50 protein-coding genes (2 of these 50 only partly in view) are annotated in these 56,438 nt (G+C 72.6%); 19 read left to right on the top strand and 31 right to left on the bottom strand.

What is annotated here, in order from left to right:
* The 5 genes in view from ACSP97_RS20085 to ACSP97_RS20065 are tightly spaced (at most 28 nt apart) and all read right to left on the bottom strand, a layout consistent with a single transcriptional unit that may run on beyond the window.
* Window positions 1-730: the 5' portion of a type III pantothenate kinase gene (locus ACSP97_RS20085; RefSeq protein WP_070022481.1), read on the bottom strand. The gene continues 68 nt to the left of window position 1, outside the view; only the first 730 of its 798 coding nucleotides appear in the window; it begins with the start codon at window positions 728-730; the stop codon falls past the left edge of the window.
* Window positions 731-735: 5 nt separating this feature from the next.
* Window positions 736-1,713, bottom strand: coding sequence for a carboxylating nicotinate-nucleotide diphosphorylase (gene nadC / locus ACSP97_RS20080; protein WP_355149752.1), 978 nt, complete (start codon window positions 1,711-1,713; stop codon window positions 736-738).
* A 28-nt stretch (window positions 1,714-1,741) separates the two neighbouring features.
* Window positions 1,742-3,439, bottom strand: coding sequence for an L-aspartate oxidase (locus ACSP97_RS20075; protein WP_364731015.1), 1,698 nt, complete (start codon window positions 3,437-3,439; stop codon window positions 1,742-1,744).
* Entirely contained in the window at window positions 3,436-4,437 is a 1,002-nt protein-coding gene (gene panC / locus ACSP97_RS20070) for a pantoate--beta-alanine ligase (protein ID WP_355149748.1), read from the bottom strand. Before panC ends, ACSP97_RS20075 begins: the two co-directional genes overlap by 4 nt.
* Window positions 4,434-5,417, bottom strand: coding sequence for a Rossmann-like and DUF2520 domain-containing protein (locus tag ACSP97_RS20065; RefSeq protein WP_440553650.1), 984 nt, complete (start codon window positions 5,415-5,417; stop codon window positions 4,434-4,436). The genes panC and ACSP97_RS20065 overlap by 4 nt, the downstream gene beginning before the upstream one ends.
* Window positions 5,418-5,614: 197 nt before the next feature.
* Between ACSP97_RS20065 and ACSP97_RS20060 the strand changes: the two genes are divergently transcribed.
* Complete coding sequence (locus ACSP97_RS20060; RefSeq protein ID WP_355149744.1) at window positions 5,615-6,838, top strand: threonine aldolase family protein; 1,224 nt, start codon at window positions 5,615-5,617, stop codon at window positions 6,836-6,838.
* A 29-nt stretch (window positions 6,839-6,867) separates the two neighbouring features.
* Here the strand turns inward: ACSP97_RS20060 and ACSP97_RS20055 are convergent, their stop codons facing one another.
* Window positions 6,868-7,005 carry a hypothetical protein gene (locus tag ACSP97_RS20055; protein WP_355149827.1) on the bottom strand — a complete coding sequence of 46 codons (138 nt, stop codon included), beginning with the start codon at window positions 7,003-7,005 and terminating at the stop codon, window positions 6,868-6,870.
* A 123-nt stretch (window positions 7,006-7,128) separates the two neighbouring features.
* Between ACSP97_RS20055 and ACSP97_RS20050 the strand changes: the two genes are divergently transcribed.
* Window positions 7,129-8,262, top strand: a complete 1,134-nt coding sequence (locus ACSP97_RS20050; protein WP_355149742.1) for a DUF5937 family protein — start codon at window positions 7,129-7,131, stop codon at window positions 8,260-8,262.
* A gap of 52 nt (window positions 8,263-8,314) precedes the next feature.
* Here ACSP97_RS20050 and ACSP97_RS20045 read toward each other — a convergent pair whose 3' ends face one another.
* Together ACSP97_RS20045 and ACSP97_RS20040 are read right to left on the bottom strand one after the other, a co-directional pair.
* Window positions 8,315-8,986 (bottom strand): response regulator, encoded by a 672-nt coding sequence (locus ACSP97_RS20045; RefSeq protein WP_180330009.1) that lies wholly within the window; start codon window positions 8,984-8,986, stop codon window positions 8,315-8,317.
* Between the two features lie 28 nt (window positions 8,987-9,014).
* Complete coding sequence (locus tag ACSP97_RS20040; RefSeq protein WP_355149740.1) at window positions 9,015-10,220, bottom strand: sensor histidine kinase; 1,206 nt, start codon at window positions 10,218-10,220, stop codon at window positions 9,015-9,017.
* 118 nt (window positions 10,221-10,338) lie between these two features.
* On the opposite strand from ACSP97_RS20040, the gene ACSP97_RS20035 reads away from it, so the two are divergent.
* Complete coding sequence (locus tag ACSP97_RS20035; protein WP_440553647.1) at window positions 10,339-11,361, top strand: SAM-dependent methyltransferase; 1,023 nt, start codon at window positions 10,339-10,341, stop codon at window positions 11,359-11,361.
* Between the two features lie 19 nt (window positions 11,362-11,380).
* On the opposite strand, the gene ACSP97_RS20030 is transcribed toward ACSP97_RS20035, so the two are convergent.
* The 3 genes from ACSP97_RS20030 to ACSP97_RS20020 form a co-directional block, all read right to left on the bottom strand.
* Window positions 11,381-12,532, bottom strand: a complete 1,152-nt coding sequence (locus ACSP97_RS20030) for an NADH-quinone oxidoreductase subunit D (protein WP_355149736.1) — start codon at window positions 12,530-12,532, stop codon at window positions 11,381-11,383.
* Window positions 12,533-12,615: 83 nt separating this feature from the next.
* Window positions 12,616-13,845, bottom strand: a complete 1,230-nt coding sequence (locus tag ACSP97_RS20025; RefSeq protein ID WP_440553644.1) for a hypothetical protein — start codon at window positions 13,843-13,845, stop codon at window positions 12,616-12,618.
* Window positions 13,846-13,941: 96 nt separating this feature from the next.
* Entirely contained in the window at window positions 13,942-15,066 is a 1,125-nt protein-coding gene (locus ACSP97_RS20020; RefSeq protein WP_355149732.1) for an alpha/beta hydrolase, read from the bottom strand.
* Between the two features lie 227 nt (window positions 15,067-15,293).
* Here ACSP97_RS20020 and ACSP97_RS20015 point away from each other — a divergent pair, with 227 nt between their 5' ends.
* The 6 genes from ACSP97_RS20015 (at window position 15,294) to ACSP97_RS19990 (ending at window position 20,450) form a co-directional block, all read left to right on the top strand.
* Entirely contained in the window at window positions 15,294-17,108 is a 1,815-nt protein-coding gene (locus ACSP97_RS20015) for a phosphatidylglycerol lysyltransferase domain-containing protein (RefSeq protein ID WP_355529693.1), read from the top strand.
* Window positions 17,109-17,176: 68 nt separating this feature from the next.
* A complete protein-coding gene (folP, locus tag ACSP97_RS20010) occupies window positions 17,177-18,145 on the top strand; it encodes a dihydropteroate synthase (protein WP_355149728.1) in 969 nt (322 codons plus the stop codon).
* A complete protein-coding gene (locus ACSP97_RS20005) occupies window positions 18,142-18,678 on the top strand; it encodes a nuclear transport factor 2 family protein (RefSeq protein WP_355149726.1) in 537 nt (178 codons plus the stop codon). The genes folP and ACSP97_RS20005 overlap by 4 nt, the downstream gene beginning before the upstream one ends.
* Window positions 18,679-18,936: 258 nt before the next feature.
* Window positions 18,937-19,296 carry a dihydroneopterin aldolase gene (gene folB / locus ACSP97_RS20000; RefSeq protein ID WP_355149724.1) on the top strand — a complete coding sequence of 120 codons (360 nt, stop codon included), beginning with the start codon at window positions 18,937-18,939 and terminating at the stop codon, window positions 19,294-19,296.
* On the top strand, window positions 19,293-19,904 hold the full coding sequence (gene folK / locus ACSP97_RS19995) for a 2-amino-4-hydroxy-6-hydroxymethyldihydropteridine diphosphokinase (protein ID WP_355149722.1): 612 nt from the start codon (window positions 19,293-19,295) through the stop codon (window positions 19,902-19,904). Before folB ends, folK begins: the two co-directional genes overlap by 4 nt.
* Window positions 19,905-19,961: 57 nt before the next feature.
* Window positions 19,962-20,450 carry a DUF3180 domain-containing protein gene (locus ACSP97_RS19990; protein WP_355149720.1) on the top strand — a complete coding sequence of 163 codons (489 nt, stop codon included), beginning with the start codon at window positions 19,962-19,964 and terminating at the stop codon, window positions 20,448-20,450.
* 24 nt (window positions 20,451-20,474) lie between these two features.
* Here the strand turns inward: ACSP97_RS19990 and folE are convergent, their stop codons facing one another.
* The 6 genes from folE to dacB all read right to left on the bottom strand — a co-directional run bounded on the left by folE (window position 20,475) and on the right by dacB (window position 28,427).
* On the bottom strand, window positions 20,475-21,080 hold the full coding sequence (gene folE / locus ACSP97_RS19985; protein ID WP_355149821.1) for a GTP cyclohydrolase I FolE: 606 nt from the start codon (window positions 21,078-21,080) through the stop codon (window positions 20,475-20,477).
* A gap of 121 nt (window positions 21,081-21,201) precedes the next feature.
* Complete coding sequence (ftsH, locus tag ACSP97_RS19980) at window positions 21,202-23,241, bottom strand: ATP-dependent zinc metalloprotease FtsH (protein WP_355149718.1); 2,040 nt, start codon at window positions 23,239-23,241, stop codon at window positions 21,202-21,204.
* A 217-nt stretch (window positions 23,242-23,458) separates the two neighbouring features.
* Window positions 23,459-24,019 carry a hypoxanthine phosphoribosyltransferase gene (gene hpt / locus ACSP97_RS19975; protein ID WP_070022462.1) on the bottom strand — a complete coding sequence of 187 codons (561 nt, stop codon included), beginning with the start codon at window positions 24,017-24,019 and terminating at the stop codon, window positions 23,459-23,461.
* Between the two features lie 89 nt (window positions 24,020-24,108).
* Entirely contained in the window at window positions 24,109-25,206 is a 1,098-nt protein-coding gene (tilS, locus tag ACSP97_RS19970; protein WP_440553638.1) for a tRNA lysidine(34) synthetase TilS, read from the bottom strand.
* Between the two features lie 191 nt (window positions 25,207-25,397).
* Complete coding sequence (locus ACSP97_RS19965) at window positions 25,398-26,531, bottom strand: zinc-dependent metalloprotease (RefSeq protein WP_355529690.1); 1,134 nt, start codon at window positions 26,529-26,531, stop codon at window positions 25,398-25,400.
* Between the two features lie 294 nt (window positions 26,532-26,825).
* Window positions 26,826-28,427: a D-alanyl-D-alanine carboxypeptidase/D-alanyl-D-alanine endopeptidase gene (gene dacB / locus ACSP97_RS19960; protein WP_440553637.1), complete on the bottom strand. Its 1,602-nt coding sequence runs from the start codon at window positions 28,425-28,427 to the stop codon at window positions 26,826-26,828.
* A 79-nt stretch (window positions 28,428-28,506) separates the two neighbouring features.
* Between dacB and ACSP97_RS19955 the strand changes: the two genes are divergently transcribed.
* Window positions 28,507-28,998 carry an inorganic diphosphatase gene (locus ACSP97_RS19955; protein ID WP_070022518.1) on the top strand — a complete coding sequence of 164 codons (492 nt, stop codon included), beginning with the start codon at window positions 28,507-28,509 and terminating at the stop codon, window positions 28,996-28,998.
* Window positions 28,999-29,112: 114 nt separating this feature from the next.
* Window positions 29,113-30,768 carry a threonine/serine ThrE exporter family protein gene (locus tag ACSP97_RS19950; RefSeq protein WP_355149710.1) on the top strand — a complete coding sequence of 552 codons (1,656 nt, stop codon included), beginning with the start codon at window positions 29,113-29,115 and terminating at the stop codon, window positions 30,766-30,768.
* Between the two features lie 4 nt (window positions 30,769-30,772).
* Here ACSP97_RS19950 and ACSP97_RS19945 read toward each other — a convergent pair whose 3' ends face one another.
* Both ACSP97_RS19945 and ACSP97_RS19940 read right to left on the bottom strand, forming a co-directional pair.
* Window positions 30,773-31,942 carry a DedA family protein gene (locus ACSP97_RS19945; RefSeq protein WP_440553634.1) on the bottom strand — a complete coding sequence of 390 codons (1,170 nt, stop codon included), beginning with the start codon at window positions 31,940-31,942 and terminating at the stop codon, window positions 30,773-30,775.
* Between the two features lie 200 nt (window positions 31,943-32,142).
* Window positions 32,143-32,904 (bottom strand): MerR family transcriptional regulator, encoded by a 762-nt coding sequence (locus tag ACSP97_RS19940; RefSeq protein WP_355149706.1) that lies wholly within the window; start codon window positions 32,902-32,904, stop codon window positions 32,143-32,145.
* 178 nt (window positions 32,905-33,082) lie between these two features.
* Here ACSP97_RS19940 and ACSP97_RS19935 point away from each other — a divergent pair, with 178 nt between their 5' ends.
* On the top strand, window positions 33,083-34,489 hold the full coding sequence (locus tag ACSP97_RS19935; protein WP_358274385.1) for a glutamate decarboxylase: 1,407 nt from the start codon (window positions 33,083-33,085) through the stop codon (window positions 34,487-34,489).
* Between the two features lie 57 nt (window positions 34,490-34,546).
* Here ACSP97_RS19935 and ACSP97_RS19930 read toward each other — a convergent pair whose 3' ends face one another.
* The 3 genes from ACSP97_RS19930 to ACSP97_RS19920 all read right to left on the bottom strand — a co-directional run bounded on the left by ACSP97_RS19930 (window position 34,547) and on the right by ACSP97_RS19920 (window position 37,559).
* On the bottom strand, window positions 34,547-35,089 hold the full coding sequence (locus ACSP97_RS19930) for a DinB family protein (protein WP_440553632.1): 543 nt from the start codon (window positions 35,087-35,089) through the stop codon (window positions 34,547-34,549).
* 109 nt (window positions 35,090-35,198) lie between these two features.
* Window positions 35,199-36,659 (bottom strand): aldehyde dehydrogenase family protein, encoded by a 1,461-nt coding sequence (locus ACSP97_RS19925; protein ID WP_355149700.1) that lies wholly within the window; start codon window positions 36,657-36,659, stop codon window positions 35,199-35,201.
* 75 nt (window positions 36,660-36,734) lie between these two features.
* Window positions 36,735-37,559: a helix-turn-helix domain-containing protein gene (locus ACSP97_RS19920; protein ID WP_355529742.1), complete on the bottom strand. Its 825-nt coding sequence runs from the start codon at window positions 37,557-37,559 to the stop codon at window positions 36,735-36,737.
* A 345-nt stretch (window positions 37,560-37,904) separates the two neighbouring features.
* Between ACSP97_RS19920 and ACSP97_RS19915 the strand changes: the two genes are divergently transcribed.
* Entirely contained in the window at window positions 37,905-38,402 is a 498-nt protein-coding gene (locus ACSP97_RS19915) for an ATP-binding protein (RefSeq protein WP_440553629.1), read from the top strand.
* Window positions 38,403-38,516: 114 nt separating this feature from the next.
* Here ACSP97_RS19915 and ACSP97_RS19910 read toward each other — a convergent pair whose 3' ends face one another.
* Window positions 38,517-38,786, bottom strand: a complete 270-nt coding sequence (locus ACSP97_RS19910) for a DUF397 domain-containing protein (protein ID WP_046418970.1) — start codon at window positions 38,784-38,786, stop codon at window positions 38,517-38,519.
* Between the two features lie 593 nt (window positions 38,787-39,379).
* Between ACSP97_RS19910 and ACSP97_RS19905 the strand changes: the two genes are divergently transcribed.
* Both ACSP97_RS19905 and ACSP97_RS19900 read left to right on the top strand, forming a co-directional pair.
* Window positions 39,380-39,865 carry a hypothetical protein gene (locus tag ACSP97_RS19905; protein ID WP_440553627.1) on the top strand — a complete coding sequence of 162 codons (486 nt, stop codon included), beginning with the start codon at window positions 39,380-39,382 and terminating at the stop codon, window positions 39,863-39,865.
* 133 nt (window positions 39,866-39,998) lie between these two features.
* Entirely contained in the window at window positions 39,999-40,517 is a 519-nt protein-coding gene (locus tag ACSP97_RS19900; RefSeq protein ID WP_355328135.1) for a DUF4232 domain-containing protein, read from the top strand.
* A 17-nt stretch (window positions 40,518-40,534) separates the two neighbouring features.
* Here ACSP97_RS19900 and ACSP97_RS19895 read toward each other — a convergent pair whose 3' ends face one another.
* A complete protein-coding gene (locus ACSP97_RS19895) occupies window positions 40,535-41,644 on the bottom strand; it encodes a DUF2786 domain-containing protein (protein ID WP_440553625.1) in 1,110 nt (369 codons plus the stop codon).
* Between the two features lie 136 nt (window positions 41,645-41,780).
* On the opposite strand from ACSP97_RS19895, the gene ACSP97_RS19890 reads away from it, so the two are divergent.
* Both ACSP97_RS19890 and ACSP97_RS19885 read left to right on the top strand, forming a co-directional pair.
* A complete protein-coding gene (locus tag ACSP97_RS19890) occupies window positions 41,781-42,524 on the top strand; it encodes a Clp protease N-terminal domain-containing protein (protein ID WP_355529666.1) in 744 nt (247 codons plus the stop codon).
* Window positions 42,525-42,572: 48 nt separating this feature from the next.
* Window positions 42,573-44,279 (top strand): bifunctional 3'-5' exonuclease/DNA polymerase, encoded by a 1,707-nt coding sequence (locus ACSP97_RS19885; RefSeq protein WP_440553623.1) that lies wholly within the window; start codon window positions 42,573-42,575, stop codon window positions 44,277-44,279.
* 18 nt (window positions 44,280-44,297) lie between these two features.
* Here the strand turns inward: ACSP97_RS19885 and ACSP97_RS19880 are convergent, their stop codons facing one another.
* The 7 genes from ACSP97_RS19880 to ACSP97_RS19850 all read right to left on the bottom strand — a co-directional run bounded on the left by ACSP97_RS19880 (window position 44,298) and on the right by ACSP97_RS19850 (window position 55,630).
* Entirely contained in the window at window positions 44,298-47,561 is a 3,264-nt protein-coding gene (locus tag ACSP97_RS19880) for a BTAD domain-containing putative transcriptional regulator (protein WP_440553621.1), read from the bottom strand.
* Between the two features lie 537 nt (window positions 47,562-48,098).
* Complete coding sequence (locus tag ACSP97_RS19875; RefSeq protein ID WP_355529657.1) at window positions 48,099-48,992, bottom strand: glycosyltransferase family 2 protein; 894 nt, start codon at window positions 48,990-48,992, stop codon at window positions 48,099-48,101.
* A gap of 269 nt (window positions 48,993-49,261) precedes the next feature.
* Complete coding sequence (locus ACSP97_RS19870) at window positions 49,262-50,263, bottom strand: Gfo/Idh/MocA family protein (protein ID WP_355149682.1); 1,002 nt, start codon at window positions 50,261-50,263, stop codon at window positions 49,262-49,264.
* 161 nt (window positions 50,264-50,424) lie between these two features.
* Window positions 50,425-51,609, bottom strand: a complete 1,185-nt coding sequence (locus ACSP97_RS19865; RefSeq protein ID WP_440553619.1) for a cellulose-binding domain-containing protein — start codon at window positions 51,607-51,609, stop codon at window positions 50,425-50,427.
* A 158-nt stretch (window positions 51,610-51,767) separates the two neighbouring features.
* Entirely contained in the window at window positions 51,768-53,018 is a 1,251-nt protein-coding gene (locus tag ACSP97_RS19860; RefSeq protein WP_440553617.1) for an MFS transporter, read from the bottom strand.
* Window positions 53,019-53,262: 244 nt separating this feature from the next.
* Window positions 53,263-54,525 carry an ATP-grasp domain-containing protein gene (locus ACSP97_RS19855; RefSeq protein WP_355529645.1) on the bottom strand — a complete coding sequence of 421 codons (1,263 nt, stop codon included), beginning with the start codon at window positions 54,523-54,525 and terminating at the stop codon, window positions 53,263-53,265.
* 274 nt (window positions 54,526-54,799) lie between these two features.
* Entirely contained in the window at window positions 54,800-55,630 is an 831-nt protein-coding gene (locus tag ACSP97_RS19850) for an SDR family oxidoreductase (RefSeq protein WP_382012089.1), read from the bottom strand.
* Between ACSP97_RS19850 and ACSP97_RS19845 the strand changes: the two genes are divergently transcribed.
* Both ACSP97_RS19845 and ACSP97_RS19840 read left to right on the top strand, forming a co-directional pair.
* Window positions 55,584-55,943, top strand: coding sequence for a winged helix-turn-helix transcriptional regulator (locus ACSP97_RS19845; RefSeq protein ID WP_355149817.1), 360 nt, complete (start codon window positions 55,584-55,586; stop codon window positions 55,941-55,943). The genes ACSP97_RS19850 and ACSP97_RS19845 overlap by 47 nt on opposite strands.
* A 231-nt stretch (window positions 55,944-56,174) precedes the next feature.
* A protein-coding gene (locus ACSP97_RS19840) for an alpha/beta fold hydrolase (RefSeq protein ID WP_358679101.1) crosses the window boundary here: on the top strand, window positions 56,175-56,438 show its beginning. The gene runs 543 nt beyond the window's last position; only the first 264 of its 807 coding nucleotides appear in the window; it begins with the start codon at window positions 56,175-56,177; its stop codon lies beyond the right edge, outside the window.

The raw sequence follows: 56,438 nt of genomic DNA, 5'->3' as shown, positions 1-56,438 counted from the left end.
CGTCGATGACCGAGGACTCGCCGAGGACCATCGGCGCGAGGCCGCCCGTGGCGATCACCGTGACGTCGTCGGGGTCGTCGGCCAGTTCCCGGGCCATGCGGCCGACGACACCGTCGACCTGGCCGGCGAAGCCGTAGACGATGCCCGCCTGCATGGCCTCGACCGTGTTCTTGCCGATCACACTGCGCGGGCGGGCTACCTCGATCTTGCGGAGCTGGGCGCCCTTGACGCCCAGGGCCTCCACGGAGATCTCGATGCCGGGCGCGATCACCCCGCCGACGTACTCCCCGCGCGCGGAGACCGCGTCGAACGTGGTCGCCGTGCCGAAGTCGACGACGATCGCCGGGCCGCCGTACAGCTCGACCGCCGCGACCGAGTTGATGATGCGGTCGGCGCCGACCTCCTTGGGGTTGTCGGTGAGGATCGGCACGCCCGTCTTGACGCCCGGTTCGACCAGCACGGCCGGGACGTCGCCGTAGTAGCGCCGGGTGACCTCGCGCAGCTCGTGCAGGACCGACGGGACGGTGGCGCAGATCGCGATGCCGTCGATGCCGTCGCCCAGCTCCTCGCCGAGCAGCGGGTGCATGCCCATCAGGCCCTGGAGCAGCACCGCCAGCTCGTCGGCGGTGCGGCGCGCGTCGGTGGAGATGCGCCAGTGCTCCACGATGTCCTCGCCGTCGAACAGGCCGAGGACGGTGTGCGTGTTGCCGACGTCGATCGTGAGCAGCATGGCCGTTACTCCGCCTCGCGCAGGTCCAGGCCGATGTCCAGGATCGGCGAGGAGTGGGTGAGGGCGCCGACCGCCAGGAAGTCCACACCAGTCTCGGCGTACGACCGCGCGTTGGCGAGCGTCAGCCGGCCGGAGGCCTCCAGCTGGGCCCGGCCGGCGACGATGCCGACGGCCTCCGCGCACTCGCCGGGCGTGAAGTTGTCCAGCAGGATCAGGTCGGCGCCCGCGTCCACCACCTCGCGCAGCTGGTGCAGGGTGTCGACCTCGACCTCGATCGGCACGTCCGGGAACGACTCCCGGACCGCCTTGAAGGCCTGGGCGACGCCGCCGGCCGCGACCACGTGGTTGTCCTTCACCAGGGCCGCGTCCGACAGGGACATGCGGTGGTTGACGCCGCCGCCCGCGCGCACCGCGAACTTCTCCAGGGCGCGCAGCCCGGGGGTGGTCTTGCGGGTGTCGCGGACCTGGGCGCCGGTGCCCTCCAGGGCGTCCGCCCACGCGCGCGTCGCGGTCGCGATGCCGGACAGCCGGCACAGCAGGTTCAGCGCGCTGCGCTCGGCGGTCAGCAGGTCGCGGGTGCGGGTGGTGACCGACAGCAGCTTCTGCCCGGCCTCGACCCGGTCGCCGTCCTCGACGTGCCGCTCGACCTCGAACTCGTCCGTGCAGACCACGGAGAGCACGGCCTCGGCGACCCGCAGACCGGCCACGACGCCCGCCTCGCGCGCGGTGAAGTCGCCGGTGGCCACGGCCTCCTCGGGGATGGTGGCGACCGTGGTCACGTCCACGCCGCCGGCCAGGTCCTCCTGGATGGCCACGTTGGCGACGTCCTCGACCTCGATCGGGTCGAGCCCGGCGGCCGCCAGCAGTTCGGCGAGCGCGGGATCGAGCCCGCACTCCAGGTACTCCTCGTGGTCCTCCGCACCGCAGGCACAGCCGTCGCCGCAGCCGCCGGTCGTCACGAGGGGAAGGTCGTCGGTGCTCACGTCTGTCACTGCTCCTGAGGCGCTGGTGTTACCGGGTAGGGGGGAAGTCTGCGGTGTCGGTGGGGCGCACCGCCAGCGAACGGTCCGGATCGAGCCGTACGACGATGTGGCGCCGCCAGTTCGCGTCGTCGCGCTCGGCGTGGTCCTCGCGCCAGTGGCAGCCGCGGGTCTCCTCGCGCAGCCGGGCGGCGGCGACCAGCGCACGGGCCACGCACAGCAGGTTGGTGGCCTCCCACGTGTCCACGCCCGGCTCGGCGGTCTTGCCCTGCTCGGTGAGCGCCTCGCGGGCCTCGGTGTGCAGCCGCTGGAGCTGGTCCGCGGCCCGGGCCAGGGACCCGGCCGAGCGCAGCACGCCCGCGCCCTCGGTCATGATCCGCTGGATGGCGAACCGGGTCTCGGGGGCGAGCAGCGGGTGCGCCGGCTGCTCGGGGTGCGCGACGGGCGCGGGCACGCGGGCGCGCAGGCCGTGCGCGGCGCGCTCGGCGGCGATGTCCGCGGCGATCCGCTCGGCGTAGACCAGGCCCTCCAGGAGGGAGTTGGAGGCGAGCCGGTTGGCGCCGTGCACGCCGGTGCAGGCGCACTCGCCGCACGCGTACAGGCCGGGCACGGTGGTGCGGCCGTGGACGTCGGTGCGCACGCCGCCGGAGGCGTAGTGGGCGGCCGGGGCGATCGGGATGGGCTCGGTGACCGGGTCGATGCCGTTGGCGCGGCAGGCGGCCAGGATGGTCGGGAAGCGGTGCGCCCACATCTCGGCGCCGAAGTGCCGGGCGTCCAGGAACATGTGCTGAGCGTCCTGCTCCTGCATCCGCCGCGTGATGGCCTTGGCGACGATGTCCCGCGGCGCCAGTTCGGCCAGTTCGTGCCGGCCCAGCATGAAGCGGACGCCGTCGCCGTCGACCAGGTGGGCGCCCTCGCCGCGCACCGCCTCGGAGACCAGCGGCTGCTGGCCCTCCGCGTCCGGGCCGAGGAAGAGCACGGTCGGGTGGAACTGGACGAACTCCAGGTCGCTGACCTCGGCGCCCGCGCGCAGCGCCAGAGCCACGCCGTCGCCGGTGGACACGGACGGGTTGGTGGTCGCGGAGAACACCTGGCCCATGCCGCCGGTGGCGAGCACCACCGCGGGGGCGTGCACCGCGCCCACGCCGTCGTGCTGGCCCTCGCCCATCACATGCAGGGTGACCCCGGCGGTGCGGCCCTCGGCGTCCGTGAGCAGGTCCAGGACCAGGGCGTTCTCGATGGTGCGCAGACCGCGCGCGCGGACCGCCTCGACCAGGGCGCGGGAGACCTCCGCGCCGGTCGCGTCGCCGCCCGCGTGCACGATCCGGCGGCGGTGGTGGCCGCCCTCCCGGGTGAGTTCGAGGGCGCCCTCGGCGGACTCGTCGAAGTGCGCGCCGGTGGCGATGAGCCGCCGTACCGCATCCGGGCCCTCGGTGACCAGGAGCCGTACCGCCTCCTCGTCGCACAGGCCCGCGCCCGCCACCAGGGTGTCGTCCAGGTGCTGCTCGGGGGTGTCGCCCTCGCCGAGGGCGGCCGCGATGCCGCCCTGCGCCCAGCGGGTGGAGCCGTCGTCCAGCCGGGCCTTGGTGACGACCACCGTGGTGAGCCCGGCGGCCTCGCAGCGCAGGGCCGCGGTCAGGCCGGCCACGCCGGAGCCGACGACGACCACGTCCGCCTCGATGGCCCAGCCGGGGGCGGGCGCGTGCAGTCGTATGCCTGTGCTGGTCACGAGGCGGCTCCGAGGGGTCCGAAGGTGAGCGGAATGTTGTCGATCAGCCGGGTGGCGCCGACCCGGGCCGCCACCGCGAGCACCGCCTCGCCGGTGTGGTCGTCGCCGATCTCCGTGAAGTCGGACGGGTCGACCAGGGCGAGGTAGTCCAGTTCCAGCGGCGGGTCGTAGTGGGCGGCGTCGTCCAGCACCTGGCGGGCGGCGGCGCGGACGGCCGCCGGGCCGCCGGGGGAGGCCGTGGCCACCGCGTGCGCGTCGGCCGCCGCCCGGGACTCCCCTATCGCGCTCAGCGCCTCGGCCCGCGCCTGGGTGGCGGGCACCTCGCGGGCGCGGGCGCGCAGCGCCTCCTGCGCGGCGTGCCGGTCGCGGCCCGCGAACAGGGCGCGGGACAGCGCGAGCGCGGTGCGCCGCTCGTCGGGCGACAGGAAGCGGTTGCGGCTGGACAGGGCGAGCCCGTCCGCCTCGCGCGCGGTCGGCACGGCGACGATCTCGATGCCGAAGTTCAGGTCCCGCACCATGCGCCGGATCAGGGCCAGCTGCTGGGCGTCCTTCTGGCCGTACAGGGCGACGTCGGGGCGGGTGAGGTGGAGCAGTTTGGCGACGACGGTGAGCATGCCGTCGAAGTGGCCGGGGCGGGAGGCGCCCTCCAGGCGTTCGCCCATGGGGCCCGCGGTGATGCGGACCTGGGGGTCGCCGCCGGGGTAGACCTCGTCCACGGAGGGGGCGAACACGGCGTCGGCACCGGCCTGTTCGGCGACCTTCAGGTCGGCTTCCAGGGTGCGCGGATAGCGGTCCAGGTCCTCGCCCGCGCCGAACTGGAGCGGGTTGACGAAGACGGTGACGACGACCTCGCCGTCCGGGCCCGCGATCCGGCGCGCGGCACGGATGAGACTGGCGTGGCCCTCGTGCAGGGCGCCCATGGTCATCACGACGGCGCGGCGGCCCTCGCGGGGGCGGGCGTGCAGCTCCTGGGCGGTGCGGAGCAGGACGGTGGTCATCGGTCGTTCCCCTCGGTGCCGTTCGTGCCGTCGGTGCCGTCGCCGTCCGCGCGGCCGCTGCCGGTGCCGTGGGTGCCGTCGCCGTCGGCCAGTACGCCGAGCAGGTCCTCGGCGAGTTCCGGCTTGAGCAGCCCGGACGCGAGGGCGCGGTCGGCGGTGGCGCGGGCCATCGCCAGGTAGCCGGCGACGGTGCCCGGGGCGTGCCTGCTCAGCTCGGTGATGTGCGCCGCGACGGTGCCCGCGTCACCGCGCGCGACCGGTCCGGTCAGGGCCGCGTCCCCGGAGCGCAGGGCGTTGTCCAGGGCGGCGCCGAGCAGCGGGCCGAGCATCCGGTCGGGGGCCTCGACACCGGCCGTGCGCAGCAGCTCCATGGACTGGGCGACCAGGGTCACCAGGTGGTTGGCGCCGAGCGCGAGGGCCGCGTGGTAGAGCGGGCGGTTCTCCTCGCTGATCCACTCCGGTTCGCCGCCCATCTCGATGACCAGGGCCTGGGCGGCCAGCCGCAGCTCCTCGGGCGCGGTGACGCCGAAGGAGCAGCCCGCGAGGCGCTGGACGTCCACCGGGGTGCCGGTGAAGGTCATCGCCGGGTGCAGGGCGAGCGGGAGCGCGCCGGCGCGCAGCGCGGGGTCGAGGACCTTGGTGCCGTACCGGCCGGAGGTGTGCACCAGCAGCTGGCCGGGGCGCACCGCGCCGGTCTCCGCGAGGCCGGCGATCAGTGCGGGCAGCACGTCGTCGGGGACGGTGAGCAGCACCAGGTCGGCGCGCTCCAGGACCTCGGCGGGCGGCACCAGGGGCACGCCCGGGAGCAGGGTCTCGGCACGCCTGCGGGAGGCGTCGGAGACGCCGGAGACGGCGACCGGGCGGTGCCCGGCGAGCTGGAGGGACGCGGCCAGCGCGGGGCCCACGCGGCCGGCGCCCACGACGCCGACGGTGAGCCGCGCGGGGCGGTCCTTGAGGTCTTGCTGGTGGACTGTACTCACGCGACGGCGGCCTTCCCGTTCCAGTCCGCTTCGGGTACCGGACGATGTACCGGACGATTTCTCGTCATGTTAACGCTATCTCGGTCCGCCGCCGACCGGTTGTCCACAGGCTGTGGGTTTCACCACGCGGTCCCGCCCGCGCCCGGGGCCCGGATATTCGGCTGCCCCGCGGGCACCCCGCGCGGCATGATCCCCGCATGACTGACACTGACGCGGCCGGCACGCACCCGGCAGACGAGCCGACGGGACCCTCGGGGACTCCGGAGCATTCGGACGAAGACCTCAGGCGGGAGCGGTGGGCGGCCGTACGGCGGCGGGACGCGCGCAGGCTGGGCGGCGCCCGCTGGGGCGGCACGATCCGCGAGCGCCTGGCGGACCTGACCGGGGCGGGCGCCGAGGTGTACGACCTGGACGAACCGGCCGACGTGTACGGCAACCGGATCGTGGCCGCCCTGGAGGAGCGGACCGCCGCCCTGCTCGGCATGGAGGCCGCCGTCTTCTTCCCCACCGGCACCATGGCCCAGCAGGTGGCGGTGCGCTGCTGGGCGGGCCGCACCGGCGACACCGCCGTGGCCCTGCACCCGCTGGCCCATCCCGAGCTGCACGAACGGCAGGCGTTCAGCCAGGTCAGCGGGTTGCGTCCGGTCCGGGTCGGCGGCGGGCGGCGGCAGCCGACGGCGGCGGAGATACGCGACGTCGCGGAGCCGTTCGGCGCGCTGATGCTCGAACTGCCGCTCAGGGACGCCGGTTTCGTGCTGCCCACCTGGGAGGAGCTGACCGAGGCGGTGGCGGTGGCCCGGGAGCGCGAGGCGGTGGTGCACTTCGACGGCGCGCGCCTGTGGGAGTGCACCGAGCACTTCGGGCGCCCCCTTGCGGAGATCGCGGGTCTGGCCGACAGCGTCTACGTGTCGTTCTACAAGTCCCTCGACGGCCTGGGCGGCGCCGCGCTCGCCGGGCCGGCCACGCTGGTCGAGGAGGCGCGGGCCTGGCGGCACCGGTACGGCGGCATGATCTTCCAGCAGTTCCCGACCGCGCTGTCCGCGCTCATCGGCCTGGAACGGGAGCTGCCGAGGCTGCCCGCGTACGTGCGCCAGGCGCGCGTGGTCGCCGCCGCGCTGCGCGAGGGTTTCGCCGAGGCCGGCCTGCCGTGGGCGCGGGTGCACCCCGAGGTGCCGCACACCCACGAGTTCCAGGTGTGGCTGCCGTACGAGCCCGAGGTGGTCGCCGAGGCCGCGCTGCGCCAGGCGGAGGAGACCTCGGTGGCGCTCTTCGAGGCCGGCTGGTCCGGCGCCGCCGCTCCCGGGCTGGCCTGCACGGAGGTCAGCGTCCGGGCCGCGGGCCTGGAGTGGACGGCCGACGAAGTACGGGCGGCCGTACGGGACTTCGTGCTACGGCTGCCGTCGTCCGGAGGTGCCTGCTAGGGCCTCTCGTTTGGATCGTGCCGGGCGCGCTACGACGCCCGGCGGCGCAGCAGGCGCACGACGGCGCGCAGCACCGCGAGGTCGTGCCGGCCGGGCGCGGGCGGGTGGGGCGTGCCGTGGGCGCGGGCGCGGTGCAGGTCGAGGAGGTACTGCTGGGTGATGCTCATGGCGGTCGCCTTCCGGGAACGTGGATGCCCCCAGGCTGCGCGGGCCCCGCGCCGATGTCCCGTGGATTGACCGCTGCCGTCAATCCACGAGGCGTTGTCGGTGGTCCGGTGCACGATGGGGGCATGAGCGTGACCATCGACATCACCGGCCTGGCCGCCGACGGGAGTGCCCCCGAGGCCGACAGGTGGGCGAGGATCTCCGTCGTGCCCTCGCCGCTGGCCGAGCTGGGGATGGCGCTGCACGTGCTCAGCGAACCGGGCCACCACCCGGAGCTGGGGGGCTGGACCGCCGCCGTCTCCTCCCGGCTGAGCCCCCACCTCGCCGACCGGCTGTGCGAGGCGGACTTCCTGTGGCGTACGACGTTCTCGGACGTCTTCTGGGCCTTCGCCGGCGTCCCCGGCGACCGAGTGCTCCCCGGGGCCACGCTGGCCGAGGACCTGGAGCTGCTCGACAAACTGACGGACGACCAGTTCGTGCAGGCCGCCCTGGAGTTCACCTGCGGCGTGCGCGGCGACACCCCCCGGCCCGGCACGCTGGACGACCCGGTGCTGCGCAGGCGCGCCCTGGACATGGCCGCCGCGCGCGGCCCGATGCAGGAGCGGTTCACCCGCCGGCTGCTGGAGGACCCGCCGGCCATCCGGGCCTGGCTGCGACAGCTGCTGCTCGACTGCGAGGAGGCCTTCTTCGCGGACACCTGGGCCCGGGTGCAGCCCCAGCTCGCCGCCGAGGCCCGGCACCGCACCGAACTACTGCGCCGCAGGGGCCTGACCGAGGCCCTGTGCTCGCTGTCCGGGGCGTTCTCGGTGGACGAGGAGGCCGCGCTGATCACCGTCGACAAGCTGCCGGTGGTGCGCACCGCCACCGGGGACGGCGGCCTGGTGCTGGTGCCGACCAGCCTCGGCCGCCCCCACGTCCTGGTCCTGCACCGGTACGGCTGGCAGCCCGTGATCAGCTACCCGCTCAGCGGCCCGCGCCCGCAGGCCCCGTCCGTCGCCGAACTCACCCGGCGTCTGGAGGCGCTGGCCCACCCGGTGCGGATGCGGCTGTGCCGCTATCTGGCGCGCGCCCCGCACACCACGGGCGAACTGGCCGACGCGTACGGCATGTCGGCGCCCGAGATATCCCGGCACCTGGCGGTGCTGAAGAAGGCGGGCCTGATCACCCAGTGCCGCCGCGGCCGGTACGTCCAGCACCAGCTGGACCTCTCGGCGGTGGCCAGGCTGGGCAGCGACTTCATCGAGGGGCTGCTGCGCTGAACCGCCCGGCCGGGGCACGGCTCGGCCGAGGCCCCGGGACGCGGTGCGGGGATCAGCCGAGGCCGCCCGCGCGCACCAGGCCGGTCTCGTACGCCAGCACCACCACCTGCACCCGGTCGCGCAGCCCCAGCTTGGTCAGGATGCGTCCGACATGGGTCTTCACGGTCGCCTCGGACAGCACCAGGCGCGCCGCGATCTCCCCGTTGGACAGGCCCTGCGCGACCAGCACCATCACCTCGCGCTCCCGCTCGGTGAGCCGCTCCAGCTCCTTCTGCCGGGGGTCACCGCCGCCGGAGGGCAGCATCGGCGCGAAGCGGTCCAGCAGCCGCCGGGTGGTGGAGGGCGCGACCACGGCGTCACCGCTGTGCACGGACCGGATGGCGGCCAGCAGCTCGCCGGGCGGCACGTCCTTGAGCATGAAGCCGGAGGCGCCCGCCTTCAGCCCGGAGAAGGCGTACTCGTCCAGGTCGAACGTGGTCAGGATCAGCACCTTGGGCGGGTCCGGCTGCGCGCAGATCCGCCGGGTGGTCTCCACCCCGTCGAGCTTCGGCATGCGGACGTCCATCAGCACCACGTCCACCGCGGTGGCGCGCAGCTTCTCCAGGGCCTCGACACCGTCGCCCGCCTCGGCGACGACCTCCATGTCCGGCTGGGCGGCGAGCACCATCCCGAACCCGGTGCGCAGCAGCACCTGGTCGTCGACGAGCATCACGCGGATCGTCATCCGTGTCCTTCTTCCCTGTCCTCGTTCGTCAGTGCGCCGGCTTGAGCGGCAGCAGGGCGCTGATCCGGAATCCTCCGCCCGGCCGCGGCCCGGCGTCCAGGGTGCCGCCGACCATGCCGACGCGCTCGCGCATGCCGATCAGGCCGTGCCCGCGGCCGTCGGCGCCGCCCTCCTCGTACAGTTCCTGGGGGGCGCCCTTGCCGTCGTCCTCCACGAGCAGGCCGAGGCCGTCGTCGAAGTAGACCAGCCGGACGCTGGCGCCCGCGTTGGGCCCGCCGTGCTTGCGGGTGTTGGTGAGCGCCTCCTGCACGATCCGGTACGCGGTCAGCTCCACCCCGCTGGGCAGCGGGCGCGGGGTGCCCTCCACCTTGAAGTCGACGGGCAGCCCGGAGCCGCGGCACTGCTCGATCAGCTCGTCGATCTGCTCGACGTCGGGCTGCGGGACGTACTCGCCGCCCTCCTGGTGCTCCCCGGTGCGCAGCACGCCCAGCAGGCGGCGCATCTCGGCGAGGGCCTGCCGGCCGGTCGAGGAGATCGTCTCCAGGGCCGTCCTGGCCTGGTCGGGGGCGGTGTCCATGACGTAGGCGGCGCCGTCGGCCTGCACCACCATCACGGACACGTTGTGCGCGACCACGTCGTGCAGCTCGCGGGCGATCCGGGCGCGTTCGGCGGCGACGGCGACCTTGGACTGCGCCTCGCGCTCCTGCTCCAGCCGGGCCGCGCGCTCCTCCAGCTGCTCGAAGTAGGCGCGCCGGGTGCGCATGGAGTCGCCGAGCACCCAGGCGAGCGCGAAGGGCACGGTCTGGAAGACCACGATGGCGAGGCGGCCGAGCAAGCTCGAATGCTCCGCCGGCCAGCGCAGCTGCGCCATGGGCGCGGCGCAGAAGCTGGCGACGAGGGCGAGCCGGGACGCCCAGCGCGCCCCCATGGTGGCGACCGTGTAGGCGATCACCAGCATGGCGAAGTCGGCGACGGACGTCTCCACGTCCAGCACCAGCTGGGCGAGGCCGGTGGCGAGCGCGACCAGCAGCATCGGTTCCGGGAACCTGCGGCGCAGCGCGACGACGAGGCACAGGACGGCGGAGACGGCGACCGCCGCGGCCAGCGGTGCCCGGTGCGCCGGCGACCCCTGGAGATTGGCCTCGCTCAGCACCGACAGCCCGAACAGGACGACGGCCCAGAAGGAGTCGACCCCGGTCGGGTGACGGCGGAGGAAGTCGTAGAGGCGCTGCACGTAACCCAGAGTAGGGAAACGGAATGCCCGACCGGGTCAACCGGAGGACCGATCCGGGCCCCGCGCACGTACTCCCCAAGGTGGAGGAGATGATCAACTGTGTGCCTACCCTGGTCCGGTGACGGACGGTGGGACGGGTGAGCGGCGGCGCGCACCGGGCGCGGGCCCGCACGGCTGGCGGGCCGCGACCGAGGCCGCCCTGTACGGCCCGGACGGCTTCTACCGGCGGCCGGAGGGGCCCGCCGGGCACTTCCGCACGTCGGTGCACGCGTCGGCGCTGTTCGCGGCGGCCGTGGCGGAGCTGCTGTGCCGGGTCGACGCGGCGCTGGGGCGGCCCGCGGCGCTGGACTTCGTGGACATGGGGGCCGGGCGCGGCGAACTGGTCACCGGGGTGCTCCGCGCGCTGCCGGACGAGGTGGCCGGCCGGGTGCGGCCGTACGCCGTCGAGATCGCCGGCCGCCCCGCCGGCCTGGACGCGCGCGTCGCCTGGCGCGACGCGCCGCCCGCGTCGGTCACCGGGCTGCTGTTCGCCAACGAGTGGCTGGACAACGTGCCCGTGGACGTGGTCGAGACGGACGCCGCGGGCGTGCCCCGGTACGTGCTCGTCGGCGACGACGGCGCCGAGCGGCCGGGCGGGCCGGTGACCGGCGCGGACGCGGACTGGCTGGCGCGCTGGTGGCCGCTGCCGGCCGAGGCGGGGCTGCGCGCGGAGCTGGGCCGGCCCCGCGACGAGGCGTGGGCGGCGGCCGCCAAACGCGTGGTGCGGGGGCTCGCGGTGGCCGTCGACTACGCGCACACCGCCGGCGCACGCCCCCCGTTCGGCACCCTCACCGGCTTCCGTGAGGGCCGCGAGACGAGGCCGGTGCCGGACGGCAGCTGTGACATCACCGCCCATGTCGCCCTGGACGCCTGCGCGGCGGCGCTTCCGGCCCCCGCACGGCTGCTCACCCAGCGCGACGCCCTGCACGCCCTCGGTATCACCGGCGCACGCCCTCCGCTCACGCTGGCCGCCACGGACCCCGCCGCCTATGTGCGGGCCCTCGCGGGCGCCGGCGAGGCCGCGGAGCTGACCGCGCGCGGCGGCCTCGGCGACTTCGGCTGGCTGCTCCGGCCGGCCGGCATCCCGGACCCGCTCGGCTGACCCGCGGCGGCCGCGCGGCCTACTTGTCGATGTCGCCGACCACGAAGAACATCGAGCCGAGGATCGCCACCATGTCCGCCACCAGCGTCCCGGGCAGCAGCTCGGTCAGCGCCTGGATGTTGTTGTACGACGCCGAGCGCAGCTTGAGCCGGTACGGCGTCTTCTCGCCCTTGCTGACCAGGTAGTACCCGTTGATCCCGAGCGGGTTCTCGGTCCAGGCGTACGTGTGTCCCTCGGGCGCCTTCAGCACCTTCGGCAGGCGCTGGTTGATCGGTCCGGGCGGCAGCTCGGCGAGCCGGTCCAGGCAGGCGTCCGCGAGGTCCAGCGCGTTGTGCGTCTGTTCCAGCAGCACCTCGAAGCGGGCCAGGCAGTCGCCCTCGCTCCGGGTGACGACCTTCAGCGTGTCCCGCAGCTCGCCGTACGCCAGGTACGGCTCGTCGCGGCGCAGGTCGAAGTCGACGCCCGAGCCGCGTGCGATGGGCCCGCTCACGCCGTAGGCGTGCACCGCCTCGGGGGCGAGCGCCCCCACCCCGCGCGTGCGCCCCCGGAAGATCTCGTTGCCGAGCACCAGGTCGTCGAAGACGTCCATGCGCGAGCGCACGGCGGCGACGGCGGCCCGCGCGCGGCCCGCCCAGCCGGCCGGCAGGTCCTCCTTGAGGCCGCCGACGCGGTTGAACATGTAGTGCATGCGCCCGCCGGAGACCTCCTCCATGACGTTCTGGAGCACCTCGCGCTCGCGGAACGCGTAGAACACGGGGGTGATCCCGCCGAGTTCCAGCGGGTAGGAGCCGAGGAACATCAGGTGGTTGAGCACCCGGTTCAGCTCGGCGAGCAGCGTGCGCGTCCACACCGCGCGCTCGGGCACCTCCATGCCGAGCATCCGCTCCACGGCGAGGACCACGCCCAGCTCGTTGGAGAACGCCGACAGCCAGTCGTGGCGGTTGGCGAGCATGATGATCTGCCGGTAGTCGCGGGCCTCGAAGAGCTTCTCCGCGCCTCGGTGCATATAGCCGATCACCGGCTCGGCACGCACGATGCGCTCGCCGTCCAGCACCAGCCTGAGCCGCAGCACGCCGTGCGTGGACGGGTGCTGGGGCCCGATGTTGAGCACCATGTCGGTGCTTTCCGCGGCACCGCCGATCCCGACCGTGGTCTCCGTCGTAGGAGTCATGGCTCCAGTTTCCCCCATGCCGGCACGCGCGAAGGCCCGGCTTCCCCGCGGGGAGGCCGGGCCCGGTGTGCGGCGTGCCGTCCTCAGGAGGCGGCGCTGCGCAGCCCCTGGACGTCGATCTGCTCGGTCTCGTCGTGCGCGGTCAGGTCGATGACCTGTCCCACGCCCCGCGCCTTGTCCCCGGCGGGCTTGAACTCCGCCTCGGCCTCGGCCTTGTGCACGTCCAGCGCCTCCTGGCCGACGACATCGGCCAGGTCCTCGTTCTGCACGGAGTCCAGCGCGGGCTTCGGCGTGCCCTTGTGCGGGCCCGCGCCCTTCTGCGTGCCGAAGAAGTCGAAACCGCCCGAGGTCGTCGGGCGCCGCGCGGGCGGTGCCGCCGGTACGACGGCCACGGCGGTCGGCACCGTGAAGTGCCCGGCGGCGGGCGCCCCGGCGGGCGTCTCGGCGGCCCCGGCTGCCCGGGCAGCCTCGGAGGTTCCGCCAGACTCGGGGGTCTCCGCCGACTCGGAGGTCTCAGCGGCCTCGGGGGCCTGCGGGGCGGTGGCCGCGGGCCGTCCCTCGGCGGGTCCGGCGTCCTCGGACGGCGCGTGCGCACCGTCCGGCGCGGCTATGTCCCCGGCGGCGTCGTCCCCTTTGGCGGCGGCCTGGTCCTCGCCCTCCGGCCCGGGCCCGGTGCCGCGCTCCCGGTCGAACGCGGCCAGCGCCCGCAGCGCCTGCCCGTACAGCTTCGCGCCCGCGGCCGAGAACACGTCGTACGTCTTCTCCGGCTCCCCGGCGACGGCGGCGGACGGCTCCGCGCTCCGGGCCGGCGGCAGGGCCGGCGAGGCCGAGCGCGCGGCAGGCGGCAGCGCGGGCGTCCCGGACTCGATCTCCAGCAGGCGGCGGCCCTCCAGGGCGCTCGCGCGCTCGGTCTCCGCGGTGGCGTAGCGGCGCAGCAGGGCCGCGTGCTCGTTGCGCAGCCCGGCCAGCTCGGCGCGCTTGGCGCGCAGCCGCTGCTCCAGCTTGGCGCGCAGTTCGCGGGATTCCTCCAGGTCGGCCTCCAGCTCGGCGACCCGTTCCTCGAACCGCCACTCGTCGCTGGCCCGGGCGCGGGCGAGGTCGGCGACCTGCTTGCCCGCGTGGATGTCCCAGCGGCGCATCACGAACGCGCCGGCGAGCGCGGTCGCCGCGGCGGCTCCGGCCAGCACGCGCAGCACCGCGGCCTCGGAGAACACCCAGGGACCCAGCGCACAGGCGACGGAGACGCCGGCGATGGCGGAGGGGGGCAACAGCCGGTGCAGAGGCGGGGAATGGCGGTGGCGTCCACGTGGCATGGCCAGAAACTTACCGCGCGTAGGCGATTCATGGGCCCCCGCCCCGCAAAAACACGGCCACACGGCGTGCCTCACGGGGCGTCAGGATCCGGTCGTTCAGTGCGAGACCAGCCGGGTGCCGAGCCACTGCAACGCCTCGGGGATCTCCCGCCGCCAGGTGTTGAAGTTGTGCCCGCCGCTCGGAAGGATGATCGAGGAAATCCTGGTCACGTTCGTGTTCTGCACGCTCTTGATGAATTTGAGCGTGTCCTTGTAGTTGTGCTCACCGATTTTGCTGCTGGTGACGAGCAGTGACGTCTCGGGGGCCGCCTGGTGCCTGAGCACCCAGAAGAGGTTGGCACGATTACGCAGGTTCGCGTCACCGTGGAAGAGGTCGCCGGTGGTGGGATCGATCGGCGCGTTGTAGTACGGCGACAGGCCGACGGCGGCGGCGTACGACTTCGGGTGGTGCATGGCGATCTTCAGCGCGCAGTAACCGCCGGTCGAGTCGCCGATGATGCCCCAGCTCGCGGGCGTCTTGTCCACCCGGTAACGCGCCATCACCGAGTCACGCAGGTCCTTGGCGAAGAACGTCTCCGTCTTCGGGCCCCCGGGGACGTCCACGCACTCGGTGTCCCGCGGCGGGGCCACCGCCGGGCGCATCATCACCAGGATCATCGGCTGCATCCGGCCGCTCTTGGCGAGCTGTTGCGCCGTGCTCGGGTAGCGCAGCTTGTCCACCAGCGCCTGCGCGGTGCCCGGGTAGCCCGTCAGGACGACGGAGACCGGGAACTTGCGGTCGCGGTTGCGCGCCTGGAAGTACTCCGGCGGCAGATAGACGAACGCCGGCGCCCCGATGCGGGTCGTACGGCCGAGGATGTCCACCTTCTGGATCTGCCCGGCCACCTGCGGCGCCCCGCTGCTCACCCCGGTCACCCGGGAGGTGGAGACCACCTGGATCGGGCTGCGGGCACCGTCCGCTATGTGGTCGACGACCACGCCCTGGCCGTTCTCCTGGCCGAACAGGTCCGCCCAGCTGGCGTAGAAGCCGAACGCCTGGTTGGCGGCGAGCCCCACCGAGGCGAACAGCGCGAGCTGGGTGACCAGCAGCATCCCGATCCGTCCGCCGACGGCCCGCCAGCTGTGCCGGGCGAGCCGCGGCCACAGCCACACCGTGCCCGCGAACAGCGCCACGGCGAACACCATCGCCAGCACCAGCACCTTGTTGCTCGTCAGACCCATGGCTGTTTCCCTGCCTGCGCTCTCGGCCCGGGCCGCGCCCACGCGCCGTCGCGTGGGTTTGCCCGGGGCTTTCCTTGGCCTTTGACCCGACTTTCCGGAGGGGAGTGAACCTCTCTCCCCGAGACACCGTCCTAGAGGGCGCAATGTCACCGGATGCCCGATCGGGCCCGGGTCCAAGGTCTCTCGCAGAACTACGGGATGCGATGTCTGTCAGGATAGATGGGGAAATGTCGGGCGGGGTTCCGGGCCGATCGAACCGGGCGCTGCGCATACCGCGCGGCCCGCGCCCCGAGGCCGTCCCCGGCCTGGTCGGCAGAGCGGTCGCGCTCGTCGGCCTCCTGGACATCGCCGCAGGAGTCTTCCCGCGCTTCCGTCACAGCCGTATGCACGCCCTGGCCGAGGTGCTCCCCGGTTCCTTCGGACCGTTCGCCGCGGCCCTCTCGCTCAGCGTCGGCGTGCTGTTGCTGCTGCTCGCGCATGGACTCAGGCGGCGCAAGCGCCGTGCGTGGCGCGCCGCGGTCGCGCTGCTGCCGGCCGGCGCGGTGAGCCAGTTCGCCTACCGCCACTCGCTGGCCGGCGTGCTGTTCGCGGCCGTCCTGCTGGTGCCGCTGATCTGGCACCGCCGGGAGTTCGCGGCCCTGCCGGACCCGCGCAGCCGCTGGCGCGCACTCGCCAACTTCGTGCTGATGAGCGCCGGTTCGCTCGTGCTCGGGCTGGTCATCGTCAGCGTCCACCCGCACCGCACGATCGGCGACCCGAGCCTGGCCGACCGGCTCACCCATGTCGTCTACGGCCTGTTCGGCTTCGAGGGCCCGGTCGACTACCAGGGCAACACCTCCTGGACCGTCGCCTTCTCCCTCGGCGCGCTCGGCTGGCTCACCGCCGTCACCACGATCTACCTGGCCTTCCGCCCCGAGCACCCGGCCGCCCGCCTCACCGAGGACGACGAGGCGAAACTGCGGGCGCTGCTGGCCAAGCACGGCGGCCGCGACTCCCTCGGCCACTTCGCGCTGCGCCGCGACAAGGCGGTCGTCTTCTCACCCAGCGGCAAGGCCGCCGTCACCTACCGCGTCATCTCCGGCGTGATGCTCGCCAGCGGCGACCCCATCGGGGACGTCGAGGCCTGGCCGGGCGCCATCGAACGCTTCATGGACGAGGCCAGGGCGCACTCCTGGACGCCCGCGGTCGTGGGCTGCTCGGAGACCGGCGGCGAGGTGTGGACCCGCGAAACCGGGCTGGACGCCCTGGAACTGGGCGACGAGGCGGTGGTGGACGTCGCGGATTTCTCGCTCGCCGGGCGCGCCATGCGCAACGTCCGGCAGATGGTCAAGCGCATCGAACGGGCCGGTTACGAAACCCGGGTACGGCGCATCCATGACCTCGGCGAGGCCGAGCTGGACCGCATCCGGCGGGCCGCGGAGGACTGGCGCGGCACCGACACCGAGCGCGGCTTCTCCATGGCCCTCGGCCGGATCGGCGACCCGGCCGACGGCGACTGCCTCATAGCCACCGCCCACAAGGCCGACGACGAACCGGGCGAGTACGGCGACCTGAAGGCGATCCTGCACTTCGTGCCCTGGGGTGAGGACGGTGCCTCGCTCGACCTGATGCGACGCGACCGCAGCGCCGACCCGGGCATGAACGAGCTGCTGATCGTCGCCGCCCTCCAGGCCGCGCCCAGGTTCGGCATCACCCGCGTCTCGCTGAACTTCGCCATGTTCCGCTCCGCCCTCGCCCGCGGCGAGAAGATCGGCGCCGGACCGGTGCTGCGCGCCTGGCGCGGACTGCTGGTGTTCCTCTCGCGCTGGTTCCAGATCGAGTCGCTGTACAAGTTCAACGCCAAGTTCCAGCCGCGCTGGGAGCCGCGCTTCATCGTCTACCGCGCCACCACCGACCTGCCCCGCATCGGCTTCGCCACCATGCAGGCCGAGGGCTTCGTCAACCTGGCCCTGCCCCTGCCCCGCTTCCTGCGGCGGCGCCGTCCGTCGGCGGAACGCGCGTGCGCGCACACCGTGACCGAACGCGACGCCCGCGCGGCATGATCCGTCCGCCCGGCGCCGCCCCGGCCCTACCGGCCGTCGCGGCGCCGCCCGGGGCCTACGCTGAACGTATGAACAAGCTCAGCGGGCGCGGCCGAGTGGCGGGCCTTCCGGCATGGGACCGGTGCGCGGTCATGGGGGTCGTGAACGTCACCCCCGATTCCTTCTCCGACGGCGGCCGCTGGTTCGACACGACGGCCGCCGTCAAGCACGGCCTCGACCTCGTCGCGGCGGGCGCCGACCTGATCGACGTCGGCGGCGAGTCCACCCGCCCGGGCGCCACCCGGGTGGACGAGGACGAGGAACTGCGGCGGGTCATCCCGGTCGTGCGGGGCCTCGCCGCCGAGGGCGTCGTCGTCTCCGTCGACACCATGCGCGCCTCGGTCGCGGCCCGGTCCCTGAAGGCCGGCGCCGCCCTCGTCAACGACGTCAGCGGCGGCCTCGCCGACCCCGAGATGATCCCGGTCGTCGCCGCCGCCGGCGCCCCCTTCGTCGTCATGCACTGGCGCGGCTTCCTTGAGGGCGGCGGCATCCACGGCGTGTACGAGGACGTCGTCGGCGAGGTCGTGGACGAACTGCGCGCCCGCGTCGACGCCGTCCTGGCCGGCGGCATCGCCCCCGACCGGATCGTCGTCGACCCCGGTCTCGGCTTCTCCAAGGAGGCCGAGCACGACCTCGCCCTCCTGGCCCACCTCGACCGGCTGCGCGCCCTCGGCCACCCGCTGCTGGTGGCCGCCTCCCGCAAGCGGTTCCTCGGCCGGGTGCTCGCCGGACCCGAGGGCGCTCCCCCGCCCGCCCGGGAACGCGACGCCGCCACCGCCGCCGTCTCGGCACTCGCGGCGCACGGCGGCGCCTGGGCCGTGCGCGTCCACGAGGTGCGCGCCACGGCGGACGCCGTACGGGTCGCGCGCGCGGTCGAAGGGGCACGCGCCACGGCGGGTACGACGCCCGTTCCGGCGGCCGAGGCGACCGACGCGGCGCACGGAACCGGCCACACTCACGGCGCCGCCGGCGCACACATCGCGGACGGAGACCGGTGAGCGCCCCCCACACCGACGTAGAACAGGTCGAGGCCGCCAACACCGCCTTCTACGAGGCCCTCGAACGCGGCGACTTCGAGGAGGTCTCCGACCTCTGGCTCACCCCCTCCGACCTGGGCGTGGACGAGGAGTACCACGATCCGGCCGACAGCGGCGTGATCTCCTGCGTGCACCCCGGCTGGCCGGTGCTCACCGGCCGCGGCGAGGTCCTCAGGTCGTACGCCCTGATCATGGCCAACACCGACTACATCCAGTTCTTCCTGACCGATGTGCACGTCTCCGTCACCGGCGACACCGCGCTCGTGACCTGCACCGAGAACATCCTCAGCGGCGGCCCCGCCCCCGCGGAGGGCGACGAACTCGGGCCCCTGGTCGGCCAGCTCGTCGTCGCCACCAATGTGTTCCGGCGCACACCGCTCGGCTGGAAGCTCTGGTCCCACCACGCCTCCCCCGTCCTCGCCGACGGCGACGACACCGAGGACGGCGAGGGCGGCGTGAATGGCGTGAATCCGGACGACGACCCCCTCGCCTGAGCGGGTAGGGGACCGACGACGGCGCACCGGGACCGAGAAGTGGTTGGAATCACCTACCCCGGGGTATCACCGGCTACCAGCCCATGACGCGGCGGGGTTCCCCGGGGGAACGAGCGGTGCGTCCCGCCCGGTCCCGGCCGGGGCCGGGCCCCTGGGACCCGGGCCTGTCGGCGCCCGCAGGTAGATTCGTCCGTGACCGGTGTGTCGCCCGCACGCGGTACGGGCCGGTCGTTCCCGACGATTGCAGGAGTGATTCGCGTGGATCGTGTCGCGCTGCGCGGCCTGAAGGCCCGCGGGCACCACGGTGTGTTCCCCAAGGAGCGCGAGGAGGGCCAGACCTTCCTCGTGGACATCGTCCTGGGCCTGGACATCCGGCCGGCCGCGGCCGACGACGACCTGACGAAGACCGTGCACTACGGCATCGTGGCCGAGGAGGTCGTGGCCGTGGTCGAGGGCGAGCCGGTGAACCTCATCGAGACACTGGCCGAGCGGATCGCCCAGACCTGCCTGAAACACGAAGGGGTCCAGGAGGTCGAGGTGTGCGTGCACAAGCCCGACGCCCCGATCACCGTCCCCTTCGACGACGTGACCGTCACCATCACCCGGAGCCGAGCATGACCCGACCTTTCGTCCAGGGTCACAGTGACCCGACCGTCCAGCCGGTGCCCGCCTCGGTCGTCGAGAAGGTGGACGCGGCCGACACCACCCTGCAGAACCCCAAGTGGGCCGTGATCTCCATCGGATCCAACCTCGGCAACCGCCTGGAGACCCTCCAGGGTGCCGTGGACGCGCTGGAGGACACCCCCGGTGTCCGCGTCAAGGCCGTCTCGCCCGTCTACGAGACCGAGCCCTGGGGCGTCGAACCCGGCAGCCAGCCGTCGTACTTCAACGCGGTCGTGGCCCTGAAGACCACCCTGCCGCCCTCCTCCCTGCTGGAGCGCGCGCACGCCGTCGAGGAGGCCTTCCACCGCGTCCGCGACGAGCGCTGGGGCCCGCGCACCCTGGACGTGGACATCGTCGCCTACGCCGACGTCACCTCCGACGACCCGCAGCTGACCCTGCCCCACCCGCGCGCCCACGAGCGCGCGTTCGTCCTCGCGCCCTGGCACGACGTGGACCCGGCGGCCCAGCTGCCCGGCCGCGGCGCGGTGGCCGAACTGCTCGCGGCCGTCACCCGGGAGGGCGTCGCACCACGCACGGACCTGGAACTCCGACTGCCCGAGTAGTCGTTAAGGTCAAGACGACCACCACCGGGACCGGTCCGGGGGAACTGAAGGGACACCGTGAGAGAGCTGCGTATCAGGGTGCTGATCGGCGTGTTCGTCGTGGCGGGCATCCTGTCCTGGGCGGGCGCCCGCCTCTGGAACTCGATCGGGACCCTGCCCGGCGTCCCCCTGGCCGCCCCCATCGTCCTCGCCCTGATCGCCGTGGTCCTGCTGTCCACGGCGCTCTCGATCCGCTCCCGCCTCAAGGCCCAGCGCGAGCGCCGCCCCGGCGCGAAGGGCGTCGACCCGCTGATGGCCGCCCGCGCGGTCGTCTTCGGCCAGGCCAGCGCCCTGGTCGCCGCCCTCGTCGCCGGCATGTACGGCGGCACGGGCGTCTTCCTGCTGGAGCTCCTGGACCTCCCCACCCGCCGCGACCAGGCCTTCTACGCGGGCTTCTCGGTCCTCGCGGGCCTCGCGGTGATAGCGGCCGCCCTCTTCCTCGAACGCGTCTGCAAGCTCCCCGAGGACGACGACCAGGACCACCCGGGCGCGGAACCGGCGGCGTGAGCGCCGGCTCCCCCGGGCTCCGGCTCAGCGCGCCATGATCAGGCTCATGGCCTCGTTGCGGGTCGCCGCGTCGCGCAGCTGACCGCGCACCGCCGACGTTATGGTCTTGGCGCCCGGCTTGCGGATGCCGCGCATCGACATGCACATGTGCTCGCACTCGACGACCACGATGACGCCCCGCGGCTCCAGGATCTCCATCAGGGAGTCCGCGATCTGCGTGGTGAGTCGTTCCTGCACCTGCGGCCTGCGGGCGTAGACGTCCACCAGACGCGCCAGCTTCGACAGACCGGTGATCTTCCCGGAGACCGACGGGATGTAGCCCACGTGCGCCACGCCACGGAACGGCACCAGGTGGTGCTCACAGGTCGAGTACACCTCGATGTCCTTCACCAGGACCATCTCGTCGTGCCCCAGGTCGAACGTGGTGGTGAGCACGTCCTCGGGCTGCTGCCACAGCCCGGCGAAGATCTCCCTGTAGGCCCGCGCCACCCGAGCCGGCGTCTCGCGCAGCCCCTCGCGGTCGGGGTCCTCGCCGACCGCGATCAACAGCTCCCGTACGGCATTCTCGGCGCGCTTCTCGTCGAACTCGCCGACGGGGCGCTCGCTGTCCAGCGTCACCGGGTCGGTCATCTGGTGCCTCGTTCCTGTCGTCACACGTGCGTGCATACGAAAAATGCCGCGCCCCCCAGGCTAGAACCTGGGGGGTGCGGCGTTCATTCCGGGCCGCCTCGGCCGGAAAGCGGCCGGTGGGTCAGCTTTCCGGACGGTCCTCCGGGGCCTGGTCCGTCACCGGGGCGGACTCGCCCGCGGTGGACTTGGCCGTGCTGATCGCGGCCGTCGAACCGTTCGCACCGTTGGTCAGCGCCAGCTCCTTCGGGGAGAGCACCGGCGGGCGGGTGGACGGGGTGCGGCGCGAGGAACCGGTCCAGGCGGGCCGCGGCGGGCGCTTGACGATCGGGGCGAAGATCTCGGCGATCTCCTCCTTGCCCAGCGTCTCCTTCTCCAGCAGCTGGAGAACGAGGTTGTCGAGCACGTCGCGGTTCTCGACCAGGATCTCCCAGGCCTCGTTGTGCGCGGTCTCGATGAGCTTCTTGACCTCTTCGTCCACCAGCGCGGCGACCTCTTCCGAGTAGTCGCGCTGGTGCGCCATCTCACGGCCGAGGAAGGGCTCGCTGTTGTCGCCGCCGAACTTGATGGCGCCGAGCCGCTCGGTCATGCCGTACTGGGTGACCATCGCGCGGGCCAGGTTGGTGGCCTTCTCGATGTCGTTGGCGGCACCGGTGGTCGGGTCGTGGAAGACCAGTTCCTCGGCCGCCCGGCCGCCCAGCATGTAGGCGAGCTGGTCGAGCATCTCGTTGCGCGTGGTCGAGTACTTGTCCTCGTCGGGCAGGACCATCGTGTAACCGAGGGCACGGCCGCGGGACAGGATCGTGATCTTGTGGACCGGGTCGGAGTTCGGCGAGGCCGCCGCGACCAGGGCGTGACCGCCCTCGTGGTACGCGGTGATCTTCTTCTCCTTGTCCGACATGATCCGGGTCCGCTTCTGCGGGCCCGCGACCACACGGTCGATCGCCTCGTCCAGCGCCTTGTTGTCGATCAGCTTCTGGTCGCTGCGCGCGGTGAGCAGCGCGGCCTCGTTGAGCACGTTGGCCAGGTCGGCGCCGGTCATGCCGGGGGTACGGCGGGCGACGGCGGCCAGGTCGACGTCGGGCGCGACCGGCTTGCCCTTCTGGTGGACCTTGAGGATCTCCAGACGGCCCTGGAGGTCCGGCGGGTCGACCGCGATCTGGCGGTCGAAGCGGCCGGGCCGCAGCAGCGCCGGGTCGAGGATGTCGGGCCGGTTGGTGGCGGCGATCAGGATGACGCCGCCCTTGACGTCGAAGCCGTCCATCTCGACCAGCAGCTGGTTGAGGGTCTGCTCGCGCTCGTCGTGCCCACCGCCGAGGCCGGCGCCGCGGTGGCGGCCGACCGCGTCGATCTCGTCCACGAAGACGATCGCCGGGGCGTTCGCCTTGGCCTGCTCGAACAGGTCGCGGACGCGGGAGGCGCCGACACCGACGAACATCTCCACGAAGTCGGAACCGGAGATCGAGTAGAAGGGGACGCCGGCCTCGCCCGCGACGGCACGCGCCAGCAGGGTCTTGCCGGTACCCGGGCGGCCGTAGAGCAGCACACCCTTGGGGATCTTGGCGCCGACGGCCTGGAACTTGGCCGGCTCCTGGAGGAACTCCTTGATCTCGTGGAGTTCCTCGACGGCCTCGTCACAGCCGGCGACGTCCGAGAACGTCGTCTTCGGGGTGTCCTTGGTGATCAGCTTGGCCTTGGACTTCCCGAAGTTCATCACCCGGGAGCCGCCGCCCTGCATCTGGTTCATCAGGAACAGGAAGACGACGACGATGAGAACGAAGGGCAGCAGGGAGAGCAGGACGCCGACGAACGGGTTCTGCTTGGACGGCGAGACCGTGTAGCCGTCCGGGATCTGCTTGTTCTGGTACTTGGTCTGCAGCGTGCCGGCGATGGTCACACCCTGGTCGCCGATGTAGCTCGCCTGGATCTTGGAGCTGCCGGAGACCTTCTGGCCGTCCTTGAGGGTGACCTTGATGGTCTGCTCGTCGCCCGTGGTCAGTTTGGCCGACTGGACCCTGTTGTCATTGATCGCCGCGACGACCTGGCCGGTGTCCACCGTCTTGTAGCCGCCGGACGAGCCGACGACCTGCATCAACACGACCACGGCAAGGACGGCCAGCACGATCCACATGACCGGCCCACGGAAGTATCGCTTCACGTCCATCCATACGGAGCGGTGCCGCCCCGTCCCTCCTGCCATAGTGAGTTTGATAAGACAGTTCTTCTGACGGTACCCCAGCAATGGTGCCCGAAGCCGCGCGGAGCCGTTTCGACGGCTGGGAAACCCGTCTCTGCAAGCTTCAACGGCACGGGACCCGCCGGGGTTCCCGATCATCTCGCCGGGCTTGGTCCGACTGGCTCAGCCCGGACCCGGTTCCGGTTCAGCCGCCGTAGACGTGCGGCGCGAGCGTACCGACGAACGGGAGGTTGCGGTACTTCTCGGCGTAGTCGAGGCCGTAGCCGACGACGAACTCGTTCGGAATGTCGAAGCCGACCCACTCCACGTCGATGGCGACCTTGGCGGCGTCCGGCTTGCGCAGCAGCGTGCACACCTTGAGGGAGGCCGGCTCGCGCGAGCCGAGGTTGTTGATCAGCCAGGACAGGGTCAGGCCGGAGTCGATGATGTCCTCGACGATCAGGACGTCGCGGCCCTTGATGTCGGTGTCGAGGTCCTTGAGGATGCGCACGACACCGGAGGACTGGGTGCCCGCGCCGTAGGAGGACACGGCCATCCAGTCCATGGTGACCGGGGTGGACAGCGCCCGGGCGAGGTCGGCCATGACCATCACCGCGCCCTTGAGGACGCCGACGATCAGCAGGTCCTTGCCCTCGTACTCCGCGTCGATCTTCGCGGCCAGTTCGGCCAGCTTGGCGTCGATCTCTTCCTTGGTGATGAGCACCTTCTCGAGGTCGGCACCCATGTCTTTCGCGTCCACCCGCATCACTTTCGGTCGTCCCGCACTTACGGCCGTGAAAACGGCCTCCGGCCGGCCCGGTCGGCCGCCGGAGGGTCGCTCCGGGCCGTCGGGACTCAGCCTTGCCGAATCACCAGTCTGCCACCCTGGCGCTGGGCGACGACGCGGCCCGGGAGATTGATGGCTCCCTGGCCCCGCCAGCCGGTGATCAGCCGGTCGACTTCCTCGATGTGGCGGGCGAACAGGGAACCGGCCGGGGCGCCCGCCTCGATGGCGGCACGGCGCAGGATCCGGCGGCGCACGGCGGGCGGCAGCGCGTAGAGCTTGGCGCACTCCAGCCGGCCCGCGGCGTCGCGCACCGATGCCTCGGCCTGGCTGGCCCAGGTGTCCAGGGCGTCGGCGTCGTCGCGGGACAGCTGGGCGGTGCGGGCGAGCGCTTCCACGACGCCCTTGCCGAGGGCCTTCTCCAGGGCGGGCAGGCCCTCGTGCCGCAGCCGGGAGCGGGTGTAGGCGGGGTCGGTGTTGTGGGGGTCGTCCCAGACGGGCAGGGACTGGACCATGCAGGCCTTGCGGGCGGTCTGCCGGTCGAGGTGGAGGAAGGGGCGCCGGTAACGGCCGCCGGCCCCCGAGACCGCGGCCATTCCGGACAGGGAGCGGATGCCGGAGCCCCGGGCGAGGCCCAGCAGGACGGTTTCGGCTTGGTCGTCGCGGGTGTGGCCGAGCAGGATCGCGGCGGCGCCGTGCCGTTCGAGCGCCGCGTCCAGGGCGGCGTAGCGGGCGTCGCGGGCGGCGGCCTCGGGGCCGCCGTCCCGGCCGACGTCGACGGCGACGGCTTCGACGGGGTTGAGGCCGAGGCCGCGCATCCGCAGGGCGACCTCCTCGGCGCGGAGGTCGGAGCCGGGCTGGAGACCGTGGTCGACGGTGATGCCGCCGGCGCGCAGGCCGAGCTTGGGCGCCTCGAAGGCGAGCGCGGAGGCGAGGGCCATGGAGTCGGCTCCGCCGGAACACGCGACGAGCACGAGCGGGGGCGCGGGCGGGGCGCTGGAGGCCGCGGGCGAGGGGACGAGCGGGGAGGGGGGCCGCTCGGCCGTCCGGCCCGGGTGCCCCACGGTGGCCGGGTGGCCGTCGCCGGGTGCCGGGAGGTCGTTCAGGATGTCGTGGAGGACGCGGCGGACCGCCAGGCGTATCGCCGCGACCGCAGGATGGGGACCCATGTCCGGTTCCCTTCATGAAGTTTCCGGGGGCTGAGCCCGATTCGGTCACTCAGAGTGTGTAGATGGTGACAGAATTGGGCCGTGCCCCGAGCATTGCACGCCTACGCATGGCTCACGGTCCCTCGGACGGGTGATTGGAGGGGCGTTCGTCTGCCGTCGGCCGGTTTCGGTTCACGACCCAGGCGTGCGTTTCACGACTCCGCCTTGCGGTGCACCCGCGCGACCCAGTCCGCCGGTTTGGCGATCTCCGACTTGGTGGGCAGGGTGTTGGGCGAGGTCCACACGCGGTTGAAGCCGTCGACGCCGACCTGGTCGACGACGGCCCGGACGAAGCGCTCGCCGTCCCGGTACTGCTTGAGCTTGGCGTCCAGGCCGAGCAGTTTGCGCAGGGCCTGGTCGAGCCGGGAGGCGCCCTTGGCGCGGCGCTGCTGGAACTTCTCGCGGATCTCGGCGACGGTCGGTACGACGCTGGGGCCGACCCCGTCCATCACGTAGTCGGCGTGGCCCTCCAGCAGGGACATCACGGCGGTGAGCCGGCCGAGGATCTCGCGCTGCGCGGGCGTCTGCACCAGTTCCACGAAGGAGCGGCCGCCGTCGTCCTCCTCGCCCTCGGGCCGGCCGCCGGCCAGCGACTGGGCGGCCTCGCGGATGCGCTCCAGGAAGGTCATGGGGTCGACGTCCGTCTCCGCCAGGAACGACTGGATCTCGCCCTCCAGGTGGTCGCGCAGCCAGGGCACGGCCGTGAACTGGGTGCGGTGGGTCTCCTCGTGCAGGCACACCCACAGGCGGAAGTCGTGCGGCTGCACGTCGAGTTCGCGCTCGACGTGGACGATGTTGGGGGCGACGAGGAGGAGGCGTCCGCCGCCGTTCCCGCCGGCCGGCAGGTCGCGGGTGGCGGGGGCGAAGGTCTCGTACTGGCCGAGCACACGGGAGGAGAGGAACGACAGCAGCATGCCGAGTTCCACGCCGGTGACCTTGCCGCCGACGGCGCCGAGAACGGCGCTGCCCGGGTGGGCGCCGCGCCGTTCCTGCATCTTCTCCAGGAGCGGTTTGAGGATCTCGCGGAAACCGGCGACGTTGGCCCGGACCCAGCCGGGCCGGTCCACCACGAGGACGGGTGTGTCGTGGCTCTGCTCGGTCTCCAGACGAGTGAAGCCCCGGACGTGTTCCTCCGAGGCCTTCGCGTGCCGGCGCAGCTCCGCGACGACGGCACGGGCCTCGTCGCGGGTGACGTCGGGGCCGGGGCGTGCGAGCCGTGTCGCGGTCGCCACCGCGAGGTTCCAGTCGACCATCCCGGGGGATGCGGTGCCTCCGAAGCCTGTCATGCGTCAACGGTACGTGAGCGCCACCGCTTGGGGCAGGCCGTGGGGTCGGCCGGGGACCGTACGGACAAGGTTTTGCGTCGGCGGGGGCGGGAGCCGGCCGGACGGCCCGCGCCTCCCCAGCGAACAGCACACCTAGGGCCTCTCGTTTGGATCAAGCCGGGCTCGCGGGGCCCGGCACGCGCATCTGCCGCGTTGTCGTCAGTCGCCGACGCTCCGCGTCGACTCCCTCCTCCGCCTTGCATCTGCACGCACCGGGCCCCGCTCCCTGATCCGGCCTGATCCAAACGAAAGACCCTAGCCGCAGGCGCAGGTCGCCAGTGCGGTGGCGGTCTTGTCCAGGGCGGTCTGGGCCGCCATCGGGTCCTTCGTGCCCGAGGCCAGGAAGGCGAAGGTCAGCAGGCGTCCGGAGCGGTCGACGACCGTGCCGGCCAGGGTGTTGACGCCGGTCAGGGTGCCGGTCTTGGCGTGCACGAGGCCGGCGGCGCCGTCGGCGTAGCGGGCGCTGAGGGTGCCGGTGAAGTGGGCGATGGGCAGGCCGGTGAGCAGGGGCCGCAGGCCGGGGTGGTCGGGGGTGCCGGCCTTGACCAGGATCGCGGTGAGGAGGTCGGCCGTGAGCCGGTCGGTGCGGTCGAGGCCGCTGCCGTCGTGGAAGGAGGTCCCGGCCAGCGGCAGGCCCAGCCGCTTCAGCTGCGCGGCGATCGCCTTGGCGCCGCCGCCGAAGCTCGCGGGCTGCCCGCTCGCCAGCGCGGTCTGGCGGGCGAGGGCCTCGGCGATGTCGTTGTCGCTGTTGGTCAGCATGCGCTCGACCAGGGCGGACAGCGGTGGCGAGGCGACGGTGGCGAGGGTCTCGGGGTGGCCGGTGACCTTGGCCGGGCCGGGCGCGGTCGTGGTGATCCCGGCGGCCTTGAGGAAGCCGGCGAACTTCCGCGCCGCGTCCTTCGCCGGGTCGGCGACCCGGGCCACGGGTCCGCTGGCCGAGCCGTCGGTACGGCCCTCGTCGGCGGTGAGGGCGACGACCTGGGCGAGGTTGTCGTTCACGCCGATGGGGTGCAGCGCGGGACCGGTGTAGAGCGAGGTGTCGTAGGCCAGCGTGGCCTTGTGGACGCCGCGCTGCCGCAGGGCGGCGGCGGTCCTCGTCGCCAGGGTGCGCAGGCTCGCCCAGCCGCCGGCGTCGGCATGCGCGGTGAGCGTGGGGTCGCCGCCGCCGACGAGCACCAGTCGGCCGCCGGCCGCCGTGAAGGCGGTGCGGGTGGTGAAGCGGTGGTCGGGGCCGAGCGCGTTCAGCGCGGCAACGGCGGTGGCGAGCTTGGTGGTGGAGGCGGGCGTGAGCCCCTTGTCCGCGCCGGTGCCGTACAGCCGTCTGCCGGTGGCCGCGTCCACGACCACCGCCGCGTGGGTGTCGCCGAGGGCGGGGGAGGCCAGCAGGGGGTCCAGGACGTCCGCGAGGGGTGTGGCGCCCTTCGCCGGCGCCTGCCCGGTGTCCGCGGGGCCGGTGGCGGGGCCCAGGCCCGTCAGGACGGGCGGCGCGCTCGGCGCCGGGCGGGGCTCGCCCGCCGCACCGGCGGTGCCGTGATCTGCGCCACCCGCGTGCTCCAGGGCGACCGCCCGGTCCCGCTCGGCCGTACGCTGACCGGTGGCGTCCCACGGCCCCGCCAGGGTCACCACGCCGGCGGCGAGCACCAGGCCGGCGGTGGCGGCGCCCGCGGTGTACTGCAAGGTGCTGGGGGTACGCGGACGGGGGAGGTCGGCGAGCAGCGGTCGTACCGTGGACACAAGCCGCGCGACCTGCGGTTTCGCCGTCCCGAGGGCAAGCGTGAGGCGCGGTCGTACGGCGTTCGCGAACCGCTTCACCCGCGGTCCCGCGGCCCGCCAAGACCTGAGCTCCGGCACGACCACCAGCCCCTTTCGCGATCACACACCTGCGTGAGGGACACTTAACCACCAGAACTATGTGCTGATCATGGAGGAGCCACCGGTGGAGTTCGACGTCACGATCGAGATCCCGAAGGGTTCGCGCAACAAGTACGAGGTGGACCACGAGACCGGTCGGATCCGCCTGGACCGTCGCCTCTTCACCTCGACCGCCTACCCGACCGACTACGGCTTCGTCGAGAACACCCTCGGCGAGGACGGCGACCCGCTGGACGCGCTGGTCATCCTGGACGAGCCGACCTTCCCGGGCTGCCTGATCAAGTGCCGTGCGATCGGCATGTTCCGGATGACGGACGAGGCGGGCGGCGACGACAAGCTGCTGTGCGTGCCGGCCACCGACCCGCGTGTCGAGCACCTGCGCGACATCCACCACGTGTCGGAGTTCGACCGCCTGGAGATCCAGCACTTCTTCGAGGTGTACAAGGACCTGGAGCCCGGCAAGTCGGTCGAGGGCGCCAACTGGGTGGGTCGTGCGGACGCCGAGCAGGAGATCGAGCGGTCCTACAAGCGCTTCAAGGAGCAGGGCGGTCACTGACTCCCCGTTCGTGAGACGGGCCGCACACACCCGTGTGCGGCCCGTTTGCATGTCCGCCGAGCGCGCATGCGCATACTGAGGCCAGCGGAAGGTGTCGTTCAGGGACGGTGCGAGGTGACGGAGGCGGAGGACCGCAAGCCCCGGTCTGACGAGGCGCGGTACGACCCGGAGATCACTTCGGAGTTCGCCATCCCCAAGGGGCTCGACGTCCCGAAGACGGTGGGCGAACCGGAGACGACCTCCGAGTTCGCGGTGCCCGAAGGGCTCCTCGCCCCGCAGCCCCCGGGTGCGGAACCCGAGGGATCGGCGTTCAGCACGCCGAGCACGTACAGCACACAGGGCGGGCCTGCCGCGTTCACCCCGGCCACCGGGGTGCCGCTGGTCAGCCTGATCAAGGACGCCCCGTGGCAGGACCGGATGCGCACGATGCTGCGCATGCCGGTGACGGAGCGGCCCGCGCCGGAGCCGGTGCAGCACGAGGAGGAGAGCGGCCCGGCGGTCCCGCGCGTGCTGGACCTGACCCTGCGTATCGGGGAGCTGCTGCTGGCGGGCGGCGAGGGCGCGGAGGACGTGGAGGCCGCGATGTTCGCGGTGTGCCGCTCCTACGGCCTGGACCGCTGCGAGCCCAACGTCACGTTCACCCTGCTGTCGATCTCGCACCAGCCGTCGCTGGTGGAGGACCCGGTGACGGCCTCCCGGACGGTACGGCGGCGCGGCACCGACTACACCCGGCTCGCGGCCGTCTTCCGGCTGGTGGACGACCTGACCGACCCCGAGACCCATGTGTCCCTGGAGGAGGCCTACCGGCGTCTGGCCGAGATACGGCGCAACCGGCACCCCTACCCCGGCTGGGCGCTGAGCCTGGCCAGCGGGCTGCTGGCGGGCGCGGCCTCGATGCTGGTCGGCGGTGATCTGATCGTCTTCTTCGCGGCGGCGTTCGGCGCGATGCTCGGCGACCGGCTGGCCTGGCTGTGCGCGGGCCGCGGACTGCCGGAGTTCTACCAGTTCACGGTGGCCGCGATGCCGCCCGCGGCGATCGGGGTGGCGTTCGCCCTGGCCCACGTGGACGTGAAGGCGTCCGCGGTGATCACCGGTGGGCTGTTCGCGCTGCTGCCCGGACGGGCGCTGGTGGCCGGTGTCCAGGACGGTCTGACGGGCTTCTACATCACCGCCTCGGCCCGCCTCCTGGAGGTCCTGTACTTCTTCGTGGGCATCGTCACCGGTGTGCTGATCGTCCTGTACTTCGGTGTGAAGGTGGGCGGCAAGCTCAACCCGGACGTGGCGCTGCACACCTCCGATCGGCCGCTGATCCAGATCGCGGCCTCCATGCTGCTGTCGCTGACCTTCGCGGTGCTGCTCCAGCAGGAGCGGTCCACCGTGCTCTGGGTGACCCTCAACGGCGGGGTCGCCTGGAGCGTGTACGGCGCGATGCACCACGTCGCCCACATCTCGCCGGTGGCCTCCACCGCCGTGGCCGCGGGCCTGGTCGGCCTGTTCGGGCAGCTGCTGTCCCGCTACCGGTTCGCCTCCGCGCTGCCGTACACGACGGCGGCGATCGGGCCGCTGCTGCCCGGTTCCGCGACCTACTTCGGGCTGTTGAACATGGCCCAGAACCACGTGGACAAGGGGCTGGTGTCGCTGGCCAACGCGGCGTCGCTGGCCATGGCGATCGCGATCGGGGTCAACCTCGGGTCCGAAGTCTTCCGGCTGTTCCTGCGCGTGGGCTCCCCCGGCAAGCGCAGGGCGGCCAAGCGGACCAGGGGGTTCTGAACCCCTACCGGTCCCGCTGGTCGTACGGGTACCCGCCCTGGTCCTGGTGCGGCGGGTACTGGCCCGGGTCCTGGTGCTGCGGGTACTGGCCCTGGGCCTGGCCCTGCGGGTAGTGGCCCTGGCCCTGCTGCGGGTACTGGCGCGGGTCGTGGTGCGGCTGCCGCTGGTTCCAGTCCTGCCGCTGGGGCTGCTGGTACTGCGGCTGCTGGTACTGGGGCTGGTACGGCTGCTGGGGCTGGTACGGCTGCTGGGGCTGCTGGGGCTGCTGGGGCTGCTGGTGGCCGTACTGCCGGCCGTCGTGGCCCTGGTCGCCGTACGCCCCGGTCCCCTGCTCTCCATACGCCTGGTCGGGGCCCTGGTCGCCGTACTGCCCGTCGCCGTACTGCCCGCCGCCGCACTGCTGCCGCCCGTTCGGCTGCCGCTCGTCCGGCTCGATGCGGCGCAGCCGGGTCGTGGCGTCGTCCATCAGCGGGGGCTGCTGCCGGTACTGCGGCCGGGGCGCCTCGGCCCGGACCGGCTGCGGCTGCTCCTGCGCCTGGCCCCGGGCCTCGTTCCTGCTCTTGCCGCGGGCCCGCAGGTACTCGATGCCGATCGGGACCACCGAGACGAGGACGATCAGGATGAGGATCGCCTCGATGTTGTTCTTGACGAAGCCGATGTTGCCGAGCCAGGAGCCGAGCAGGGTGACGCCCGCGCCCCACAGGGTGCCGCCGATGACGTTGAAGGTCAGGAAGGACCGGTACCGCATGCCGCTCACGCCCGCGATGATCGGCGTGAAGGTACGCACCACCGGCACGAAGCGGGCCAGGATCAGCGACTTGGGGCCGTACTTCTCGAAGAACTCGTGCGCCTTGGTGACGTTCTCCTGCTTGAACAGGCGTGAGTCGGGCCGGTTGAACAGGGACGGGCCGACCTTCTTGCCGAACATGTAACCCGCCTGGTCACCGAGGATCGCGGCCACGCAGATCAGCGCGATCGCGGCCCACAGCGGGAAGTCCAGCTGGTGCGAGGTGATCAGCAGACCGCAGGTGAACAGCAGCGAGTCACCGGGCAGGAAGAAGCCGATGAGCAGGCCGGACTCGGCGAAGACTATGAGCAGCAGACCCCAGATGCTGTAGGTGTCGAGCAGGTAGTTGGGGTCCAGCCAGCTCGGGCCGAGGGCGAGTGTCATCACGGGTCCGGGCTCCTGATGGGGAAAGGGTGGCGGCTACGGTGTCTCGGTACGGCCGCACAAAGCTATCAACGCGAAGTGACCGCCCCGCGTTCCCCCGGGTGGCCGCGGGACGGCGGGGAGAGGTGTGCGCCCACGGCACGGCGGTGGTCCCGACCCGGGAGTGACCCCGGGCCGGACCGGTCACCGCACCCGGCCGCCCGTCAGGAGGCGTGGCGGTCGGCGTTGGCCACGATCGCGTCGTGCAGGTGTTCGGCGAGTCCCGGGTGCAACGCGTCGTAGTACGCCTTGAAGCGTTCGTCGGAGACGTACATCTGCGCGAAGCACCGGTGCATCTCGTACGGGACGTCGAAGTAGTACGTGCCGACGTGCCGGCGGTGTTCCTCGGCCAGGTCCATGGCCGCCTCGTCGGCGGGCCGCACGCCGGCGGCCACCAGGGCGGCGTACCGCTCCTGCCAGTCGTCGACCTCGGCCTGGATCCGCTTCCAGTCCTCCTTGGTGTAGGTGGCGGCGCGGCGCTGCGACTCGGCGTACGCCTCCGTGTCGCCCCAGCGCGCCCGCGCCTCCTCGCGGTACTGCTCGGGGTCCTTGTCCCCGAACACCTCGAACCGCTCTTCCGGGGTGAGGTTGATGCCCATCGTGCGTGCCTCCATGGCGTGCTCCACGGCCGCGGCCATCCTCTGGAGCCGCTCGATCCGGGCGGTCAGCAACGCGTGCTGCCGGCGCAGGTGCGCGCCGGGGTCCGCGTCCGGGTCGTCCAGCAGGACCGCGACCTCGTCGAGCGGGAAGCCGAGCTCCCGGTAGAACAGGATCTGCTGGAGCCGGTCGAGATCGGCGTCGGTGTAGCGCCGGTGGCCCGCGTGCGTGCGCCCGCCGGGCACCAGCAGGCCGATCTCGTCGTAGTGGTGCAGGGTGCGCACCGTGACGCCGGCGAATCCCGCGACCTGTCCCACGGAGTAGCCCAACTCTCCGCTCTCCTTCGCTCTTTCGTCGGTACGCGGTCCACCCTGCGGCCTCACGTCACGTGAGGTGCAAGTCCCTTCCGGCGCCGGGGGCGGGGCGGGTGGCTCAGGGTAGGCGTCCGGGTCATCCCGGATGTCGGGCGGTGCGGTCTTGCGTAGGGTGATCGCGAGGAGGCTGCCCATGGCCCTGCACAAAGGTCCGCAGAAGCACCAGGAACAGGTGCTGTCCGTCAACCCGTTCTTCGGGGAGGCCAATCCGGTCGGCGGCATGACCGAGGCCCCGCCCACCCACCGGCTTCCGGACGCCCCGATCCCCCCGGCCACCGCCTACCAGCTGGTGCACGACGAGCTGATGCTGGACGGCAACTCCCGGCTGAACCTGGCCACCTTCGTGACCACCTGGATGGAGCCGCAGGCCGGGGCGCTGATGGCGGAGTGCCGCGACAAGAACATGATCGACAAGGACGAGTACCCGCGCACCGCCGAGCTGGAGCGGCGCTGCGTGGCGATGCTCGCCGATCTGTGGAACGCACCGGATCCCTCCGCGGCCGTGGGCTGTTCGACCACCGGGTCCAGCGAGGCGTGCATGCTCGCCGGGATGGCGCTCAAGCGGCGCTGGGCGCAGCGCAACGCCGACCGGTACCCGGGCGCCCGCCCCAATCTCGTGATGGGCGTCAACGTCCAGGTGTGCTGGGAGAAGTTCTGCAACTTCTGGGAGGTGGAGGCCCGGCTGGTGCCCATGGAGGGCGAGCGCTTCCACCTGGACCCGCAGGCGGCGGCCGAGTTGTGCGACGAGAACACCATCGGGGTCGTCGGCATCCTCGGTTCGACCTTCGACGGCTCCTACGAGCCCATCGCCGAGCTGTGCGCGGCCCTGGACGCACTCCAGGAGCGCACCGGCCTGGACATCCCGGTGCACGTCGACGGTGCCTCCGGCGCCATGGTGGCGCCGTTCCTGGACGAGGACCTGGTCTGGGACTTCCGGCTGCCGCGCGTGGCCTCCATCAACACCTCCGGGCACAAGTACGGGCTGGTGTACCCGGGTGTCGGCTGGGCGCTGTGGCGGGACGCCGAGGCGCTGCCCGAGGAACTGGTCTTCCGGGTCAACTACCTGGGCGGCGACATGCCGACCTTCGCGCTCAACTTCTCCCGCCCCGGCGCCCAGGTCGTGGCGCAGTACTACAACTTTCTGCGGCTGGGCCGCGAGGGCTACCGGGCGGTCCAGCAGTCGACGCGGGACGTGGCCCGCTCACTGGCCGACCGGATCGAGGGCCTCGGCGACTTCCGGCTGCTCACCCGCGGCGACCAGCTCCCGGTGTTCGCCTTCACCACGGCCGAGCACGTCACGGCGTACGACGTCTTCGACGTCTCCCGCCGGATCCGGGAGAGCGGCTGGCTGGTCCCGGCGTACACCTTCCCGGCCAACCGGCAGGACCTCTCGGTCCTGCGCATCGTCTGCCGCAACGGCTTCTCCCACGACCTGGCCGACCTCTTCCTGGCCGACCTGACCCGCCTCCTGCCCGAGCTGCGCCGCCAGCCCCACCCGCTGACCCGGGACAAGGAGGCGGCGACGAGCTTCCATCACTAGGGTCCCTCGTTCGGATCAGGCCGGATCAGGCGGCCGGGGCCCGCCGAGGGCGTTCGGTCACGGCTCCCGCCGCTCCAGGGCGACCAGTTCGAAGGCGGTCTTCCCGTCGAGGGACTCGCGCAGGATGTCGGCGTGACCGGCGTGCCGGGCGGTCTCGCGGATGAGGTGGAGGCACAGCCAGCGCAGCGAGACGCGGCCCTCCGGCGGGAACCAGGGGTCGGGCGGCAGCGGGAAGGTGTCGTCCAGGCTGGGCGCGGAGCGGATGTACTTCTCCGTCTCGGCCGCGACCTGCTCCCAGTACGCCAGCTGGGAGGCCACCGTCTCCTCGCCGACCAGCCGGAAGCTCTCGTGCCAGTTCGACTGGTCCCGCCGCACCGCCGGCGGCTCCTGCTTCGCGAGGGCGAGCCACATCTGCTCGACCTCGGCGACATGCTTGAGCAGCCCGCCCAGGGACAGCTCGCTCGCGCTCGGGCGGGTGCGGGCCTGCTCCTCGCCGAGCCCGAGCAGGGCCCGGCGGATGCCGCCGCGCTGCTCCTCCAGGAACGCCAGCAGCGCTCCCCGCTCGTCGCCCTGTGCCTCCGCAGCCACGTGCGTGACCATGACCGGCCGCCTCTCCTCGGTTCACCGGGGCGGTCGCCCCGACACCGGAAAAGCTACGGGCCCTCTAGGTCGGATCCTGACCTAAAGGGCCCGTGGGGACCGGAGCGGTTCAGAACGGGAAGCCGCTGCGGCCGTGCTGGACCGAGATCCACTTGACCGAGGTGAAGGCCTCCAGGGTCGTCTCGCCGTTGAGGCGGCCGACACCGGAGTTCTTCTCACCGCCGAAGGGCACGATCGGCTCGTCGTGCACGGTGCCGTCGTTCACATGGAACATGCCGCTGTCGATGCGCTTGGCGAAGGCGACGCCCCGCTCGATGTTCCCGGTGTGGACGGCGCCGCTGAGGCCGTACGGGGTGTCGTTGACGATCCGGACCGCCTCCTCCTCGCCGTCGAACGGGACGAGGAAGACGACCGGCCCGAACACCTCCTGCTGGAGCAGCGAGGAGTCGGCGGGCACCCCGGTGAGCACGGAGGGCTCGACCAGGTTGTTGGTGGTGGTGCCGTGCACCAGGGCGGTGGCGCCCTCGGCGAGCGCCTGCTCGACCACGCCGGAAAGGGCGTTCGCCTGCGCGGAGTTGATCACCGGGCCGATGACGGTCTCCGGGTCGCGCGGGTCGCCGACCTTGAGGGTGCGGACCTTGGCGACGAACTTCTCGGTGAACTCGTCGGCGATCGACCGGTCCACGAGGACCCGGTTGGCGGCCATGCAGACCTGGCCCTGGTGGACGAACCGGCTGAAGACCGCCGCGTCCACCGCGTAGTCGAGGTCCGCGTCGTCCAGCACCACCAGCGCGCTGTTGCCGCCCAGTTCGAGCACCGAGCGCTTGAAGTTGGCGGCGCAGACGGTGGCGACGTGCCGGCCCACCTGGTCGGAGCCGGTGAAGGAGATGACCTTCGGGATCGGGTGCTCGATGAACGCGTCGCCGATCTCGGCGATGTCGGTGACGACCACGTTCAGCAGGCCGCCGGGCAGCCCGGCGTCCTCGAACAGCTTGGCGATCAGGGTGCCGCCGGCGATCGGGGTGTTCTGGTGCGGCTTGAGGACCACGCCGTTGCCGAGCGCGAGGGCCGGGGCGACGGACTTCAGCGACAGCAGGAAGGGGAAGTTGAAGGGGCTGATCACGCCCACGACGCCCACCGGCACCCGGTAGACGCGGTTCTCCTTGCCCTCGCCCGGGGACGGCAGGATCCGGCCCTCGGGGGCCAGCGCCAGGTGGACGGCCTCGCGCAGGAACTCCTTGGCGAGGTGCAGCTCGAAGCCGGCCTTCACCCGGGTGCCGCCCAGCTCCGCGACGATCAGGTCGGATATCTCCTGCTCGCGGTCCTCCAGGAGCCGCAGCACCCGCTCGAACACCGCGCGCCGGACGTACGGGCTGGTCTCGCCCCAGGTCTTCTGGGCGCGCGCGGCGGCCTGATAGGCCTGGTCGACCTCGTCGACGGTGGCCACGGTGATGGAGGCGAGCTTCTCGTCGTCGTACGGATTGAAGTCGATGACGTCCCAGGAGCCGCTGCCCGGTCGCCATTCACCGTCGATGTACTGCTGGGCCAGGTCGCTGAAGTAGGACGACATGTGATCCCTCAATCACTAGCGGAGCCGGGTCCCGGCCACGGTCTGAGTCTGATCGGGCGTCATCCTACTTGCGGGTCAGGAGAGTTGGAGCAGCCCTCGCAGAAGATCCCGGCTCTCGTCCGGACCCGGGCTGTCCTGCTGCAACTCCTTGAGCGCCTGCTCGTACTGGGCCACGTCCTCGCGCTTGTCCAGGTACAGGGCGCTGGTCAGCTGCTCCAGGTAGACGACGTCGGACAGATCGGACTCGGGGAAGCTGAGGATCGTGAACGCGCCGCTCTCGCCGGAGTGCCCGCCGAAGCTGAACGGCATGACCTGGAGCCGTACGTTGGGCCGCTCCGAGATGTCGATCAGGTGCTGGAGCTGGCCGCGCATCACCTCGCGGTCGCCGTAGGGGCGGCGCAGCGCGGCCTCGTCCAGGACGACGTGGAACTCGGGGCCGCTGTCGGCCAGCAGGTACTTCTGGCGCTCCAGGCGCAGCGCGACCCGCCGTTCGACGTCGTCCGCGCTCGCGCCCTTCATGCCGCGCCGGACCACCGCGCGGGCGTACTCCTCGGTCTGCAGCAGACCGTGCACGAACTGCACCTCGTAGGCGCGGATCAGCGCGGCGGCGCCCTCCAGGCCCACGTAGGTGGGGAACCAGTTGGGCAGGATGTCGCTGTAACTGTGCCACCAGCCCGCGACGTTGGCCTCGCGGGCGAGGGACAGCAGCGACTGGCGCTCCGCCTCGTCCGTGATGCCGTACAGCGTCAGCAGGTCTTCCACGTCCCGCGTCTTGAAGCTCACCCGGCCCAGCTCCATCCGGCTGATCTTCGACTCGGAGGCGCGGATGGAGTACCCCGCCGCCTCGCGCGTGATCCCCCGCGCTTCCCGCAGTCGCCTGAGTTGCGAGCCGAGCAGCATCCGCCGCACCACCGATCCGGGCTCTCCCGCGCTCACGTTCGCCAGCCTCCCCAACCGTCTTGAGGGCCCGAAGTCTGCCACTAAAACGCTCCGGGCAGTACTCGTACGGTTACGCAAACGGAGAGTGCGGGCCCGCTCCCCGGCAGGTGGGAGGCGGCGGACGGCGGAGCCGAGGGCGGTGACGGACCTCAAGCCGACGGAAAAAATGGCCAAGAAGCGGTACGTGCTTGCCCATTTCGGTCGCGTGCACGTGCATCTGCCCTTGCATCTGGTCTTCCCATCCGAAACCATGGTCCCGCGCCACCGCTGCATCGCTACGACCGCGAACAACCGGGAGTGCCTCGCATGGGGACGAATGGATCGACCATGCTCAAGCCGGTACGGCAGGGCCTTCCGCCGCTGGATCCCGCGGCCGTGTCCAGCGCCGCCTCCTGTGCTCTGCCGGCCCGGTACGAAGCGGTGCGCGAAGCCCGGCGGTTCGCCCGGGACACCCTGGTCCAGTGGGACGTCGGCGAGCGCTTCGACGACATCTGCCTGGTCGTCTCCGAACTCGTCACCAACGCACTGCGGCACGCGCTGCCCGCGGAGCACGGGTGCGCGCACGAGCACACCGCGTCGGTACGGCTGCATCTGATGCGCTGGGCCGAGCGGCTGGTGTGCGCGGTGCGCGACCCGAGCCACGAGACGCCGGTGCCGCGGGACTCGGACGACTTCTCGGCGGAATCGGGCCGTGGCCTCTTCCTGGTCGACTCGTTCGCCGACGGCTGGGGCTGGCACCCGCTCGCGGGCTCGCTGGAGGGCAAAGTGGTGTGGGCGATGTTCCGTCTGGACATCGCCGCCTGACGCACGCCCTCGCTCTACGCGCGTCACGGTCTCTTCCGGTCCCCGCTCGCCGACAGGACGGCCCCGCGGGTCTCACTCGCGGGCGGCGGGGCCGGCCACGCGGGCTCGGTTCCGTCAGCTCGCTATCAGATGGTCGAACTCGCCGTCCTTGACGCCGAGCAGCATCGCCTCGATCTCCGCCCGCGTGTAGACGAGGGCCGGGCCGTCCGGGAAGCGCGAGTTGCGGACGGCGACCTCGCCGCCGGGCAGCCGCGCGAACTCCACACAGGAACCCTGTGAGTTGCTGTGCCTGCTCTTCTGCCAGGCCACTCCGTCCAGCTGCGTGGCAGCCATGCCGTTGTACACGTCGTATCCCCCGAACACGCCGTCAACGTCGCGGTCCACAGGTCGCTCCCCGGTGGTGCACTGGCTGGTGTGGCCATAGATGCGGTGGTCAACTGACCTGGATCATAGCTCCCGTTCACGTGCACCTGCATGCGCAGATGCACGTGCACGGGGGGTGTTCCCACGATTACAGCCTTGACGCGCGCTTTACCTGACGGTGAACGACCCCATGCCGCCGCTTCACCGAAGCTGTCCCAGCGTCTGCCCTGGAGCGGACGTCGCATGCCCGTTCCGCCCTTCCGTCCGTGCACCTGCGCCTCGGCGGCCGAGGCGGGTCGCCGAACCGGATGTCCCGTGCACTGGGATGGACGCGTTCGGCGCCCTTCCTGTTCCACGTCGGGATGACCGTCCGCGCCGCGGGACCGGGCGGACCGGCATCCGCACACCGGAAGGACGGCATCCGCTCCTCGTACAGCGTAAGGGCTCGCCCGCCCCCGGCACCCCGGGGAATTCCGGGCCCGCGACCGAAGTCCGGCGCGTTGACTGCTGGTAGCTTGCTGCGGGCCGTCCGGCCGAGGACGGCGGACGCTACTGCTTGGGAGCCTGACGTGACTTCGGGGACTGCTTCGACCGGTGCACCGGCCGGTACTCGGGTGCGGATCGCGGCCCTGGCCGCCGCGGGACTGGTGGGCGCGCTGACGCTGACGGCGTGCGGCAGCGGCGCCGGCGACGACGGCCACACCGCCACGGCGACGCCCTCCAGCACGGTGGGCGGCGGCGCCGCGCCGTCCTCGAGCGCGGCCGGCTCCGGGGTGACCGGCGCCTCCGACAAGCTCCAGGGCAGCTGGCTGACCACCAGCGGTGGCACGATCGTGGCCCTGGTGATCAACGGGAAGCAGGCCGGGATCTTCGCGACCGGCGGGACCGTGTGCAGCGGCACCGCGGGCGCGGAGTCCGGCATGCAGATGATCCATCTGACCTGTTCCAAGGGCAGCAAGGACCGGTCCACCGGCATGGTCGACTCGGTCGACGGCAAGTCCATGAAGGTGACGTGGTCGGGCAAGGTCGGCCAGGAGACGTACACCAAGGCGGAGGGCGGCAAGCTGCCGTCCGGGCTGCCGAGTCCCGGACAGCGGTGACGTCGGGTGCGGCCCGGGTGGGCGGTTTCGCCGGGAAGCACCTGAAGCGGTGATTCGGGAGGGGCACGTGAACACGCCCACCGTCCAGGCGGGATGATGCTGGGGCACCGTCACGACCTCGATGGGACTGTTCATGCGCGCCATTCCGCTCACCGTCACCGCCGTTGCCGCCGCCCTGCTGCTGACCGCCTGCAACGGGGGCGGGAACAACGGCAGCGGCGGCAAGAACAGCTCGGCCTGCCAGATCGGCGGGGTCTCCCTGCAGGTCGGGGCGGCGAGCGTGGCGCCGGCGGCGGGTGACACCGGCGAGGTGCCGATCAGCATCACCAACCAGAGCAAGACGTGCACGCTGGAGAACTTCCCCGCCGTCACCCTGGGCCAGAAGGGCGTGAGCGGGAAGCTGCCCGCCCAGAAGGGCGCCACCGCGCAGACGCTGAAGCTCGCCAAGGGCGACGCGGCGACCTTCACGATCAGCTACGTGCGGGGCAAGGACGGGGACGCCACCAGCCTCGCGGCCACCGAAATGAAGATCACCCTGCCGGGCGGCGACTCCGCGCAGACCTTCCCCTGGAAGTACGGCCCGATCGCCGGCCAGGGCGCCCGGAACAAGCCGAACGCCTCCGTCAGCGCCTTCCAGCAGGCCGGCGACTGAGCCTTTGCCCGGGAGCCTCACTCCAGCCGTGGCCGCGCCCTGACCTGGGCGCGGTCGGCGGCCGCCGTACCCTCCGTCCAGCCCGCCGCGTCGCTCACCCCGCGCAGCCGGGTGGTGGTGGTCTGCGGGAACATGCGCTCCAGGCGGCCGGTGACGGCCGCCTCACGGGTGGCCAGCACCGGCAGCAGGTCCCGGGTGACCTGGCTCTCCGCGGCGGCCGCGAGCCGGTCGCCGACCCGGTGGGCGTAGGCGGCGAGGAACGACTGCCGGAAGGTCCTGGTGCGCTTGCGTCCGGCGGCGCGCTGACCGGCCTCGGCCTTGGCCATCGCGTGCGTGGCCTGCACCAGCAGCGAGGTGTAGAGCAGTTCGACGGCCTCCAGGTCGGCCTCGAAGCCGACGACGGTGGAGAAGCAGAGCGGTTCGTTCCACACCGCGCGGCAGTGGTTGGCGGTGGCCACGGCGTCCAGCAGGACGGCCTTGGCCTGCTCGTACGGCGGCTCGACGCCTATCCGGCAGGCGCCGGGCGCGTCCGGTGCGGGCGCCGCGGCGGCGAGCAGCGCCTCGTCGACGCTGTGCCGGGCCATCAGTTCCTGCGCCTTGGCGGTCAGCGCCTCCGCCTCCTCCGGGTAGCCGGTCGCCTCGGCCTTGGCGAGCAGCGCGCGGATGCGGCCGAGCTGCCGGGAGGCGGCCGGGTCGCGGGGGCGGCGGGTCTCCTCCTCCAGGGGCTCCAGGGCGGGCAGGCACAGCAGCAGGCGGTACAGCTCCAGGACGGCGGTGGCGTGGGAGAAGCGGTCGGCTCCACGCGCGGGGCCGTCGGGAAGCTCTTCGAGCTGGGCGGCCCAGCGGCGCCCGCGCGGCCGGTCCCGGCCGGACTGGGCCCGGATCAGGGCGGCGGCCAGGTGGACGTGCGGCTGCTCCAGTTCGCGCCGCACCAGGCGTATGACATCGGCGGGCGCCCAGCCGCGGCGCCACGCGGCTGCCACGAACTCCTCGCCGCGCCGGGCGAGTTCGCCGTCCGCGGCGGGGTCGGCGGCGAGCAGGGAGGCGCCCGTGTCGAGGCCGGTGTCGGTGTCGTCGTAGAGCGCGGCCGCGAAGGCGCGCTCGACGGTGCTGGCGGTACTGGTCACACCGCCGATCGTGCCACGCCCCGCCGACAGCACGGCGGGCGCGATCCACAGCCTGTGGACAACTCTTCCGGCCAGCCTCCCCACCGACTGTCAACTACCGGTTGACACTCCAAGGGGTGCAACCTACGGTTGACACATGGCGACCAACCCGAACATCACGGCTTCCGTACGCCTCGACGACCTCATCGAGGCCATCAAGAAGGTCCATCCCGAACCCCTCGACCAGTTGCAGGACGCCGTGCTCGCGGCCGATCACCTCGGCGACGTGGCCGACCACCTGATCGGGCACTTCGTGGACCAGGCCCGCCGCTCGGGCGCGTCCTGGACGGAGATCGGCAAGAGCATGGGCGTGACCCGGCAGGCCGCGCAGAAGAGGTTCGTGCCGAAGGAGTCCGCCGACCTCGATCCCAGCCAGGGCTTCAACCGCTACACCCCGCGCGCCCGCAACGTGGTCATGGCCGCGCACAACGAGGCGCTGGCCGCCCGCAACCCGGAGGGCCGCCCCGAGCACCTGCTCCTCGGGCTGCTGGCCGAGCCGGAGGGCCTGGCGGCGAAGGCGATCACCGCGCAGGACGTCCCGCTGGACGCCGTACGGCAGGCCGCGACGGCCGCGCTGCCGCCCGCCGCCGAGGACGTCCCCGACCTGATCCCCTACGGCCCCGAGGCCAAGAAGGTCCTGGAGCTGACCTTCCGCGAGGCCCTCAGGCTCGGGCACAACTACATCGGCACCGAACACCTGCTGCTGGCCCTGCTGGAGCACGAGAACGGCGAGGGCGTCCTCAGCGGGCTCGGCGTCACCAAGCCCGCCGCGGAGGCGTACGTGGCGAAGGTGCTGGCACTGCTGCTCGAAAAGCGCGCCGAAACCCCCACCGAGGAGTGAAACCGCAGGTCACGGCCATTGTCAGTGGTGCCTGCCACACTCGCAGTCATGGCCGACCGGTGGGCGCTCGCTCCGGCCGAGGACGGTGGCGTGGACGTCGCCCCCCTCGGCCCGGACGGGCTGCCCGCCGGCCCGGTGCGGCGGGAGCGCGATCCCGCCGGGGCGGTGCGGAGCCGCCCGGAGGTGACGCGCTGGGTGTGGCGGTCGACCGCCGACGTCTATCCGCGTCTGCTCGCCACGGGGGTGCGAGTGGACCGGTGCTACGACATCGAGGTCGCCGAGACGCTCCTGCTGGGCCATGCGGGGCGGTACGGCGAGCCGCGCTCGGCCGCCGCGGCCCTGGCCCGCCTCCGGGGCGGCCCCGTACCGCCCGATCCACCGCAGCGGGCGGCCGAGCCGGGCGCGCAGTCCCCGCTGTTCGAACCCACCGGCACCCAGCTGCCCCTGACCGACCTCCTCGCCGTCTACGCCGACCAGCAGCGACGGCACGAGACGGCGGCACACCCCGGCAGGATGCGGCTGCTGACCGCCGCCGAGTCGGCCGGCACGCTGGTGGCCGCCGAGATGAACCACGCCGGGCTGCCCTGGAGTGCCGAGGTCCACCGCCGGCTGCTGCGGGACCTGCTCGGCGAGCGGTACGCGGGCGGGGGCGAGCCGCGCCGCCTCGCCAAGCTGGCGGACGAGGTCTCGGCCGCGTTCGGCCGCCGGGTCCGTCCCGATCTGCCGGCCGATGTGATCAGGGCCTTCGCGCAGGCCGGGATCAAGGTGAAGTCCACCCGCCGCTGGGAGATCCAGTCCGTCGACCACCCGGCCGTCGCCCCGCTGCTGGAGTACAAGAAGCTGTACCGCATCTGGGTGGCCCACGGCTGGTCCTGGCTCCAGGACTGGGTGCGCGAGGGCCGGTTCCGACCGGAGTTCCAGGCCGGGGGCACGGTGACCGGGCGCTGGGTGACCCACGGCGGCGGCGCCCTGCAGATCCCCAAGGTGATCCGGCGGGCGGTGGTCGCCGACCCCGGCTGGCGGCTGGTGGTGGCCGACGCCGACCAGATGGAGCCGCGGGTGCTGGCCGCGATCTCCCGCGACCCCGGGCTGATGGAGGTCGCCGGCCGCGAGAGCGACCTCTACCAGGCCGTCTCCGACCGGGCCTTCTCCGGCGACCGCGACCAGGCCAAGCTGGCCGTGCTCGGCGCGGTCTACGGCCAGACGTCCGGTGACGGTCTGAAGAACCTCGCCGCGCTGCGCCGCCGCTTCCCGAAGGCCGTCGCCTACGTCGACGAGGCGGCACGCGCGGGCGAGGAGGGCCGGCTGGTGCGCACCTGGCTGGGCCGCACCTGCCCGCCGGCCGTGGGCGCGGGCGAGGACGCGGCGGAGGAGGCGGGCATCCCCGTCGAGGCCGCGGAGGACGAAGGGGAGGCACCGGCCGACGGCCAGTCCACCTGGGTCCCGGGGTACGCCTCGGCCGACTCCCGCGCGCGGGGCCGGTTCGCGCGCAACTTCGTGGTGCAGGGCAGCGCCGCCGACTGGGCCCTGCTGCTGCTCGCCGCGCTGCGCCAGGCCTGCGCGAACCTCCGGGCCGAGCTGGTCTTCTTCCAGCACGACGAGGTGATCGTGCACTGCCCCGCCGAGGAGGCCGACACCGTCGTGGCCGCGATCCGCGACGCGGCCGCCCTCGCCGGCCGTCTGACCTTCGGCGAGACGCCGGTGCGGTTCCCGTTCACGACAGCCGTGGTGGAGTGCTATGCGGACGCCAAGTAGCCGTTTCCCCGCACCTGTTCAGCCGTCCAGCAGTTCGCGCAGTTCGGCCACCACCGCCTGTTCGTCGGTGCCGGTCAGCGCGGCGAGGGCGGTGCGCCAGACCTCCCGGGCCGCCGCCCGACGGCCCTGTGCGCTCAGCAGCAGACCCTGCTGGTGGCGGGCCAGACCGCCGGTGTAGCGGTCGGCGCGGGCGTCCGCGCGGCGCAGCAGCTCCCCGCATTCCCGGTACGCCCGTTCGTCCTCCCCCAGCCGGCGCAGCGCGCGGACCAGGCCGAGCCGGGTCTGGGACTCGCCGTGCCAGTCGCCGTGGGCGCCGAGGATGCGCAGGCTTTCCTCGAAGTGCCGGGCGGCGGCGGCCGGTTCACCGAGGGTGAGATGGGCGTACCCCATGTTGCAGTGCGCCGAGTGCCGCACGATGACGGACCCGATCCGGTCCCCGATCGCCAGCGAGCGCCGGTGCTGCTCGATGGCGGCGCGCGGATCGGTGTGTTCGTAGAGGTTCCCGAGATGGCTGTGGGTGGCGGCCTCGCCGACGGGGTCGTTCAGCAACCGTGAGCAGGCGAGGCTCTGCCGCAGCGCCTCCTCCGACTCCGCGTACCGGCCGAGCCCCTCCAGCAGCAGCCCCCGGTTGTTCAGACAGCGGCGGATGCGGGTGGGCACGTCGAGCCGCCGCCAGATCTCCAGGCAACGGTCGTTCAGGGCGAGGGCGTCGTTGTGCCGGCCGGTCAGGAAGTGCAGGCCCGCGAGGTCGCCCAGCGCGTACGCCTCGGCCGCGGCGTCCCCGAGCCGGCGCGCCGCGGTGAGCGCGGCCCGCCCGAGCACCTCCATCTCGGCGACCCGCCCGCTGCGCTGCACATACGGGAACAGCAGCCGCGCCAGCACCGAGAGGTGGGCCGACGTGCGCGGATCGGCCGAGTCGGCGTTGCGCGCCACCAGCGCGACGACGTTCTCCAACTCGGTCTCGCCCCAGGCGAAGGCCTGCTCGGCCGACTCGAACGAGCGCAGCGCGGCCACATCCACGGCATGCCCCGCGGGCTGCGCCGCGGTCGGCCGCCGCCGATCGTCCAGATCCGGCCCGGGCTCCACGATGGCGGTGAGCACCACCTCGGCCGCGGCGGCGTACCAGCGGAGGGCGACGAGGTCGGGGGGTGCGGGGTCGGACGGGGTCGGGGACGACGGGCGCCGGGTGGTGGTCGTGTGGGGCTCCCCCGACCGTTCGGCCAGTTCGCGGGCGAATTCGCGGACCAGGTCGTGGGGGGTGTAGCGGCCGTAGTCCGTCTCCTCCAGGAGGGCGACGTCGACCAGGCGGTCCAGCGCGGCCTCCGCACGGCGCTCGTCGGTGCCGGTGAGGCGGGCGACGAGTGCCGCGCCGTAGGTGGGCAGGTCGAGCGCGCCGATACCGCGCAGCACGAGGGCCGCGTCCCGGTCGGCCTCCCGTTCGGCGGCGGCGAGGGCGTCGAGCGCGACGGCCAGCGAGCGCCGGACGCTGAGGTCGTCGTACTCCAGCTGCCTCAACCTGCCGCCGGTCGCCGTCAGTTGACCGGCGAGCGCGTCCGGGGTGAGCGCCCGCCGGGCGGCGAGCCGGGCCGCGACCACGCGCAGGGCCAGCGGCAGCCCGCCGGTCAGGGCGACCAGGGCATGACCGGCGTCCAGGCCCGCGCGGCCGCTCACCGCGCGCAGCAGGGCCGCGCTGTCCTCACCGGTCAGCGGGGCGAGCGGGAAGCGCCGGGCGCCGTCGAGGGTGGCCAGCGGCGAGCGGCTGGTGACGATCACCGCGCAGCCGGGGCCGGCCGGGAGCAGCGGCCGTACCTGGGCGGCGTTCGCCGCGTCGTCCAGCACCAGCAGGACCCGGGACGGGGCGAGCAGCGAGCGCAGCAACGCGGCGGCGGCGTCCGGGTGTTCGGGCACGTTGCGGGGCTCCACCCCCAGGTCCCGCAGCAGTGCGGCGAGCGCCTGCGCCGACCCGAGCGGAGGCATGCCGGGGGTGGCGCCGTGCAGATTGACGTAGAGCTGACCGTCGACGAAACGTTCCCTCAGCTCATGGGCGACGTACAGGGCGAGCGCGCTCTTGCCGATGCCCGCCATGCCCGAGACGACGGCGACGGCGGGACCCGGCGCGGACGGCTCGGACGGCTCGGACGGCTCGGTCAGCGCGCGCCGCAGCGCACGGCGCACGGCGACCCGGCCGGTGAAGTGGGCCGGCGCCGGCGGCAGTTGCGCCGGGGGCGGCGGAAGCCGGGTGCTGCGCGCGGGCGGCGACGCGCTCGGGTCGTCCTCGGCCTCTTCGGCGGGCCCGCCTCCGCAGCCGCCGTCACACGGGCCCGCGGGAGCCGGGCGGTCCGCCGCCCGCTCCTCCCCCGGCCGGATCCCCTCCGCCGGCCACCGGGACTCCGGCTCCGCACCGGGCCGCGCCCCCTCCTCGACCGGCTCCCCGCTCCCCCGCAGCACCTCCACGTGGACCTCGCGGACCGCCGGGCCGGGTTCGACACCGAGTTCCTCGATCAGCCGGGCGCGCAGATCGCGGTGGACGGCGAGGGCCTCGGCCTGGCGGCCCGTGCGGTGCAGGGCCAGCATCAGCTGGCGGTGGTACGCCTCGCGCAGCGGATACTCGGCGACGAGCGCCGCCAGCTCGGGCACGAGCGCGGCGGACCGGCCGCCGCCGACGGCGAGTTGGGCGTCGTACCGCCACTCCAGCAGGAGCAGCCGCGCCTCCTCCAGGCGCGGTACGAGGGCGTTGCCGCCGAGGTCGGCGGGCAGCCCGCTGAGCGGGGTCCCGCGCCACAGCACGAGCGCGGCCGCGCAGGCGCGGGCGACGCCCGGCCAGTCGCGCCGGGCGTGCGCGGCGCGCGCCTCGGCGACCAGCGCGTCGAACACGTACACGTCCAGTTCGCCCTGCTCGACGCGGAGCAGATAGCCCGGCGGTACGGACCGGAGCCGATCGGGGTCGTCCAGGAGCCGGCGCAGCCGGGTGACGTGGTTGTGCAACGAGGCCCGCGCGGAGGCGGGCGGCGCCCCGCCCCACAGGGCCTCCGTCAGCGACTCGACCGACACGACCCGGCCGGGCTCCAGCAGCAGCGCCGCGAGCAGCGCGCGCACCTTGGGGCTGCCGATGGGCCGGACGGCGCCCTCGGTGGCCTCGACGGCCTCGTACGACTCCGGGTCGCCGGGGTTGTCGTACGGCGAGCGGTCGTAGAGGACCGGCGGTCCCAGCAGTCCGAATCGCAGTTCGCGCAGCCGCTTCACGCCGCTCCACTGCCTTCCCGCGCGGTCGGGGCCGACCATGCTCCACGGCGGACGCGCGCCCGCCGTACTTTGGCGGCTTTCCGCCCCGTACGCAACGACTTCACGCCACCTTCCGCGGACGGCCTCCCGGCATCGCCCCTTCGCATGTGGCCTGGTCAACGGCCACCCTGCGGCTCGCCGACGCCCTGCTCACTCCTCTGTCGCCGGTCCCGCCCGACGACTTCCGGCCAACCGGTACGCATGCTTCCGGTGAACCGTTGGCCACATGTTAGCGATCTGTTGGCGAGTCTTGATGTGATCATTCCATCGGAACCGGCCCGACGGCGCGCGCGTCAGTCGCGTAACTCGGGGGAGTGTCGCCGCAGGCCGGATCCGGGGACGAGCATGGCCCCGGTCGGCAGAGGTGAACGGCCGGGGTCCGTCCCGTTTTTCCAGGTCGGGGGGCCTTTCCTGTTCCGGACGCGTCCCGGGAGGCCCGGCGTCGGCAACCGGTCCGCGGCCGACGCCCACGGCCGGCTCCGGCCCGCGGCCGGCGCCGGCGACCGCTCCGGACCGGGACCGGCGCCACCGCTCCCGTCAGATCACCGGCGGACGCCCCAGCCGCGTGAGCCGCCACACCGTCCGCCAGCGCATCGGGCGGCGCTCGCCCGCCGGCTTGCGCAGGCCCTCCACGAAACCGCCGAGCCATGCCTTGAGTCCGGCGGCGGAGCGGGTGCGGACGAGGGTGAGCAGGATCCAGACCGCGAGGTGCACCGGGATCAGCGGCAGCGGCAGCCTGCGCCGCACGAGCCAGACGCGGTTGCGGGCGTTGACCCGGTAGTAGATGGCGTGCCGGGCCGGGGAGGTCTTGGGGTGCCGGAGCAGCAGTTCGGGCGAGTACCGGATCTTCCAGCCGGCGTCGACGGCCCGCCAGGCGAGGTCGGTCTCCTCGTGCGCGAAGAAGAACTCGGCCGGCCAGTCCCCGGTCTCGGCCAGCATGGCCATGCTCAGCGCGTGGCCGCCACCCAGGAACCCGGTGACGTAACCGCCGCGCATCGGATCGGAGTTGCCGATCCTCGGCACGTGCCGCTGCTGGGTCTCGCCGTGCTCGTCGGCGATGCGGAAGCCGACGATGCCGAGGCGCGGATCGGCGGCGTACAGGTCGCGCACCCGCCGCAGCACGTCGGCGTCGACGAGCAGGCCGTCGTCGTCCAGTTCCACGACGACGTCGACGTCCCCGAACTCCCGCAGCCGGGCGAGGGCCACATTGCGGCCGCCCGGACAACCCAGGTTCTCGTCCACGTCGACGGCGGTGACCTCGCCGGGCAGCGAGAGCCGCCGGGCGAACTCGGGCAGCCGGCAGCCGTTGCCCACGATCACGATCCGGGCGGGCGCGAGGTCCTGCTTCGCCACGGACTCCAGCAGGGCGTCGACCTCGGCGGGCCGGTTGCCCATCGTCACCACGGCGACGGCGATCCTCGGCTCCGCCACGTTCCTCACCCCATCCGGCCGGTGGCGGCGCGCTCCGACCGCGCGCCGCTCCTCGTTCACCAAGATGTTGCCTCAGGTCCGTGGGTTCGCCCACCACCGCCCGGTCCGTGCACCGAGCCGCCTTCACCACCGGTCCGTGCACCGAGCCGCCTTCGACCGCCGGCCCGCGCACCGAGCCGCCTTCGCCACCGGCCCGCGCGCACCGGTTCGTCTCCGGCGACCGGGGCGCGGCGCCCTTCGAGTTCGGCGCCCCGCCCCCGCCGCCCGTGTCACATGGGCGTGCGGCTCGTCAGTGCCGCCTGGCGCTCGATCCGGGCGAGGATCGTGTCGAGGTTGCCGTGGATGGCGAGGGTCTCGTCGAGCGGCATCACCGGCGACTCCGTCTCCCCCGCCCGCAGGCGGCGGGCGACCTCCTCCGCCTGGTAGCCGTAGCCGTTGCCGACCACGTCGAGGTGGAAGGTCTCCGGCTCGGCACCCTCGCGGTGCAGCACCAGGGTGTGCGGCGAGTAGAACGGCGAGGGCACCTCGACGCGGCCCTTGGTCCCGTTCACCACCGCGGTGCACGGCGAGTCGGACGTCAGGGAGCAGTGCAGCACCGCGACGGCCCCGGAGGCGTACCCCAGCACGATCCCGGTGTTGGCGTCGACACCGGTCGGAGCGGTGGCGGCGGTCGCCTGGACCGTCTCCGGTGCGCCGAGCAGCATCCAGGCGAAGTACAGCGGATAGACGCCGAGGTCGAGCAGGGCGCCGCCGCCGAGTTCGGGGGACCACAGGCGGTGCGCCGGATCGTACGGCGCGTTGGTCCCGAAGTCGGCGTAGACCGAGGTGACGTCACCGATCGCCCCGTCCGCCACCAGCTCCCGCAGCCTGGCGATCAGCGGGTTGAACCGGGTCCACATCGCCTCCATGGCGAACAGGCCGCGGTTCCGGGCGAGTTCGACCAGTCGCCGGGCGTCGGTGGCGTTCGCGGTGAAGGGTTTCTCCACCAGGACCGGCCGGCCCGCTTCGAGGGCGAGGGTGGCGTGGGCGAAGTGGAAGGTGTGGGGCGTCGCCACGTAGACCACGTCGACCTCGTCGTCGGCGACGAGTTGCTCGTACGAGCCCCACGCCCGCTCGACGCCGTACTGCCGAGCGAACGTTTCCGCGGTCTCCGGGACACGGGAGCCGACGGCGGAAACGGTGTGGCCGGGGAGAAGGAGGAGATCCTCGGTGAACCGCTGAGCGATCCACCCGGTGCCGAGGATGCCCCACTTGAGAGGGGGTTCCGTCATGGCCGCATTCTACGAACGGAACGCTCCCGTCCAAGGGGCGGAAGGAAACCGCCTCGGCGCGGACGGACGGCCTCGCGGATCGCCGGCCGGGGGCGCCGTGCCGCCTGCCGCGTCCCGGCCGGGGACGCCGCGGGCGGCACGGGTGCCGGTGCCGATCGGTGTCAGCAGGCGATCGGCGAGGAGCCCACGGCCACGTCGTCGAACCAGAGGGTGTCGTCACCGCCGCCGTAACTCTCCCAGCCGAGGCGCAGGCCGGTGGGGCGGGGAGCGGTGGTGCGGGACAGCCACTGCTGGTCGATGTCCGCGGTGGGGACACCGTCCTCGTGCAGGCCGGGTACCTGCTGGTCGCCCAGCCAGGTGTCGAGGTTGCCGTTCGACGTGTTGATCATGAAGCGCAGGCACTGCCAGCTGCCGGTCGGCAGCGGCCTGCTCTGCGCCACACCGGCCGGGCTCTGCGCGGGCAGGGTGGCGTCGTCGATCTCCCGGTTCCACTGGAGGGCGCCGTTCTGGCCGCCGATGCGCAGCGCCTTGCCGCCCTGGGAGCTGTCGGGCATGGACACGAAGGCGACATGCCCGGCGGGGAGTGCGGTGGTGTGCCGTACCCACATGCGGATGTACACGGGGCCCACCGACGACAGGTTGGCCGTCGTGGCGACGAAGGCGTGGTTGCAGTAACCGGCCTTGCCGTCCACCCGTATCGACTTGCCGCCGCTGTGCGCGACCGAGGTGTCGACGGTGACCGTGCCGCTGCCCTGGCAGTCGGGCGCGGCGAACTGCCAGGCGCCGGAGGGCGTGGCACCGCTCTGGTCCTCGAACCCGGTGCAGAGCACGGCACCGCCGCAGTCACCGCCGGTCGGCGGATCGGTCGGGGGCGGGGTGGTGGGCGGGGTGCCGGGGTCGGTCGGCGTGGTGGTGCCGCCGCAGGCCACGCCGTTGACCGCGAAGTCGGTCGGCGTCGGGTCGGCGGACTGGTAGGTCCCCTGGACGCCGAAGTCGGCCGAACCGCCCGTCGCCAGGCTGCCGTTCCACCCGGCGTCCGTGGCGGTGACGGCCTTGCCGCTCTGGGAGACGGTGGCGTTCCAGGCCGAGGTCACCTTCTGGTCGCCGCCGTAGGTCCAGGTCAGCCGCCAACCGGTGATCGCCGGGCCGAGGTTGGTGACCTTGATCGCGGCGGTGTAGCCGCCGGACCACTGGTTGACGGTGTAGTCGACCCGGCAGCCGGAGTCCGCGGCGCTGCTGGGCGGCGCCGCGACGAAGGCGGACAGCAGCAGCCCGACGGCCGAGAAGGCCGCCAGTGCGGCCAGGGCCCAGGGTCGGTGCCGTAATCGCGTGACGAGAGTGCGCATGGTTGCCTCCGAGACGGAGTGGGAGGTGCCGACGGAAACGTGGGAGCGCTCCCACAATGACACCTACTTTGATCGCACACTGTCAATGCATCGGACACCGCTTCCGTGCGGTCCGCGCGGCGGATCGGCGGCTGTGCGCCGGGACTCGGGCGAGGTGGTCAGCTGTCGAGGTCCCTTTTGCCGCGGACCTGGCTGAAGCAGAGAGCCAGTGGTGCCACGAAGGCGACGGTGCAGCCCGCGAACAGGGCATTGCGCGTTCCGAAGGCGTCGGCGGCGGAACCGCCCAGCAGCGCGCCTATCGGAATCGCTCCCCAGGTGAAGAAGCGGACGGAGGCGACGACGCGTGCCAGCAGGTCGGGCGGGGTGACGCTCTGGCGGTGGGTGCCGGTGATGACGCTGAAGACGGTGATGCCGGCCGCGAAACCGCCCTGGCCCAAGGCGAAGCAGGGAGCCGCCCAGCTCGAGTGGGCGAGCGGCATGCACAGCGTGAGGACGGCTCCCGCGGTGGTGGCCGCCAGTGCGGTGCGTGCCGTTCCGATCCTGGCCGCGAGGCGAGTGGTGAGCGAGGCACCCATCAGGGCGCCCACTCCGTCGCTGGCGAGTACGAGACCGACCGTCCCCGCCGGCAGACCGGCTGTCCGGACGAGAAAGACCGGCGCCAGGGCCAGGACCGCTCCGGAGGACAGGTTCAGGGCGGTGGAGGCCATCACGCAGGGGCGTATGACCGGGTGCCGCACCACGAACCTCAGGCCCGCTTTGATCTGCTGTGCGAAGGGCTCGTGACTGCGCGCGGGACGGCGGGAACCGTCCCTGGGGATGCGCCAGAGGAGGCTGGCGGACAGCAGGTAACTGGCCGCGTCGGTGACGAGGCTGGTGGCCGCTCCCAGGATCTGTACCAGGAGACCGCCCAGTGACGGACCGGCCAGTTGTGTGGTCGCCAGAGTCCCGGAGATGAGGCTGTTGCGAGCGGTCAGCTTCTCCTTGGGGACGATGGAAGGAAGGAAGGACGTGTTGGCGACGTCGAAAAGGATGTTGGCCAGGCTGATGAAGAGCCCGACCAGGACGAGCTGTACGAGCGTCAGGATGTGCAGCCATGCGGCGACCGGGACCGAGGCGATCAGGGCGGCCCGGGCCAGGTCCATGCCGACTTGCAGCCGCTGCAACGGGAAATGCTGCACGATCACGCCGGCCGGCAGCCCGATGAGGACCGCGCCCGCATAGCTGGCGGCGGTGATGAGACCGACCTCGAAGGCCGATGCGTCCAGAGCGACGAGGGCGGTCAGCGGCAGGGCGATGGCGGTGATGCCGGATCCCAGGCTGCTGATGCCGGCGGCGCCCCAGTAGTACCAGAATCCCGAGTCCGACGAGGTGCCGCGAGGCGATGCGACGGTTGGGGAGCCAGTCGTCATGACAGAAGTCTCTTCTCTTCCGGGCCTGTAAAGATGCGGCGCAACCGGAGCCGCCGCCGGCCGGCTGGACGAATCGCCGGACGACCGACGTCCCGAGCCGGTGGTCGAAAGCTCATGTCGAACGGGCCGGCCGTCCTGGTCCGGGAGTGAGCCGCGCCGTGGCCGGGGGTGCCAACGGCACGCACGCATTCGTCCCAGGCCGCCGCCTTGGGGCGGCGCCGGCGTGGGCACCCCCTGCGCGGGCTCAGACCACCGCTTCGACGCCCTGCGCGCGCGTCCTGAGCTGGAACTCCAGCCGGGAGACGGCCTGCTGTGCGGCCTTCAGCGCGTCGTCGGCGGTGTCCGCCCGAGCCCGGGCGTACGCCAGCCGCGACTCGGAGTCGGCAAGTGTGCCGATCGTGGTGCCGGGCTCGGCGAGCACCGACACCTCGGTCACCCCCGGCACGGCCGCCGCCTCGTCCGTTCCGACGACCGCCTCCAGGACGCCCGCCGAATCGACGGAGGCGAACCAGATCGATGAGGGGCTCGTCGGCCGGTCCGGGGCGTCGAGGGCGGCCCGCAGGCCCGGCAGCACCCGCTCGCCGAGCGCCTGGCGGACCGCGTAGTCGTCGATGTCGACACCGGTGGCGTCCAGCGTCAGATCCGTGATCTTGTCGCCGCCCATGCGGACGTGCGTCTCGATCAGCCGCGGGCCACGGCTGGTGAGGACGACCTCGGTGTGCGTGGGCCCGTCGCACACGCCGATGGCCTCGATGATCCGCTTCACATACGACTCGATGTCCCGGCGCTGTTCGCCGGGGAGGTCGGCGGGCGATACGTGGCCGAGCTCGACGAAGGTCGCCGGGTCGGAGTATTTGCGGGTGATGCCCACCACTTGGTGCTCGCCACCCTCGGAGAAGGCCTCGACGCTGAACTGCGGACCGTCGAAGAACTCCTCGACCAGCACACCGGAGTGGGCCGAGCCAGGGCCGCTCCCGGCGGCCCGCTCCCAGGCACGCTCCAGAGCGTCTTCGGACGTGACCTTGCTGACTCCGGCGCTGCCCGCGTTGGTCACCGGCTTCACGATGCACGGCAGACCGTGCCGCCGTACGAAGGCACGCAGTTCGTCGAGGTCCTCGACGCGCGCCGCGGCCGCGCCGTCGATCCCCTTCTCGCGCAGCCAGGCCCGCATCGCGGCCTTGTCGTGGGCCAGCTTCACGGTCTCCCGGCTGTGTGCGGGCAGCCCCAGGGCCTCGGCGATCGCCGCGTACGGGTACTGGTCCGACTCGCCGAACGAGGCGATGAGGGTGAACGGATCGAACTTGTGCACGGCCATGGCCAGGTCGATCCACTCCTGCTCGGGGGCATCCCTGCGTATGCAGATGACCCGGGCGTTCTCACCCGGCTCGCGGACCCGGCCGATGTAGGTGATGTCGCAGATGACCGTGGTCCGCGCCCCGGGCTGGGCGCGACGGATGCGAGGGGGGAAGTCGCGACCGGGGCCGACGACCAGAATGTGCTCGGACATGCTCTGTCTCCCGGGTGACTGGTTCGTGCTGGTGGCCAGGTGCGCGTGACGCGGTGTGCCGGACAGGAGCGAGGTGTTCGGGCGTTCGGAGGCCGAGAACGCCGTCCGCCGCCGGGCACGGGCCGAACACGCCCGGCCCGCTTGACGCACAGGAGAGTTCGGGGTCTGCCGACTCAAGGGCGGCCGCCGGCTGCCGCCGGTTCTCCGCCTCTCCCAGAGGGGATCCCGGGGGCAGGCAGCGCTCGCGAGCTCGAAGGCAGCGGGCGGCCGGAGATCAGGGGGAGGTGTGGCGTGCGCCGCCCTCGACGTGGATCGTCTCGCCGGAGACGAAACCCGCGCGGAGGAGCCACATCACGGCGTCGACGACGTCCTCGGACTCACCGTGGCGTCCGACGAAGGTCTTGGCCGCGCTCTTGCTCAACAAGGCGGGCTTCTTGTCACCGAGACGATCCCAGAGGCCCGAGTCCACGACACCGGGCGAGATCGCGTTGACCCGGACCGGCGCCAGATCCGCGGCAAGGTGGCGCGCCGCGTACTCGATAGCGCCGTTCGTGACCCCCTTGACCAGTGATCCCGGCCCGGGACGCCAGCCGACCACACCCGAGAACAGCACCATCGATCCGGTCGGCCGCAGTACCGGCGCGAAGTGCTTGGCCACCAGCATCGGGCCGATCACCTTCGCCGTGAACGCGGTGAGCAGCTTGTCGCGGTCCAGCTCGGTCACGCGCACGTCGTGCGGCGCCGAGCCGGTCGTGACGATGTGGTCGACCCCGTCCTTCAGCCGTTCCGCCGCGGCCGCGAGGGTCGACTCGTCCTGCAGATCGATCCGCACCGACGCGGCGCCGATCTCGTGCGCGAGCGCGTCGGCCGCGGCCAGATCGCGGGCGCCGACCACGACGTCGTACCCGTCCTTCGCCGCACGCCTTGCCACGGCCGCGCCGAGCGCCCGCGCGCCGCCGATGACCAGGATCCGCTCCATGCGTCTCACGCCCTCTCGTAGGATCGGATAGAACGGTATGGAATTGATACCGGTATCTACAACGAAACTGGGGGCAGCAGTGGGTAAGGCGTACAACGTGATGGCAGCGACCTGCCCGAGCCGCACGGTGCTGCACCGCATCGGCGCCCGGTGGACCGTGTTCGTCGTCAACGCCCTCGACGACGGACCGCGCCGGTTCAGCGAGCTGAAGAGCCATATCCGGGGCATCACCTCGAAAGCCTTGACCGAGACCTTGCGCTCCCTGGAGGCCGACGGTTTGATCAGTCGTCACGAGTACGACGAGAATCCGCCCCGCGTCGAGTATGCTCTGACCCCGCTGGGCCGCTCCTTGCTCGTCCCATTGCGCGCTGTACGGGTCTGGGCCGAAAAGCATGTCCCGGACATCGAGATGGCGCGGGCCCGCCGGTCGACCCTTTGACCCATGGAACGACTGCCGCACAAGCCGGAGCGGCAGGACCACCAGCCATGACCAGGCCGGGCCGTACCGCCCGCCGGATCGATCACCCTGCTCGGCCGGGACCGGTCTCCGCCGTCCGCTCATGCCGACCCCTGCCGGGCAGAACACCGAAAACGCTCATGCCGTGTTCCTTCCCCGGTCACCGTCAGGAGGACCTGTGGCACCACGCGCGAACCCGTCTGAAGGACGGCGATGACCGAACACGCCCGGCCGGCTCCGGCCTTCGTCCGCGCCCAGGACGGCACCGCCTTGGCCTACCAGCACCATGGGGAGGGGCCGCCGCTGGTGCTCCTCGCCGGGCAGGCGAACGACCATCACTGGTGGGACGGCGTGCGTGAGGACTTCCACAGCGTGCGCTCCACCGTCACCCTGGACCTGCGTGGCACGGGCGACAGTGACAAGCCCCAAGGGCCGTACTCCATACGGCAGTTCGCGGACGACGTCGTGGCGGTCCTG

The organism is Streptomyces sp. SCPE 10 (assembly GCF_051980735.1).
In the GTDB taxonomy this organism is placed as follows: Bacteria; Actinomycetota; Actinomycetes; order Streptomycetales; family Streptomycetaceae; genus Streptomyces; species Streptomyces misionensis.
Note: the sequence above shows the minus strand (reverse complement) of the source record. Positions and strands in the feature narration are given on the sequence as shown.

Excerpts from the sequence above, each read along its gene's own strand:
- folK (WP_355149722.1), top strand. The coding sequence starts at position 19,293 with ATGACCCGACCTTTCGTCCAGGGTCACAGTGACCCGACCGTCCAGCCG.
- ACSP97_RS19920 (WP_355529742.1), bottom strand. The coding sequence starts at position 37,559 with ATGCTGCTCGGCTCGCAACTCAGGCGACTGCGGGAAGCGCGGGGGATC.
- folE (WP_355149821.1), bottom strand. The coding sequence starts at position 21,080 with ATGACCGACCCGGTGACGCTGGACAGCGAGCGCCCCGTCGGCGAGTTC.
- ACSP97_RS19935 (WP_358274385.1), top strand. The coding sequence starts at position 33,083 with ATGGCCCTGCACAAAGGTCCGCAGAAGCACCAGGAACAGGTGCTGTCC.
- ACSP97_RS19900 (WP_355328135.1), top strand. The coding sequence starts at position 39,999 with ATGCGCGCCATTCCGCTCACCGTCACCGCCGTTGCCGCCGCCCTGCTG.
- ACSP97_RS19930 (WP_440553632.1), bottom strand. The coding sequence starts at position 35,089 with ATGGTCACGCACGTGGCTGCGGAGGCACAGGGCGACGAGCGGGGAGCG.
- ACSP97_RS19855 (WP_355529645.1), bottom strand. The coding sequence starts at position 54,525 with ATGTCCGAGCACATTCTGGTCGTCGGCCCCGGTCGCGACTTCCCCCCT.
- ACSP97_RS20045 (WP_180330009.1), bottom strand. The coding sequence starts at position 8,986 with ATGACGATCCGCGTGATGCTCGTCGACGACCAGGTGCTGCTGCGCACC.
- ACSP97_RS20055 (WP_355149827.1), bottom strand. The coding sequence starts at position 7,005 with ATGAGCATCACCCAGCAGTACCTCCTCGACCTGCACCGCGCCCGCGCC.
- panC (WP_355149748.1), bottom strand. The coding sequence starts at position 4,437 with ATGACCACCGTCCTGCTCCGCACCGCCCAGGAGCTGCACGCCCGCCCC.
- ACSP97_RS19860 (WP_440553617.1), bottom strand. The coding sequence starts at position 53,018 with ATGACGACTGGCTCCCCAACCGTCGCATCGCCTCGCGGCACCTCGTCG.
- hpt (WP_070022462.1), bottom strand. The coding sequence starts at position 24,019 with ATGCGGGTGGACGCGAAAGACATGGGTGCCGACCTCGAGAAGGTGCTC.
- folP (WP_355149728.1), top strand. The coding sequence starts at position 17,177 with ATGAACAAGCTCAGCGGGCGCGGCCGAGTGGCGGGCCTTCCGGCATGG.
- ACSP97_RS19890 (WP_355529666.1), top strand. The coding sequence starts at position 41,781 with ATGGCGACCAACCCGAACATCACGGCTTCCGTACGCCTCGACGACCTC.
- ACSP97_RS19965 (WP_355529690.1), bottom strand. The coding sequence starts at position 26,531 with ATGACAGGCTTCGGAGGCACCGCATCCCCCGGGATGGTCGACTGGAAC.
- ACSP97_RS20015 (WP_355529693.1), top strand. The coding sequence starts at position 15,294 with ATGTCGGGCGGGGTTCCGGGCCGATCGAACCGGGCGCTGCGCATACCG.
- tilS (WP_440553638.1), bottom strand. The coding sequence starts at position 25,206 with ATGGGTCCCCATCCTGCGGTCGCGGCGATACGCCTGGCGGTCCGCCGC.
- ACSP97_RS19885 (WP_440553623.1), top strand. The coding sequence starts at position 42,573 with ATGGCCGACCGGTGGGCGCTCGCTCCGGCCGAGGACGGTGGCGTGGAC.
- ACSP97_RS20030 (WP_355149736.1), bottom strand. The coding sequence starts at position 12,532 with ATGACTCCTACGACGGAGACCACGGTCGGGATCGGCGGTGCCGCGGAA.
- ACSP97_RS20060 (WP_355149744.1), top strand. The coding sequence starts at position 5,615 with ATGACTGACACTGACGCGGCCGGCACGCACCCGGCAGACGAGCCGACG.
- ACSP97_RS19870 (WP_355149682.1), bottom strand. The coding sequence starts at position 50,263 with ATGACGGAACCCCCTCTCAAGTGGGGCATCCTCGGCACCGGGTGGATC.
- ACSP97_RS19925 (WP_355149700.1), bottom strand. The coding sequence starts at position 36,659 with ATGTCGTCCTACTTCAGCGACCTGGCCCAGCAGTACATCGACGGTGAA.
- ACSP97_RS20020 (WP_355149732.1), bottom strand. The coding sequence starts at position 15,066 with ATGGGTCTGACGAGCAACAAGGTGCTGGTGCTGGCGATGGTGTTCGCC.
- ACSP97_RS19915 (WP_440553629.1), top strand. The coding sequence starts at position 37,905 with ATGGGGACGAATGGATCGACCATGCTCAAGCCGGTACGGCAGGGCCTT.
- ftsH (WP_355149718.1), bottom strand. The coding sequence starts at position 23,241 with ATGGACGTGAAGCGATACTTCCGTGGGCCGGTCATGTGGATCGTGCTG.
- ACSP97_RS19865 (WP_440553619.1), bottom strand. The coding sequence starts at position 51,609 with ATGCGCACTCTCGTCACGCGATTACGGCACCGACCCTGGGCCCTGGCC.
- ACSP97_RS20050 (WP_355149742.1), top strand. The coding sequence starts at position 7,129 with ATGAGCGTGACCATCGACATCACCGGCCTGGCCGCCGACGGGAGTGCC.
- ACSP97_RS19880 (WP_440553621.1), bottom strand. The coding sequence starts at position 47,561 with ATGGTCGGCCCCGACCGCGCGGGAAGGCAGTGGAGCGGCGTGAAGCGG.
- ACSP97_RS20025 (WP_440553644.1), bottom strand. The coding sequence starts at position 13,845 with ATGCCACGTGGACGCCACCGCCATTCCCCGCCTCTGCACCGGCTGTTG.